This is a genomic window from Trichococcus ilyis (assembly GCF_900109135.1).
Classification (GTDB): Bacteria; Bacillota; Bacilli; order Lactobacillales; family Aerococcaceae; genus Trichococcus; species Trichococcus ilyis.
Genome location: NZ_FNYT01000006.1, coordinates 57,672 through 115,342, shown reverse-complemented (window position 1 = coordinate 115,342; position 57,671 = coordinate 57,672). Strand labels below are relative to the sequence as shown.

The window sequence follows — 57,671 nt, the reverse complement described above, 5'->3', positions numbered from 1 at the left end:
GATCCGAAGTATGGTTCATCACAAAATCAAAGATGACTTTGATTCCGCGTTTGTGGGCCTCCAAAATCAGTTCTTCCACTTCCGCCATCGTCCCGAAAATCGGATCGATTTCGAGAAAATCGGAAATGTCATAGCCATTGTCGACTTTCGGCGATTTGAAAATCGGATTCAGCCAAATCATATTGACCCCCAAGTTTTGGATATACTCCAACCGGTCGATGACGCCGCGGATATCCCCGACACCGTCCCCGTCGGAATCCTGAAAACTCATCGGGTACACTTGATACACAATCAAACCATGCCACCACTCACGCACATTTCCCATATCAAAAACCTCACTTTTCCGATGCGAAAAGCTGAACGGGTTCGCTCAGCTCTGAAAGAAATTCAGGAAATCAGTCCGGCTGAGCATCGTAGAGCGCAATAGGGCCGATTTGTCTAATTTCCGAAGGGCTAACCCGTGAAGCTAGTCATCATTATTGGTTGTAAGATTACCTATACCCTAAGCTTACCCAAAGGACCGGACAAACACAAATTTCAGGACACGCGGGATGCACTGCGGCTGCAAGATCCAGGACAATTCGCGCTCAAACACCCGTGCGTTGGAGCAACATCTTTTCTGTACTGTTTTTCCTTTTCCTTGGTATAATGTTAAAATTAAGGCAATCATACAAACTTACTCATCATCCAAAAGGAGTGCTTATTCATGAAAAAAACAATCGGATTCATCGGCAGCGGCAACATGGGCGGCGCCATCATCGGCGGGCTTGTCGGGTCTGCGCTCGTGGCACCAAACCAAGTCATCGCATCCAGCCAAGATAACGGAAGCCTGCAAGCCCTGAAGAATCAATACGACATCCGCATCACAGCCGAGAACAAAAAGGTGGCTGCCGAATCGGACATACTCTTCTTGGCCGTCAAACCGAATGTCTACAATGTCGTCATTGACGAAATCAAAACGGCCATCAAAGCGAACGTCGTCATCGTCACCATCGCAGCCGGCAAAAGTTTGCTGGACATCGAAGAGCGCTTCGGTCGCAAATTGAAAGTGGTCCGCGCCATGCCGAACACGCCTGCTTTGGTCGGCGAAGGCATGACCGGTATCTGCGCGAACGAATTGGTGAACGTCGCGGAACTGACGGACGTCAAAAATATCTTCGACAGCTTCGGCCGCAGCGAGATGGTTTCGGAATACATGATGGATGCGGTGACCGGCGTCAGCGGTTCGTCCCCTGCCTTGGTCTTCATGTTCATCGAGTCTTTGGCGGATGGCGCTGTCCGCGGCGGCATGCCGCGCCAGCAAGCCTACAAATTTGCGGCTCAAGCTGTGCTGGGATCCGCAAAAATGGTGCTGGAAACAGGCAAACACCCCGGCGAACTCAAAGATATGGTCTGCTCCCCGGGCGGAACGACAATCGATGCCGTTGCCGAACTGGAAAAACACGGGTTCAGGTCCGCTGTCATTTCGGCAGTCCAGACGACCATCGACAAATCCATCCAAATGAGCAGTCCAAAAGGAAACTGAACCTGTTCAAAAAAAAGAGGAGAGGGCGGGTTTTGTCCCAGCCCTCTCCTCTTTTTGGTTCGGTGGTAAGATGGCGGAATTCCCCGCCAACATGGTTTTGACGGGGAATCTCGTGTTGTCAGCAAGCGCTCCTCCCCGCCAATAAGAATTTGGCGGGGAATCTCTGAGCGCAAAGCCCATTTTCATACAGTCCCCTTCTTTTGGCAGCAAAAAGCCCTTCCCCGCAAGCTCGGGGGAAGAGCGAATACTCGTTAATGATGGTGGTGATGCCCGCCAGCAGCGGCTCCGTCACCGATGTCTTCTTTTTGGATGCCTTTTTCCTGGCATTCAGGACAGATACCGTACACTTCCATACGGTGTTGGCTGACTTGGAATCCGGTCAAATTCTCGGCGACCATCTCGACATCATCCAATACCGGATAATAAAGATCGACGATTTTCCCGCAACTTTCGCAGATGGCGTGATAATGCTGCGTATTGCTGAAGTCAAAACGGCTGGAAGCATCGCCGTAAGCCAGTTCCTTCACAAAGCCAATTTTCACAAAGAGCCGCAAATTATTGTAAACAGTAGCTGCGCTCATGTTCGGAAAGCGATCCGCCAAAGCTTTGTAGATATCATCCGCCGTCGGATGCATCTTCGACTCGACCAAATATTCCAGAATCGCGTAACGTTGCGGCGTGATCCGGATATTTGAATTTTTCATTTTTTCGATTGAATCATTGACGATTGCGTGGTGCATTGCGTATCCCCCCTCTTCGGAATAACTTGTATATGATAGTCATTATAATTTACATTTAGCTGAGTTCATCATATATCGATTTTCCGAAAATAGCAATACAAAAGCCCTTAACATCCACAAAATAATCCTTGCTTTTTATCGTCCGTCCGCAGATGGAAACGAATCCACCGCAAAACTTGTCCGGCAACGATTCTGTCAATCTTTACACGGCCGTGTGATTAGTATATCCTTAACATGCATCACTGTTTTTATATCATTTATCGACATGGAGCTGAACTTATATGAAACTTGGCGCCCGCACCTTTAAAACGGGTCTCGCCGTCGCATTATCAATGATTGTCGCCCAATACTTCGGGTTCGAGGGAGGAGGCGTCATCGCCGGCATCGCTGCCATCTATTCCACCCAACCTTCCCTTGGCCGTTCCTATGCCAACCTGAAAAGCCGGATCATGGCCAATACGATCGGTGGCTTGGTCGCTGTCTTCGTCGTCATGACTCTGGGGTACAACATCTATCTGCTCGGCATTTCGGTCATGCTGTTGATCGCCATCCTCAACGCACTCAAGCTCGAGGACGTGATCGGGTTGTCGATCGTGACATTGATCGTCATCATGGTCGGCACGGCAGACAACCTGCTGTTGAGTGCCACCTACCGCGTGTTGGAAACATTCGTCGGCGTCATCATCGCATTTTTGGTCAATACCTTCATCGCACCGCCACGCTATGATGAACGGCTGTACCACACGGTGGACTATGCCACTACCGAGTTTCTGATCTGGATCCGGGCCGGCTTGCGCAAGAACACCGAATATTCCATCATGAACAACGACCTGAAATGGGCGCGTTCACAGCTCAAAAAAATGGACAACCTCTACCAGTATCTGACCGAGAGCGGCTTGTTCAACAAACAAAAGAAATACCAAAACAAAAAAATGCTCGTCGTCTACCGGAAAATGATCCAGACGACCCGCTCTGCCTTCCACGTTCTCGAAGTCCTGCATGATTACGAAAATGTTTTCTATCAGTTCCCTGGCGAAATGCGCATCATGATCCGCGAGCGGCTGGAAACCTTGATGAGCGGACATGAGCAGATCATGCTGAAGTTCAGCGGACGCGTTCCCGCCAATCAAGTCAATTTCTTCGAAGCAAACAAGGATGAACGCCACAAACTGATGGACGTCTTTTTCCAGCGGGCCCAGGAAGAGAGTGACTTCGGCAAATACAGCAGTTCCGAAAGTTACGGCATCATTCATCTGATGAGTGCAATCCTGGCCTACGAAGACGATCTGGTCCACTTCAACAAGCTGGTCCGCAGCTACAAAGCAACGCCGGGCAACAAATCCAAAAACATCAACAACATCGAAGACATCATCCATTAATTTCCCGATTCATCAAAAAAACAGAAGGGAAGCAAGCGGCCAGAGACGGTTCTCGGTCGCTTGCTTCCCTTGCTTTTATATTTTCGCAGTCTCTCTTGAGCCTAGTTTTGGAAAGCCCATCTTTCGATCGCATGGGCCACGCCGTCTTCTTCGTTTGATAAGGTGATTTCGTTCGCGATGCTCTTCAGGTTATCGGTCCCGTTCGACATCACGACACCCAGACCGGCAACTTGGATCATTTCGTAATCATTCTCGCCGTCGCCCAGCGCCATCACTTCCTCCATCGCAATCCCCAGATGGTCCGCCAATTTCCTCAAGGCTGTGCCCTTATTCGAACTCTTCTCCATCACTTCGACCAAAAAATCCTGGCTGCGGACGATGTAGAAATCGTCGCGCATTTTGTCCGGAATGGCCGAATCGATGACATCCACCTCGTTCGGTTCACCGATGTAAAGGATCTTCATCAAACCCAGCTCTTCGTTGATTTCCTTGGGATCCATTACGCTGATATCCATGTTGACGATGGCAGCATCCTTCTGCATTTCTTCCGTCACCGTATCCTCCAAGCTGTAGTAATGGTGCTCTCCCACCAACAGCGTACCGGCTGAAAAACCTTTCCCGAATTCATAAATTTCCTGCACTTCCGCAAGCGTCAGCGTCTTTTTGTAGACCGTTTCGTCCGTATCCGCCCGCAGAATGTAGGCTCCGTTCTGCGCGATGATGTAATCCTCATGCTCGCCGAACCCCAATTCATCCGCGTAGGGCTTGATCCCTGCAGGTGGACGCCCGGTGCAAAGCACGATTTTGATGCCGCGGCGCATCGCCTCCTGGATCGTCTCTTTCACTTTTGGTGTCATCACCTTCTGGCCATTGACCAAAGTACCGTCAATATCGATCGCTATCATTTTTATCATCTGTGTCCCACCTCGTCATCAGCTTTAAATCTCTTTCTCCGTACATTGTACCAAAAAATGCTGCGGGATGAGATTACCTTGCTCCGGCTGGAATGAAAAATATTGAAAGGACGGCACCGGAACGGTCTCCTGTCCACAAACTCCGGCCAAACGGTGACTGGCCGGCGAAAAACACGGATACGTCGGCCCTTCTCCGGGCAACACCCGCTGGCCGGAGGAGGGCGCAGCTTCGATTACTCTCCTCCGGCCAAGCCTCCCTCACCGGAGTTCCGCTCCTGCCGCTTCATCCGCACCCAAAAACGGTCGTCTCAAATGAGACGACCGCCCGGACTAACATCATTTATCCTTCACAAGCACCGTGACGGAGAGGTTTTCCACCCGGATGCGGGATATCCCTTCAGCAAGTCTCGGTTCAGCCAGACTCGCCGTTCCGTCCTCGATCAACACCCGGTAATCCCCGCTTTCCACCTCAAAATCGATGGCGTTTGTTTGGCCATTGAAGATGACGTAATAGAGTTTTCCTTTATCCTCCAGCTGATAGACAACAATCTGGTAATCGGCTTTCAGGATATTCATGTGTTCCTTGACTTCCTCGATGGTCCGCAACCGGAATAACGGCTCCTGTTTGCGCAATGCGATCAAGCCTTTCATGTAATCCACAGCCGGTTTCATTTCGGAACGGCGGTGCCAATCCATGCGGTTGACCGAATCGGGCGCATTGTAGCTGTTCTCCAGCCCGTTCTTTGTCCGCATAAATTCTTGCCCCGCATGGATGAACGGAATGCCTTGGCTCAACAAAACGAAGCTGCTTGCCAAAAGATGGCGCCGCATACGGGACTCTTCCTCATCCCATGGCAGCGAAATCTTCAATTTGTCATAAAGCGTCAGATTATCGTGCGCCTCCACGTACTGGACCATCTGAGCGGGATTTATGTAGTTGCCCCGGCTGGCGGGATAATACGCACCCCCCTGCAGATTGGTGGCGACCCACCCTTCCATGAACGGTTTCCCGGTGACAAAACCGGTATCGGTCCCGCTTTCGAAGTCGGAACCCTTGATTGCTTCACGCAGAGCATCATTGAAATGAGCCACACCGGGCATGCGGTCCGCATTCTGTTGGACAGCCTTTTCGGAAGGAGGCAGATTGGTGTTCAGGTTCCAACCCTCACCAAGCATGATGATGGAAGGATCGATCGCATCCAAAGCGATACGGATTTCGTTCATCGTTTCGATGTCATGGATCCCCATCAGATCGAAGCGGAATCCGTCCAAATGGAAATTCTTCGCCCAATAGGTGATGCTATCGATGATGTATTTGCGCATCATATAGCGTTCAGAAGCCGTGTCGTTGCCGACGCCGGTCCCGTTGGAGAGCGTCCCATCAGCATTTTTGCGGAAATAATAACCAGGCACCGTTTTTTCCAATGCATGCAGTTTCGGTAAATAAACATGATTGTAAACGACATCCATGATGACGCGGATTCCCGCATCGTGCAAACCTTGGATCATTTCCTTCATTTCGAGGATACGAACTTCCGGTTGATAAGGATTGGTCGCGTAGGAGCCTTCCGGCACATTGAAGTTCTGCGGGTCATAACCCCAGTTGTATTGTTCCAAAGGTTTCAGCTCATTGACTGTGTAAAAATCGGCCATCGGCAAAAACTGGACATGTGTCACGCCCAATTCTTTCAGGTAATCCAGCCCTGTCTTATCGCCATCCGCCGATAAGGTTCCCTGCTCGACTACACCCAGGAATTTGCCTTTGTTAGTGACACCGCTCGTCGGGGAAATCGTGAAATCACGAATATGTAATTCATAAATAATGGCGTCGACTGGTGAAGCGATCGGCTCCAATCGGGCTCCCCATCTTTCAGGATTCGTGTTTACTGCATCCAAAATGACGGAGCGCTCTCCGTTTGCGGTTGTCGCATAGCTATAGGGATCAACTGTTTCAACAACTTTGCCATCCGGAAATGTAATGGCGTATTTGTAGGCAGTTCCCGCATAGTCCCCAATCATAATGAGTTCGTGAGTCCCTCTTCCACCTTTCCCCATCATGTGCCTTTTCTTCTCTTTGCGGTACAGACTTTCATAAACAATCACTTCAACGCTGAGCGCAGTCGGAGCCCATAGCCGCAGAATAGTCCGCTGCGGCGTATAGATTGCTCCCAATTCTCCTTCGAACGAATACTTTTTATCAAAAACGGGTGACTGTACAAACTGCTCTAATCGATTTTCTAAATTATCCAAGTCATATTGATAATAAGTAGTCGATAGAACGTCAGTCCGTTTCCGTTCATCAACTTGTATGTACATGACATTACCTCCGAAAAATCTCTGTTCTGTTGAAAGTGCGTTTGCATGGATGGCTATCATGTGGCTTATCCCAAACTCGCGAGTCAATTTGTGAAATATTTTCTCTTGGACCTACACAGAACGCCTTTGTTCAAAACGCTTACATTTCATGTTTACGCAATCATTATACACCAGAAATCCAATAATATCAATATTCGGAAGAGCTTATTAATAAGTAGACCAATAATGTTTTTTGTGTTCCCGACGGACGGAAAGTTTGTGAAATGAAAATCCAGACCGATTGGCCCATTCACTGTTATGCGTCTGCAAAAATGATTGATGCGCTAAAAAAGCTGGCATTTACCGAACAATCCGGTAAATGCCAGCTTCATTTTTTGGTGAATCCCATGTGAGAATCTGATTAGAACATCCCATCAGCATGCTATCCAAACTTAATGTCCAGCAAATGCCTACTGGTCAATTTCAGTTCCTGTTGCATTTGTCGCAGTATCGTTGGCGGTAATATCAGTCGCTGTAGGGTCTGGTGTTGCGACTGATGTATCATCTGCTGCAGGTGCAGTATAAGTCGGCGCAACGTATGTGGGCTCTTCATAAACCGGCTCTTCATACACCGGCTCTTCGCTGACAGTCTCTTCGATTGCCGCGGCAGGGACTTCAGGCACCGTCAAGGTTGGTGCGATCGGCGTGCTGGCAGGTTTTTCGCCTTCCACATACAGACCCGCCGATGTATCGATCATTTTTGTGCGCAAACTGGCGGCAAACAGCTCACCGTAAAGTTGCTGTCCAGCCTCATTCAATTCCAGACCGGCTGCATCCATAAAGTTTGACGCCGATTCGCTGCGGTTCGTCAATTCAGCAAGAAAATCCGCATGCAGATCGTATAAAGGAACCGCGAAGGCGGCGTTTTCTTCCACCAGATTGTTGGTATAGTTCCGATAATCCAAGGAACGGGAATTCCAATCTGCCACTTTTGCGGCGGAAGGAGGCGGCGTCACCAAAACAATCAAGGCATCAGGCAAGGCAGCTCTGATTTCATCATAAACCGCGTAGATGTTTTGCGTCGATTCGACCAAACTGATGTCAACAACCTGATCGGTCTTCGCCGGAATGCTGAAAAAAATCACATCCGGACTGCTTGCGGCCATTTCCTGAGCATATTGGCTGCTCAGATAAACCGAGCTGCTGTCTGACGGATGGCTGAAAAACGATGTCGTCAGATTCTCAAGCGGATAATCGGCCTGGATACCGGCAATGACAGACTTGGCCCAAGCCGCATCGGCTGCGACATCACCGAAGAAGGCGACGTTGACCTCTTTCGTATGATGATGAACATACTGCAGATAGTCGACCACCGACGCATTGCTTCTGTTCTCGGCAAAAGCGGCCAAGAATTGCGCATAAGCTTCGGATGTGTCGCTCTCTGCGATAGTTGATTCTTGCGAGGAAGCTGTTTTAGAAACTGTTTCCGTCTGTTTTTCCCCTTCTCTCAATAAGGCCTCTTTTTTACCGGCCGCGTATTTATATCCAAAAAGAACAATGGCAATGGTTAGGATACCCATGATGGAAACTAGCACTATTTCCTTTTTTTTCATTCTGATTCCTCCAATATTTTAATCGTATTTCAAATATTGACTCCATATTACAGATATATTTATCATAGTATAACGGTTGTGTTATTGCACGGTATTTTTTTCGTCCCGATCAGCTATTTCAATAATTCAGATAAAAAACCAGCCGATAAATGCGTTCGACTGGTTTTTTATAATTTGGATTCATCACGAGTTTTGCTGATTATGCGACAGCTGACAGTACCGTTCATACCATAAGTCGACGTATTCTTTGGAAAAAGGACCTTTTTCTTCGTTGATCCAGCTCACCAAAATCTTCACGTTCTCCTTCAGGATATGATCGATCTCTTTTGGGTAATTCATGCGATTGCGATGCAATTCATACTCATCTACATCAAGCAAACGTTTTTCACCATCCGGAAAAACTTTAATGTCCAGATCATAATCGATGTACTTCAGTGCCTCCTGGTCGATCACATAAGGCGATGCCAGGTTGCAGTAGTAGGAGACACCCTTTTGGCGGATCATGGTGACGATGTTGAACCAATAATGCTTATGGTAATACAACAATGCAGGCTCTCTGGTGACCCAGCGGCGCCCGTCTGCTTCCGTTACTAAGGTGTGATCATTACAGCCGATTATGGACTGGTCACTCGTTTTTAATACCATGGTGTCACGCCACGTTCGATGCAGGCTGCCGTCATGCTTATAACTCTTTATGGTGATGAATTCTCCCTCCCGAGGATTATGCATCACGGTGCCCAACTTTCTACAACTATTTGAGTCCGCGCCGGAAATCATTTCGGCGGAACCCTCAACTTTCAGTTCATTGAACAGTATAGCATAGAATGGAAATGGATTGCGATAATTTAGTCGCTACAGGCCAAATTCTTTTCGGGTCTGTTGCTGGAATTTTTGCCACATTTTTTGCTGGGGCACCGGGAAGGCATAATCGGCAAAATCATTTTCGCTGACCCAGCGGCATTGTTCCGGCAATCGGCTGTCGCCGCCCGTCAGCACCCGCCCGTAATAACCGGTGATTTGCCATTTGATATGACTGAAGACATGAGTGACCGATCCGGTTTCCGCCTTCAGCCAGACCGGCTTCAATCCGTATTTTTCAGCCACTGCCCCTGAAAGTTGGGCTTCGATCTGGCTGAAGGCAGGCGGAGTTTTGCCGGCCTTCGTGGTTGCTTCCGCCAGTTTCGGGAAATCCTCGGCGACCAGCAACTCCGTCTGGATGGCTGCCGGCGGTCCCGGGGCAGCCGCCGCTGAACCGGAAAGCGCATCGAGGTCGAGCTGGATCAAAGGAAACGTCCAGAAATCCGCCAGCAGTCCGCTGCTCGGGCGCTTCTCCAGCAGGAACTGCTTCTCCCCGTTCTGCAGGATGATGCCCTGCAGATTCATCGGTACAGGCCTTTTCGCTTTCGTCTTGACCGGATATAGGTGCATCGTTCCGTTTTTGTAGGCCGCATTGAACGCTTTGATCGGGCTGATCTCTGGCTGCGGATTGAGCGGCGTGCAGATGCTCGAACCAAGATCCATCAAGGCTTGGTTGAAATCGCCAGGCCGCTCCGGATCGATCAGTTCGCGCACGACCGCTTCAAAAATTTTTCGGCTGGCCGGTTTGGCGATATCGGCATCGATTTCGAACAGCCGGCTCATGACCCGCATAACGTTGCCGTCGACTGCCGGTTCCGGGATCTGGAAGGCGATGCTGGAAACGGCGCCGGCAGTATAGGGACCGATACCCTTCAGCTTCGCGATTTCCTGCGGATCTGCCGGAAAGACACCCCCGTATTCGGCGACGATCTGCTGGGCAGCTTTCTGCATGTTCTTGACGCGGGAATAATAGCCGAGCCCTTCCCAAGCCTTCAGGATCGCGTCTTCCGGCGCCGCCGCCAAGGCTGCGATGTCGGGGAATCTGTCCAGGAAATTGTGGTAGTACGGGATCACCGTGTCCACCCGCGTCTGCTGCAGCATGATTTCCGATACCCAAATGCTGTAGGGATCGCTCGTCCGGCGCCAAGGCAGGTCGCGCTTCTCTTTGTCGTACCAGTCCAATAGGGCTTTGCGGAAAGCTGTTATTTTATCCGCCGGCCACATCTCGATGCCGGCTGCTTTGAATATTTTTTCGTGTTCCGGATTTGTTGTCATTATTCTGCTTCCTGTTCCTTTGCTTCGATGTAAACGGAGATCAGTTCTCCCGGATAACCTTTTTGGTAAAGGCCCGACCGCACTTTTTGATGCAATTCGCGGCCTTTCGCTTTGCGCTCGTAACGGCGCCAAAGTTTGTCGCCTTGCATCCGCAGGGCTGCCATTTCATCCTCTTCCTCTTTTTCGGTTTCGATCGCTGCCATGACTTCCAGCACGATGTCGGATGGATAGCCTTTCTGATGCAGATGCAGACGGATTTTTGAAGCCGCTTCATGCGAAGAGACCCGGCACTGTTTGCGGAGCTGCTTCTCGGCGATCGTTTGGGCATTTTCGAGTTGCAGTTCATGCGGATATTGTTGCAGAGAAAAGGCGATATCGTCCTCCGACAAGCCTTTGCCTTTCAGCTCATTGGCGATGAGCTGCGGCCCCTTCAGATTCAGGTTCGCCGCCGTGCGCGTGTAGCTTTCGCCGTAGATGCGGTCGTTGACGTAATTCTGGTCAAGCAATCGCGTCAGCGCACGTTCGATCGCATCCGGACTGATTTCTTCATCATGCAGTTTTTTGCGGACTTCTTTCTCGCTGCGCAGACTGTAGGACAGGTAATTGACGGCCGTCGTGTAGGCCATGTAGTCGTAATTTTCCTTCTCGATCTCGGCGCTGCGCTCTTTCGTGAGCGTCATGCCTTTATGCAGGCCGACTTTGATGAGCACGGCTTCCGATATCGGAAAGGAATACTCCCCGTCGATGAAGACATTGAAGCGGTCCTTTCGCTTTTTCTGGACGGTTATTTTTGTTACGACAGGCAATTTTTCAGCCTGCTCTTCTGTATGATCCATCTTCTACTTCCTTTCGGCGAATCTCACTTGTCATTATACACGCAAAGGACAAAAGGGACAAAACGTACGTTCGAATCTTTTTTTAACGTGCACGCAGCCCTCGCCGACCTCCAGCAAAAAAACAAAAACAGCAACGGCTGCCTCAATCAAACAAGAGGCAGCCATTGCTGTTCTTTATCAATCATAGAGCCGGTTTCGGTTTGTCAGTCTTGTCATAATCCGGATCGATGTCATCCGCGTCTGTGCCGGCTTCCGCAGCAACCGTATCGCCACCGAACGGGTCCTTGGAAAACATTTCCTTCTCTTCAGCCGCTTCAGGCAGGGAGTCGTCTTTGTCGAATTGCAGTTCCGGCAAATGGTGACTGTCTTCGGCCATCGCAGGATCGGCCACCGCTTCCGCCTCGATCGGCTGACCGGTGATGTCGTCGGTGACATCGGCAGGCGCAGTCGGGGTCGCAAGCTCAGCTTCAGTGCCGAAAAGTTTTTTCGCAGCCTCGATGGAATGGGCCGGCACATCGCCTGCTTCCTCGCTGTCGGCGGATGTCCAATCCGGTTTTGTCGCAGTGGCAGCAGCGGTTGCCGTTGCAGAAACGACTTTTTCGTCAGGCAGGATGCCATCGCGCACCATAAATTCGGCATGCTCGTCATTGATCGGAGCCGCATCGTCGATCAGCAGCAGCAATTCCCCGTCATCCAACGCATCCTCAAAGCGTTCGTACGTATCCTCATCGATGCCGTAGCGCTCGAAAATCGCTTCTTCCTCCTCTTCATCCAGATCGACCGTAAAGAACTTCACGATTTTGTCCCACAAAGAATCCTCCTCGCGGTCCTCGCCGGTGATGATGACCTGCACCGCCGTCTCCTCCGTGATGTAATTGCTCTTGCCGTTGCGGGTGATGACCAGCAGCTGCTCGGGAGCATAGCCCTCATGCTTGATCAGATGCGTGATTTCATCGATAAGCATTTCTTGGTTAGCAAAAGTACCTTCGATTCTCTTGTCCATTACGATTCCTCCCATTGCTGAAGTTTTGTCATTTGCAATCATTGTAAAATACTTCCACCTGAATCACAAACGATAGCCTGCTTCCTCAGCGCACAAATCTTTACTCCGCGCAGCTTGTCAGCGCGGTGCGTTCCTGAGATGGGGCAGATCGCTGTACAGATTCTCCCGCAGCAGCTGCAGCGCCTCATCCGTCACCGGATTGTCACGCAGCGAAGGGTGCCGCAAAGCTGTTTCAGCCAAAGAGAACTGAAAAATCCGGATGTATTCCTCCATCGGAACCGTCGAAAGCCGGGCGGCGTTGGAATGCATTGCATTGCCCAGCAGGCTGTGTTCGCGCTCTTTTTTCCGCCCATCCACATAATCGAAATTTGTCAAGACGCTGTGCAGCAGGTGGTCTTGGCGGTGCACGGTCTGGCTGGCTTGTTTGACCTTTTCGTTGAAGAATTCCGGGCGGACCGGTAACTGGAACACATGCTGATCCACGAAATGGATCTCCACACCTTTTTCCCCTTTCAGCGTACGGGAGTGCAGCACCTTGGATAGGTTGACCCAGGAGCTGTTTTTGCGGGTCGGACCGCTCAAAGGCAAAAACCGATACCTTCCGAAAACATAAGGCACACAGTGGGTATCCTTGCCGTTGACCCGCGTGGAGATTCCCCGAATAAAATCGTAATCGAAGCCAATCAGTTCGAACAAAGAGAACATCACAGTGTTGCTGTTTTCGCGCGTCTTGATCAGGCGGCCGTCTTTGAAGAAGATGAGCGTGCGGAAGTCCGTCCGGTGCAGCTGAGCGTCCAAGCTCATAATGTACAGGAAAGAATTGTCCAGCACAAACCGATCCAAGGCCCAAGCCCGCTCCAAATAAGGCTGGATACTTTCCGCATCCAGCAATACCAGGAAAGGTTCCGCCTCCTCTTTCTTCTGATTATTGGGTGCAAACGACGCCTCCAATGAGGAACGAAGATGCGAAAGGATCGTCTCCAATGTTTCAGCATCAAGCGATGGTTCTGCTTGTCGCTTCAGTTGCTTGCGAAACTTTTTTGCTGTCTTACTCTCCATAAAATCCCCCCAAAATAGGAATGCTTACCTTCAAAATATACACTACTTTAATGCCGAGCGAAATAACAACGCTTACATTTTATCGCGTGTTTTGAAAATTCGCACACAAATGTATGACCAGCCGCACTTTTGACCCGTTTTTTGCCGCATTTGCCGTTTTGACCCCGGCAGCTGTGGACCGCTAATATGGGCATCAGCAAGCTTGCCGAGGCCGTGATGAGCATGCACAGGGGTTGTTCCTTGCATCACGCCATCCACCACAATACGGAGGCAAACCCATGAATATCAAAAAAAGAAGCTGCAACGATGAGACCGCCACACAACTGAGCGAACTTTACGCGGGCATCATCCATCATTGTCTGAACAAAATCAATCGCTATCCGGATCACAACGACTATGATGACTTCTATCAATTGGGGCTGATCACCCTTTTTGACACGTATGAAACCTGCCGGAAGGACGCGCTCGCAGCCGAGAACAGTTTCCTGTTCGTCAGCTATGCCAAGCAAAAGATCCATTGGACTTTCCTGGACCAGATCCGCAAGGACCGGAAAAAAGAAAGTCGCGAAGCCTACCTTTCCGAGGAGGAACTGGAGGAAATCCCCCATAACAGCTCTTTCGAAGAACAGCTGGAACAGACCGATCTGCTGCAGCGTCTCTGCGCCGGTCTGACTGCCGAGGAGAACGCCTATCTGCGGGACGCTCTGGCTGGACTCAGCATCACCGAGATTGCCAGAAAACAACAGCTTTCGCGCAAAACGATCTACAAAAGAAGGAAGCAGATCCAGGCCAAAGCCGGTACTTTTTTGAAGGACTGAAAGATGGGGTTACACATCGCCGGTCCGCCTTCGTCGTTATAGGTGTAAGCAGTCATGACACTTACAAGAAAAGAAAACGGAGGAATGCCAAATGGTGAAACAATACGAAGAAGGAAACATCGAGCTTTATTTCAATGATTTTGCAAACGAAAAGGAAGTCAAACAGTCATTCGCGAACCTGAAGCCCGGCGTCACAGCTGAACAGGTCCAAGCCTTCCAATCAGCCGTATCCGCGCTCGTCGATATGCCTGCAGCCTACGCAGTCGTTGTCGAAAAGAACCGCTACTCCATCGCCTAAGCCAACCGAAAACAGCTCAATAACCAGTAACCATCAGACATCTAGGAGGAAATGAACATGACGACAACAGTAACCTTGGAATTGAAATTTTTGACGGCCGACGGGAAAACCCGCAACCTGAGCGTCAAGAACCCGAAAAGCGGCTTGACATCCGCTGAACTGCAACCCGCAATGGACGCCATCATCGGCCTCAACGCGTTCGAAGTGAAAGGCATCAACCCCTTCACGGCGGTCAACAGCGCCCGTTACGTGGAACGCACCATCACCGACCTGATCGCCGAAGCCGAATAAGGATAAGAAATGCAGTCCGAGCCCGCTTGGACTGCTGGACAACTTAAGATTCCATCAACAACGCCCAGGGGTGTCTCATTCGGAGGCACCTCTTTTTTCTGCTTATCCCAGCAATGCCAACCAAGAGGAGGAACACCATGAATTACACCATCGAAAAACGCATCTTTTCCATATACCAAAATCCGCTCACCGCAAGCAACCTGATCATCGCCCACGAATCCGGCAATCCGAACAACACCGGACCCAACAGCCTCGAAAACGAAGTCAGCTACATGCAGCGCAACTGGCAAAATGCCTTCGTTTCGCATTGGGTCGGCGGAGGCGGGAAAATAATCCAGGTCGCCAACACCGGCAAAGTCCAATGGGGCGTCGGCCCGAAAGCGAACGGCTATGCCTATGCCCAAGTCGAGCTGGCGCGGACGAACAGCCGGACCATCTTCGAACAGGACTACAAAGCCTATGTCTGGCTGCTGCAAAAACTGGCGCTGGAGGCAGGCATCCCCTGCAAGCTGAACAGCGGAACAAACGTCCACGACAAAGGCATCAAAACCCATTCCTGGGTTTCCAAAAATGTCGGCGGAACCGACCACACCGATCCGGACGGATACCTCGCCAGCTGGGGTATTTCGCAGGCCCGTTTCCGCCAGGACATCGAAGCAGGCCTGTCCTCGCTGCCTCCGCTTGCGAGCGCTCCCGGCACGTTCCTGCTGCACCGCGTCGTCAAAGGCGAGACACTCTGGGGCCTGTCGCGCAAGTACGGCACAACACCGGCCACGCTGAAACGGTTGAATCAGCTTTCGAGCGATCTGATCCTGATCGGCCAACAGCTGAAGGTGCGCCAGTACTGAACGACCGATAAATACAGGCTTGCCGATTACACCCGGGACGGGATCCCGTCCCGGGTGGCGGTACCGGGCGGCGGTACCGCCGGTGAACGCAGGCCTTGCCGGAGTTCAGTCCGCATTTTGGCTCCCTCCTCCGATGAGATCGGCTTCATCGGAGAAGAGGCCGAGCATTACCGGTTTCCTCCGGCGACCAAGCCCCTCGCCGGAGCTGCGGCGCCGATTCCGGCGCAACAAAAGAAGACCAGTCCCGCATCGTGCCGGGGCTGGTCTTCTTTTGTTGCTCCAATCAATAATAAGCGCGTTCGTAGTTGAATTTGCCGATATCCAGATCCAAGAACTCTCTGATGATGGCATGCTGCACCTCAAGTGGCTCTTCCTTGACCTCATCGCACAGATTTTGGCAGCTCCTGAAAAATGCGTCCGCCTCATCCGTCGTTTCGAACAGATATTCCTCCGCCACTGCATCGTCTTCAACAAAATGAATGACGACCCCTTTTCCGTCCTCCGTGAAATCCATCCCCAATACCGGTGTCATGAACATATGCAATCGATCCCTTCTCGTCTTGTTAAGTGGCCTTTGCTGCTTGATAAGACCTACACTGGTATTATCCGCAAAAATTTGCGGCAGCTTTTTTTATTTTAAAAAATTTTTTAAATTTATTTCCGGAGGTGTTTGTTCAGTTCTTCCACCAGCATGAAGACGGTCGTGGACGGGTTGTCGCGGGCCGGCGACGGCGAACGCTGGCTGTAGAGTTTCTTGGCGTTCTGGATGGCGGCGGGCTGCCTTGATAATAGTACGTTGTACATGTGCGGATGATTTTTTTTGTAGAAAAATCCCAGCCGTTTCGACAGCATGTCGGGGTAATGGAAGCGCGAGATCGCTTTTTTGATCAGTTCGAAATGCAGCAGGTACCAGATTTCGAAGGCTTCGTTGCTGTAGGCGGCCCGGAACCCCTGGCGGTAGTGCGTCTCGCAGAAAAAAACGGCTTCATTGAAGATTTCCCGGTCGAAGGAATCCTTGTCGAAGACGAGCCAAACCTCGTCATATTCATCCGGCCGATCCCTGACCACATCGCGCGCATAGTTGACCAAGGACATCGTGTTCATCGCCGTCCCGACGATTTCGACCTGCGCCGAGATGACGTGGAAACTGCGGAAGTAGTTCGGTTCGGTCTTGGTGCCTTCGCAAAGGATCAGGAAAGTTTTTTCCGGCCGCTTCGTTCCGACCGGACGTTCAAATTTCTTCTTGTGGCCTCTTCTTCTATTTTCCATTGTCGACCCACCAATCCAACGGCCGCGGGAAAGGGATCGCCCCGTATTTGCCGTTCAGGTAGTTGCGGTAAAACTCAAAACTGTTCTTCCTTTCCTCGTCATCAAAACGATATTCCACCAAGGAAGTCAGGTGGCTGGCGCTGTAGCTGTCCTTTTCCACGAACCAGACCTGATCCCTGCGGAAAAGGCTGCTGGACAGATTCGTGATGTCATGCGTCGAATAGATCATCTGGGCGCCCTTGTCGTTGAGATTACCGGAAAAGAGTTCCAGCACATAGCGCGTCATCAGGGTGTGGAACTGCGTGTCCATTTCATCAATCATCAACAGGCCGCCCTTCTCGAGCGCTTCGATGATCGGACCGGCCAGCGCCAACAGCTTGACGGTGCCGGCCGATTCGGTATCCTGGAAACGGAAATTTTCGCAATGGGGCTCCGATTCCCCCGCCTCGTTGCGCCGGGTCTTGACGACGAAAAACGCCAGTTCCTTCCGCCCGTTGCGCGGATTTTCCGCCTCGTGCACAACGATGTCCTGGATAGACGGATCGGCCACCCGGATCAGAGCCAGCAGGTTGTGCTTGTATTTGGACAGGTGCATCTTCGCCATCGAAATCGCCAACCCGATCTTCGCAGTGTCCAGGATGATGCGCATCTCCGTGAACCACTCCAAGAACAGCTTCAGCTCCGGATGCTCGGCCGATCCGGGTGCGGAAAGCAGGGATGACAGGGCCAAACGCGTATCCTCGAGATTGATGTCCCGGAACAGCTCCGCCCATTCCCCGCCGACGATCTGTCCGGTCGCATTCCGGAAAAACAGGTCCTTCTGCTCCTCGCCTTCCAGATAAAGGAATTCTTCGGTCACCCTGACGCGGTTGACGAAAAAACCGTAACGGTACAGTTTCCCGGCCAAAAGGAAAGTGACTTCCAGCATCGTGTCCTTCTTCTCGGTCCGCGCATCCAAATGGAACGGTTCGATGTGCCCCAGCCATTCCGCGGACGTGTAATTCTGCAGCAGGACGCCTTCCTGGATCATCTTCATGGCCTTCAGCAAATTGCTTTTGCCGCTGGCGTTCGCCCCATAGATCGTCGCCAATTTCGTCACAGCGATATTGTCCTTGCCGTAGACCGCTTCCGGGTGTTCGCCGATCGGGCTGGCGACCATCGAAAAAGTAGCCTCATCCTTAAAGGAAAAAAAGTTCTCCATCACAATTTCTACAAGCATCTCCACACCTCCTATACCAAAAAGAAAAGCTGAACGGGTTCGTTCAGCCCTGAAAAAAATTTAGGAAATCGTGCCGACTGAGCATCGTAGAGCGCAATAGATACGATTTATCTAATTTCCGAAGGGCTTACCCGTGAATCTGGCCAATTTTTTGATGGCATTGAATACTTTGCAAAGTTATGAAACACGAAAAGTGACGCACTTATTCAAACGAATTATTTTATACTTTACTACTCTAAAGTATAGCACCACAACGGCGTTTCTTCTAAGAATAACCGTCAAGGATGCAAAAACGCGGAATAATGCCGCAAACGGATACATAGTTGCGGATCTGTGGGTATTTCGGGGATATTTGCATCAACGAAATTCTCATCATCGAGTACCCGAACTATATCAAAAAAAGGCGCGCTTCCGTTCAAGAGCCGCCTTCTCCGATATCGATGAAATTGTACAACCCCAGCCAGTACCCGACCGTCTTGAAAATCTCGTACTGCGCCAACCGCCTGCCGAGCTGCGTCTCGATCCACGGCAAGCCGTAGGGACCGCCGGCTGAAACATAGGTGAAGTCCAACTCCTTGCCTTTTGCCGCTTTCTCGAAGCTGTATTTGACCCGGTTCATATGGTAGTCGCTCGAAACGACGATCGCCGAGTCGTAGCCGTTTTCCTCCATCAGGGCGATGCTGTAGACGGCATTGGTCCAGGTGCTCGTGGCCTGATAATCCGCCAAAATCGAATCATCCATCATCCCCAGCTCCCCGTAAGGCTGCAGGTGCAGCAACTCGGCTTCCACCAACAGCGGCGAGACGATGATCTTGCCCGATCTGGAGTAGCCTTCCTCCAGCAGTCCAGCTGCTTTGATGCCCCGCTCCGGCGCGCCTTCGGGGACGATGATGATGTCGGAAACGGCCGGTTCCTCATCGATTTCCAGATTGGCGATGATGTAGAAGCTGACCGCCAACGAGACGGCAGTCACGACCAAAAACACATTCAGCAGCAGCATCGTGATTCTCGTCGACTCGTCCGTCTTCAGGAGGCTGCGCTCCTTGTCGAATGGATAATTTGCCATCGTACGCTTTCCACATCCTTTCCCAACTTTTTTTATCCCTCTATTTTATCCGAAAAGCGGAAATAAACCACCGCTTTTTTAATGTTTTTTCCGCAAAAGAACTGTCAAACGATACACGAAAGCGCTATCGTGTTATGATTAGACCAGCAAAGCATAAGGAGGAATAACCATGAGACTGCTGGACAAAGTTGCTGTCGTGACCGGCGGCGCTTCGGGCATGGGCGAAGCCATCTGCCGCCTTTTCGCCAACGAAGGCGCAAAAGTGGTCATCGCCGATTACAATTACGAAGACGCCCTGAAAGTCGCAGACGAAATCAATGCCGAAACCCTGGACGCCGCTGCTGCCATCAAAACCGATGTCTCCAACGAAACCGACGTCGATGCCATGATCGATACCGCCATCGCCCTCTTCGGAAAAGTGGATATCCTCGTCAACAACGCCGGCATCATGGACGGCTTCGAACCGGTCGGGGAAGTCTCGAACGATCGCTGGGACCGGGTCTTTGCCGTCAACGTCAACGGTCCGATGTACGCCAGCCGGAAAGCCATCGCGCACTTTCTTGACCAAGGAGGCGGCAATATCATCAACATCGCTTCGATCGGCGGCCTGCAGGGCGGTCGTGCGGGCGCCGCCTATGTCACTTCCAAACATGCCGTCATTGGCCTGACCAAGAACACCGCTTTCATGTACGCGAAAAAAGGCATCCGCTGCAATGCGATCGCACCTGGGGCGGTCGCCACCAATATCGCCAATTCGATGGGCACCATCAGCACATTCGGACAGCAGACGACCGGCGTCGGCATGGCGATCAACCCGGCGTTCGGGACGCCCGACCAGATCGCATCCGTCGCGCTCTTCCTGGCGTCTGACGACTCCAGCTTCGTCAACGGCGCTGTCGTGACTGCAGATGGAGGCTGGACCAGCTACTGATGGCCACTTGATGACACATAAAAAGAATGCAGTTGCCCTGAAAAAGCGGCAGCCGCATTCTTTTTCTTTTGGATTTTGATGCCCGCTGGTGAACCGGCGTTCTTGTCCTCCAGTCAGATTTACCGGGAACCGAAATTCCAGGCCTTCGCAAAGACAGTCGCTGCGATTTTGACAATTTGAGCCAGTTGCTTATGCATCGGCTTGCCCCTTCCTGCGATCACTGTCGGGCAAACCGGCATCCGTCTCCTTCAAAATGTAAAGCGGACGCCGTTTCGTCTCCATGAAAGTTTTCCCCAGGTATTTGCCGAGGATGCCCAGACACAGCAGCTGCAGCCCGCCCATCCCCAGAATGATGACGATGAGCGAAGTCCAGCCGGATGTCTCGTTGCCGAAGACCAAAGTCCGCACGGTCAGGAACAGCGCAGCCAAAATCGCCACCGCAAACGACAGGAATCCGGTGAAGGCGGCGATCGCCAAGGGGGCTTCGGAAAAGGCCACGATGCCGTCCAGCGAATATTTGAACAGGCTCCAGAATGACCACGTCGTTTTGCCGGCTACCCGCTCCTGATTTTCGTAGGAAAGGTACTTCGTTTCGAAGCCGACCCAGCTGAAGATCCCCTTCGAAAAACGGTTGTACTCGGTCATCTCCAGCACCGCGTCGACCATCTGGCGCGTCATCAGCCGGAAATCGCGGGCGCCATCGACGATTTCGGTGTCGGAGATGCGGTTGATCAATTGATAGAACTTCCTTGCGAAAAAGGAGCGGATCGGCGGCTCGCCTTTGCGGTCGATGCGTTTCGTGCCGATGCAGTCGTAAGCGCCGGTGCGGATCAAAGCGACCATCTCCACCAGCATAGCCGGCGGATCCTGCAGATCCGCATCCATCACGGCTACGTAATCCCCGGTCGCATGGCGCAGTCCCGCCAACAGCGCCGCTTCTTTGCCGAAGTTGCGCGAAAAGGAAAGGTAGTGTACCCGCTCGTCCAATTCGGCCAGCCGCTTCAGCTCCGCCAGCGTGGCATCCTTCGAACCGTCATCCACAAAAATCAGTTCGAATGCGGCATCCGGCAGCTGGGCGCTGACCGCCGCTATTTCTTTATGGAAAATCGGCACCATCTCTTCCTCGTTGTGGCAAGGAACGACGATGGAAATGATCGTTTTTGACATGTATCCACCCCTGCAAATTCTTCGGAAATCCGAGCTTTCCTTTATCGTATCACACTTGGCGCAGGCAGGACGTCTATTTCTTCAAATATTTCAGCAAACCGATGCACCTTGTTTCGACATGCTTCTGCCACAGATACGCAACCGGCAACGCGACCAGCGGCGACAGCAGCAACGCCGTTTCCGGCCGGATGACTTGACCCAGGAACGTCACGAACAGAATGATGGACGTCGTGTGCGTCAGATAGAGGCTGAAGGACAGCCTGCCCAAGAGCAGCAGCGGTTTCGATTTGAAGAAGGCGGTAAGCAGCGGCGACTCCATGCACAACAGCAGGAACAACACGATGCCCAGGCCGGTCAGCAGCAACGCATCCCGCACCCGGAACGACAGACCGAGCGCCGCCAAAATCCACTGGCTCGGGATCAAAAAAGGGATCGCCCAGGCCGACAGGATCCGGAAACCACGGTGCTCCCGCACAAAGGCACGGATGGCCGGCAGATGTTTCGCCAGCACCGCCCCCATCACGAAAAAGATCGCGTAATAATTGGTCCGGTTGAGCGACTCCGACAGTTGCGCCACCCAACCCGTGTCGCTGCGCATGCCCCAGTCCGTCAACGCCTCGACACCCGACTGCAAGGCTGCATAAACAGCGAGCACCTTCCATGTCCGCTGCCGATGCAAGGCCACGGCCACAAACGGCATCACGAACGACAAGCGCCATTCCTGGACCATGCTCCAGAAAGCGCCGCTCAAAATGTTCAGGTTGTAATCATACCCGAGGAAATACAACAGCATTTCCAGGGCGGTCGGCACCCGTTTCCACTTCACATTGAACGAACCGCTCAAGTCGATCGTGTCATACTTCCAGGCCCCAAACAGAGCGATCAGGATGACCGTCACCGCGATGACAAGCACATAAGGCAGCATCAGGCGGATCCAACGCTTGATTATGAAGGGCTGGAAATCCAGCCTTCGCCCGTTCAGGTAGGGCCGCGCCAGCACGAAACCGCCGATGATGTAGAAGACCAGCACCGCTTCATTGCCGCCCCAAAGCATCTTCAACGGCGTTTGCGTCGCCACCCGCCAAAAGGGATTGGCAAAGATTTTGTATTCATTGGCGCTGTAGCCGTAGACTGTCCAGACCGCCATGTGGAAAATCATGACAATGACCGAAGCCAGTCCCCGCATGCCGTCAAAGATTTCGATCCGTTGGCTTTGGCCGGCTTTCTGCATAAACATTCACTCCTGTTGTTTCGAATTTATCGAAATATTCTTTACTATGGTAGTGTAAATGTTACAAAATTTCAAATTGTTTTTCATTTTTGAGCATTCCGGCTAGATATTTCGAAGCCGAGATGTTATATTGTACTTACATGCGGTAAGTGAACGTGCAGACCGCATCAAAATATACAATCAGTGGAGGAACACACATGAACGTTTTAGTAGTAAAAGGGAACAACAGACCATCGGAAGAAGCGATTTCTTCAAAAATGTACGAAACTTTTTTGGCAGCAGCCAAAGAAAATGAAAAATTGAACATCACAACCTACAACGTCTTCTCGGAAGACATGCCTTACCTGGGCCAAGACCTTTTCGGCGCTTACGGCAAAATGGCAGTCGGCGAAGAATTGACCGACATCGAAACACGCCTTTTGGCAGCGAAACAAAAAGTCATGGATGCCGTGACTACTGCTGACGTGATCGTTTTCGCCTTCCCGTTGTGGAACTTGACGATCCCTGCCAAATTGCAGACATTCATCGACTACATCTTCGCAGCCGGCTTCACTTTCAAATATGACGAAACGGGCACAATGGTTGCTTTGATGCCTGAGAAGAAAGTCATCCTGCTGAACGCACGCGGCGGCGTCTATTCTACTCCTGAAATGGCTCCATTGGATATGGGCGTCAACTACATGCGCAACGTCTTCGGCGGCGTATTCGGCATGGAAATCATCGGCGAAGTCATCATCGAAGGCCACGCAGCTGCTCCTGATCAAGCAGCAGCGATCATCGAAGAAGGCTTGGCGAAAGTCGAAGCTTTGGCTAAATCACTATAATCTTTACGGACGGGGAGCCCCAAAACCAGAATGGTATTTTCTGGTTTTGGGGCTCCTTTTTTGCTTTATGAGGTGATTGAATCGATATACAGTAATAACCCGCCGAAATCACTTCCGCGGGGAAAATCAAGTCAAACCGCAGTCAGAAAAACCGCCAGAACAGCCTTGGCGGGGAATTCCGCCCTGGATCCAACGCAGATCCACCACTTCCGTGCAGAGATCCCGATCCGTCTGCAACTGCTCTTCCCCGGTGAACGCAGGCTGCGCCGGAGTTCGTCCCGCATTCCGCTTGGGTTCTCCGGTAAGCACGGCTTCAGCAGTTGTTTCCGTATCCTCTCCTCCGGTGAGCAGCTCCCTGACCGGAGCTGGCGCTCAGTCGCGCATTCCCACGAAAAAAATCTCCGCCAAGCACTTGCTGCTTGCCGGAGATTTTTTGTGCATATTTATTTTTCAGAGGCAGCGCTTATCCACCCAACCGAGCGTCTGGCCGTTGGAAGCAACCAAAGCATAGCAGCCGTCCGCTGTTTCCTGGATCACCTGCACGGTTTTGTTCAAATAGGAGCTGGTCAAGCCCAGCAACGTGAAGCCGGCGGTCCCCCAAGGCAGACTGTCGATCGAATAGCCGCTGGAACGGATGGTTGTGCTGTAATTGGCAGCTTTCGTGCTGAGCGTCGTCAAAGCGCGATAATCGATCCAGCCGAGCGTCTGGCCGCTTTTTTGGACCAATTTGTAGGACCCGTCGGCCGTTTCCGCAATGACTTTCACCAAGCTGCCCAAATAGCTGTTCGTGTTGCCGATCTGTTTGTAGCCTGCTGTTCCCCACGGCAAACTGTCGATCGAATAACCCAGACCGGATACGCCCACATAATAGTCGACCTGCTTCGCATTGCTGAAAGCGCGTTTGTCGATCCAGCCGAGGAACTTGCCATCCACGCCGATCTCCGCATAGGCACCGTCAGCCGATTCCCGGTAGACGGTCGCCATTTTCCCGAAATAAGCGGAAGCGTCCGCAACTTTCGCGAATCCCGCCACTCCCCAAGGCAGGCTGTCGATCGAATAGATGCCGTTCATGATCGGCATGCTGTAGCTGGCTGTTCTGGTCGCGAAGGCCTGCAGTCCCTTGCTGTCGATCCAGCCCAGTTCCTTTCCGTTTAAGGAAATGAAGGCATAGTTGCCGTCCGCGGTGATCCGTGATACATGCACTTCTTTCCCCAGGTAACTGGAGGAGGCGGCAACATAAGCATAGCCGGCTTCGCCCCATGGCAGGCTGTCGATCGAAAAATTGCTTTTCGAGACGACCGCATTGTAATTGACCGCAGCCGAATTGAAATATTCGAATGCCTTGTAGTCCACCCAGCCGATTGCTGCGCCATTGTTGTAGGAAATGCAGAAATAGGCGCCATTTGCGGACTTGCCGATCACCTTGACCGATTTACCGATCAGGTCGTTGCTCCAGCCAAGCGTGCGGTAACCGGCCGTTCCCCAGGGCAGGCTGTCGATCGAGTAACCGCCTTTGCGGACAACGGCATCATAGCTCTGGAAAGCGGCATTAAAAGCCTTCTTGCTGATCCAGCCCATATACGTACCGTTGATTTTGATTTCGGCGTAGGCGCCGTCAGCCGTTTCCCGCACGACGGTCGCCACACTCCCGGTGTAGGAGGCAGCATCTGCAATCTTTTTGGACCCGGGTTGGCCGTAAGGCAGGCTGTCGATCGAATAAGCGCCGTCCATGATCGGCAGACTGTAGCTGACCGAAACAGTTGCGAAAGTCTTCAGCGCGTTATTGTCCACCCAGCCCACTTCCTTGCCGCCGACCGAAATGCAGGCGTATTTCCCATCCGCTGTCTTCTTCGAGACATGGACTTCTTTTCCGTAATAGTCGGTGGAGGATGCGATGTATTTATAGCCGGTCGTTCCCCACGGCAGACTGTCGATCGAATAGCCATAGCCGGAAACAAGCGCGTTGTAGTCAGCCGGAACCGTCTTAAGTGCAGCAGCCTGATCGAATTTCGTCAGGCCGTATGCACTGATGATGGCATTTAATTTTGTGTTGTAGGAAGAATCCGTCGCATAGCGGCCTGTCAAATACAGCGTAGCGTCTTTGTAGCTGGTTGTATTTTCGATCCAGGTGCCCTTGTAGTAGTTCGCATCCCAGCTGACTCCGTTGCGCAACTTCAGGGCGTAATCGACCATCGATTCGTAATAGGAAGGATAAAGTCTGAAGAATGCGTCGATCCAGATGATCGAACCATCGCTCTCCTCCTCCCAGGTGCGCATCACGATCGAGTTCCCTTGGTAAGAGCCCTTGATCCCGAAAAGATTGTTCCCCACCGTGGCCAATTTGCTGGTGCCGTAGGCCGTTTCCAATGAAGCCTGCGCAACCATGACGGAAGAATACAGATTATAATCCTTGCCGATTTCGGTCGCGTAACTGCCCAGGTACTCGACGAACTCCGCGGAATTTGCGAAAGTACGGTTCTCCTTATCGATGCTGGAATAGACATTCATCCCGTTGACGCTCAATAATTGGCCGACATAAATCAGGTTGGCATTCGTGAGGTAATTCCAGCGGATCAGGCTGTCGGCATCCGTAGCATAATGGGCGGCGATCGATTTCAGCGTATCGCCGGATTGGACATAGTAGTACCAAGTGCCTTTCGCTTCCTGGGCAACGGTCTGCGCTGTCGTCAGGGAGGTGCTGGCGACGCTCATCAGGGTCAGCGGCGCTGTAACTGCCTCTTCCCCGTTCGGCGTGGCCGACGCTGACAGTTGGCCAGCCCCGCCGGAACCGGCTGCTAAATCCGCTGCTGGCGGCTCCTCGGTGACGGCGGGATCGGTGACGGCGGGATCGGTTGTTGCCGGAGCGGTTGCCGGGGGCAGCGGCGCTTCGGCTGATCCTGTCGCTGCAGGCAGAACCGTCCACTCTGTTTCTTCCAGTATCACCGTCTTGCTTTGGTCGCTGTATACGATCGCCCGCAGGACAGAACCGGCCTCGATGCCGGTTGGCGCCAACCGGAACGCCCCTGCCGCATCGACGGGGGTTTCCATCAAGCTGACGTCGCCTTCCAGAAAAACGATGTAGCTGTTGGGCGCGGCTGTGCCGCTGATTTCTTTTGCATCTGCATATACCGGATCCAAAAGCATTTTTTTGATGTCAGCCGCATGCACTTGCAGAGCAGGTGTGTTTGTTGTATCGGAACTGTTCGCTGCGGTTTCCCCGGCCTGGGCCGCCCCTTCGGTAACCGCTTGCAAAACTGTTTCTTGCGTTGCCTCGGTTTCAGCAGCTGCACTTTGCTGCGTCGGAATGGCTAAGCTTGCCGAATCCACCGGCACTGATTCTGTAAGGACATTCTGCTCATCGGCATAGGCATATTTGCCGCCGAAAATAAGACCGGATGCTGCCATGCTCGACAGAGCGAGACAAGTGCGTAAGTATTTATTTTGAACAATCATAGTACCCCTCCATCACCATCGTCAGATATCTTAAGATTCCTTTAAATATTACCTTTTCATTATACCATCATTGAAATGGAACGAACCAATATTTTTTGATTTTTCCTATGGACAGGGATGCAGTTCGCTAAACAGGCAGCTGGAATGGCATGCCAAAGGGAATGGATCGAAGAAAATCGGCTGGATCGAAGAGTCGTTTCGGCGTATCGAAATGATGCGGCGTCACGAAAGGAAGCACACCTTCTTTTTCGCATTCCGCAAAGACTTTATGGTAGAAGTCCACACCCTCTTGATTTGCAGCAGTGGCCCCACCAAAAATTAGATCTTCAGGTCATCGAAACAGCTGCCTCTCCCCTATCCATGTTCATTAATGATTGTTTATGTTTCTTTGCGCCTTTGCGGAAACCGCATCCAAACGATTATAAAGCGATTTATTTCACCTCGATTGCATTAAAAAACACATTTCTGTTCGAACGCCCACTTCTTCGTTGTGCTTTTTGTTTATTTTTGTTCGTTTTTTGTTGACCAGACTGTGAAATTGTGCTAAATTATGGGTAATATAAAGAGGTGAATGAAAATGTTAAAAAAAGAACGCCTATTGATACTCACTGAAATCGTCAACCAGGAAGGCATCATCACCGTAGCCGATATCGTCAAGCAACTGAATGTTTCCGACATGACCGTGCGCAGGGATCTGGACGAACTCGACAAGGCCGGAAAAATCCTGCGCATCCACGGCGGAGCACAAAGCATCAGCTACGCATTGGACCAGGAGCTTTCGCATACGGAAAAACAAGAAGTCCAAAAAGAAGAAAAGAAAGCGATCGCCAAGTTGGCGGCAAGCTACGTCGAGGATGGCGACACCATTTTCCTCGGGCCGGGAACGACGATCGAAATACTGGCGAGCTATCTCGGCGGCAAAAAAATCCGTATCATCACAAACAGCTATCCGGTTTTCGAAAATCTGCGCCAATACGACACCGCGGATATCATTATGATTGGCGGCGATTACCGGAAAAATACAGGTGCTTTCTTCGGCCCGATCGCGAACGACAACCTGAAAAAGTTGAAGTTCTCCAAATGCTTCATCAGCGCCAACGGCATCCACAATGAAGCGATCTCTACCTATAGTATGGCGGAAGGCGAAACCCAGAACATCGCCCTGAACAACTCCCGCACAAAATACTTGCTGGCGGACAACAAGAAATTCAACCGGGACGACTTCTACAATTTCTACAACCTGCACGACATCGATCACTTGGTCACCGATGACCATATCAGCGCAGATTTGGTCACGCATTACTCTCAGTACGTCACCCTGACCCAAGCCCAAACAGAAGAAGGAGCTAACTTATGAAACTGAACGGCATCATTTTTGACTTCAACGGTACAATGTTCCAGGATTCGCATCTGCACGAACAGGCCTGGATCGATATGATCCAAAAGTACAGTCCAGGCAACGGGCTTACAGAATCAGAGATTCTGACAAACGTACACGGCCGCACGAACGACAAAATCCTGCGTCATTTTGTATCCTCTGAACTGACGGACGAGGAAGTTCAGAAACTTTCTTTGGAGAAGGAAGAACATTACCGCAAACTCTGCCTGAACAAACCGGAACAACTCGTGTTGACGGACGGCTTGATCGAAGTGCTGGACGATCTGAAGGAGCGCAAGTTGCCGCTGACGATTGCCACCGCGACCATCAAAGAAAATGTCGACTTCTATTTCGACACCTTCGCGCTTGATCGTTGGTTCGATCCGGACAAAGTTGTCTTCGATGACGGTTCCTTCCCCGGAAAACCGGAGCCGGATATTTTCCTGCACGCCGCCAGAAAACTCGGGGTTCCTCCCGAAGAATGCCTGGTCATCGAGGACGCCTATTCAGGACTCCGCGCGGCCAACAGCGCGAACATCGGCATGATCATCGCAATCGACCCGTTCTTCAAGAACCGGGAAACCTTCCAGAAGGAAAACCTCTGCAAGGATGGCGTCATCACGGACTTCCGTGGATTCACGCAACGCCTTTTCGCGGAGCAAGCCTGAAAATAAAGAGAACGCACAATCGGTGGGCCGATTGTGCGTTCTCTTTTTGTGGAGTTACGGTGTTGCTCAAGGTTACCGAATCACCGGGAGCTGTGCTCCGGTGATAGACGGCTTCGCCGTAGTTGACTGCTGGGTTTCGGTGCCCTGCTCCGGCGAGCAATCCCAAATGAACCCCAAAAAAACTGTGGAACATGTGCTATCATCACATTCCACAGCTGAATAAATTTATACTTTCCTAGTCTATAAATAAACCTGCTATTCGATTATCTGAGTTTCCGCCAACTGCTTATACCAGTAAGCACTTTTCTTCGGATAACGTTCCTGTGTTTCAAAATCCACGTAGAATAATCCGTAGCGTTTCTCATAGCCATTTGACCATGAGAAGACATCCATCAATGACCATATGAAATAACCTTTCACGTTCACACCTGCTGTTATTGCATCCGAAATGATCTCTAAATGCTTTTTGACATAATCGATGCGAGCATCATCCTTGACTGTACCATCTACAAATTCGTCTTTATAGCCTAAGCCATTTTCAGTAATATAGATTTTTTTATAATTAGGATAATCATTTTTGACCCGCATCATTTGATCATATAAGCCTTGTGGATAGATCATCCAATCCCAATCAGTTCGTGGAACATCCACATCAAACTCTCTTCTTCCGACACCTTTCAGCTGATATTTAGATCCGCCTTTAGCCCCGGTTGAATTATGCGTAATTTCTGATTCACCATCAAACGCACGCATCCAATCGCTCATGTAATAATTAATGCCCAGAAAATCATTTAAATCCTTAGCTGATTCAAGAATTTCAAAATCTTCTTCACGAAGATCCAAATTGCCACCATTTATGGAGAGAATATGGTTGACACCCTCCATCGTTTTTTGAGAGTACCTCCCCAAGTAAGTGGCATCCAAAATAAATTTGTTGTGAATGATGTCTTCCAATTCTGCTGCTCGCACATCACCTGGATTGGATGGATCATAAGGATACTTTGTCGGGAGCGCATGAACGACACCTATTTCTCCTGAATATCCATGATCTTTGTAAAACTTAACGGCTCTTGCATGTGCAAGCATCATGTTGTGATGGGATTGGAATAATTTTTCAAAATCATACTTGATCCCTGGAGGGAATTTACCCACTAAATACTGACCGTCCCCTATCGGGCCTATTTCATTGAATGTAGTCCAATAGTGAACTTCGGGAAATTCTTTAAAACAGTACGCAGCGTAATCAACAAAATGGTCAATGTTTTTACGGTTTAAGAAGTCTCCATCTGAATGCAACACTTCCGGAGTATCAAAATGATGCAGCGTGACAAAAGGTTCTACATGACGTTTATGGCATTCTGAAAAGAGATTATGATAGTATTCAACACCTTTAGGATTTACTTCACCAAAACCAGTCGGAAAAATGCGTGACCATGCGATGGAAATTCGAATGCCGTTTACACCGAATTTTTCACTAAGTTCCAGATCCACAGGATAACGATGATAAAAATCACTGGCTGGCTCTGCTGTATACCAATAGTTTTCTTCAAGATATGTATCCCAAGCTACACGGCCTTTTCCATCTGTTTGTGTCGCCCCTTCAGCTTGATAGGCTGCTGTTGCGCCCCCGAAAATAAAATCTTTTGGTAACTTTTTCATATTATAATCTCCTGTCTAGTCTTCAAATTGTTCCTGAACAAATGCAAGAGCCCCTTGGCCATCACGGGTCAATTTAATGTATTGACCTCCTTGCGTTTTAGCAAGTTTAACGCCCAATCTGTCAGTATCTTGTTTGATATCCTCGTAATTCGAAGCCACTTGAGGTGCCAGGATGACTAAATCATAGTCTTTCATGATATCCATGTGCGCACCATAGCTGCCCGCCGCTGCTTTTACGGGAGTCCCATATTCAGCCGCAGCTTTATTTAAAGCATTGGCAAGAAGGCCACTTGTTCCACCGCCGGCACAAAGGACAAGAACATTTTTAGCTTCTACTATTTTATTTTCAAAAACTTTCGGGTCATTCTCGTTCATATCAGCACTTGCAAGGACCGCTTTGGCTTTTTTTGTATCAAAGCTGCCTTCAACTTTTTCTTTCAAACTATCCGTAGATGATACACCTGCTTTTTCTTCTTCAACAATTTGCGCATCATAAACTTTAAAGAATGGGTAGTAAATCACTACGTCCACTACAATTAAGGTGAGAGCAAGAACAAGTGACATCAACCCGAACCCTGTTCCTATAACAATTCCCAAAGGCCCTGGCGTTGTCCAAGGCAAATTCACGCTAAAGCTGTTCATCCCAATAACATCAACGAAGAATTTGAAAATCCATACGTTAGCGATTGGTGCAAAAATAAACGGCACAAAGAACACTGGATTCAAAACGATAGGTGCTCCAAATAAGATGGGCTCATTAACCCCGAAGAAAGTTGGTACGACTGACGCTCTGCCGATCGCCTTGTTCCGTTTTGATTTTGATAACCACATGAACATGAATGGAACAACCAGCGTTGCACCGGTACCACCCATCGTAACGATAAACATCTGGGTTCCGGACGTCAGAATCTTATCGGCATGCTCTCCAGCTTGTAAAAGTTGGAAATTTGTTTCGATATTCGCATAAGTAATCGCTGCAATAGCAGGTTCAACGATTGATGGTCCATGTATACCAACAAACCAGAACAGTGCATAGGCACCGAATATAATTGTAATGCCCAAGTAACCATCAGCTGCTGTGAATAGTGGCTCGAATAACTTAATGACAGACTCCGCCACATTCGTACCCATAATGTTCCTAGTCAATATATCCAAACCATAAAGAACGACTATCACTAAAGTAAAAGGAATAATATCTTTAAATACTTGAGAAATGTTTGGCGGAACTTCTTCCGGCATCCGGATTGTCACATTATTTTTAACAGTGATATTATAGATATTCACCGTAATGAACGCCGCGAGAAACGCTGTCAATAATCCTTTTGTCCCTAAGAATCCGTTCGCAAACCCACCCTCAACCGGATCCGCAGCAAGGAGTAAGAATCCGGATATGGAAGCCAACATAGTAGAAAGAAAATTAATTTGATTTGTGCTTTCCAGCTTTCTGTTAAAGGCATCTGTTAAAGATTTTGCTGTTGTGCCGGCAACCAAAACGCCTAAGATCCCCATTGTATATCCGTATGGTTTCATGATCAAAGCTTCAGTCGATGCACTCCATGAGAAACCGAAGATATTAGGGACATATGCAATCAATAAGAAAATACTGGAAAACAGAACAACAGGCATCGCTGAGATAAAGCCATCACGTATTGCGCGCAGATAGATATTACGGGACACTTTCTCGAAGAAAGGTTTAGCTTTTTCAATTTGTGCTATCAATGCATTCATCATAATTAGTTGCTCCCTCTTTTATACAATTCAATCATATGTTTCATCAAATCCCTAAGCAGCAATGTTGTCATCAAGTGATCCTGTCCATGCATCATCGTAACGCTGTATGCAATATCATCGCCTGAAGCTTCCATAGTAAGCAAACTTGTCTGAGCTTTATGAGCTTCTTTGATGCTGGTATTTGCTTCTTCACATAAGGCTTCGGCTTTATCATAATCACCTTTTTCCGCTGCTTTTAAAGCATCCAAAAGGTACGATCGCGCTTCACCAGCATAGGCAACAATTTCAAACCCTAATAAAGTAGCTTCTTCCCTGTTCATTTTCATTTCCTCCAATTTTTTCAGATTTTTTCTTTCCAAGATGTTGCTGTCGTTCCAAGAAATTTGCTTCGTGCACCGATAGTATGAAAGTCCGTCTTGCGCTACCGTTTATGTGCAGCTTGCTCACCTTCTTGGATTTGTACTGATTGATTTCGATTCCTTACCCGCTAAATCCGTTCCCGGAAGCGTTTTATTTCCTTATGCCATCATTATAAACAGAACCAAACATAAAATCAATCTTTTTGTTCGTTTTTTTGTTTTATTTTTTTGTTTTTGTTCCTTAAATGTTTCTTTTTGTTTTTTAGTGTGGTGAAACAGCTTTTTTTTTAATGCCCCCCTTTACAAGTTATAAAAAAACGGGAGAGCCCTCTAGGTGAAGGTTCTCCCGTTTTTTCCGTTATTCGAAGTAAGCCACGATCCCTACTGTGATCGCTTTTGCTAAAGTTGTCTGATAAGCGGTTGTCGTCAGCTTGGCCAGTTCGGTCGGCGAGCTCATGTAGCCCAGTTCCAGCAAGACAGCCGGGATGGCCGTTTCGCGCAGGACCGCAAATGTGTTTTTGCGCACGCCGCGGTCTGCCGCTCCCGTGTTGTCGACCAAGGCGTCCTGAATGGCCACGGCCAGTTCCGCGCTTTCCAGCAGCCGCACAGGATCATTGTGCATTTCCTCGTTGATCACCGGCGGATAATACGGATTGTATTCGTAGTAGTACGTTTCGATCCCTGTGACGGTCGCGTTCGAAGGCATCGCATTGTGGTGGATGCTGACGAAAATGTCGGCTCCTGATGCATTCGCTTCGCTCGCGCGTTCAAGCAATCCGACGTATTCATCCGTGTTGCGGGACATGATGACCGTGAATCCCAAAGCTTCCAGATTGGCTTTCACTTTGTTCGAAACGGCCAGATTGATGGTCTTTTCAAAGACACCGCTGTAGGCAGCTCCGGTTTCCGTGCCGCCATGGCCCGGATCGATGTAGACGACTTTGCCCGACGGTGTCACCGTCAAGGCAGCCTTTGCCACCCACCCCAACACTTTGCCGTTCAGTGAAACCAATGCCCAGGTAACGCCATCTGCAGTCACTTTTTCCTGGCTGACGGTCACGCCGGTGCCGAGATAAGTCGCTGTGTTGCCAACTGTCTGATAGCCTTCCGTTCCCCACGGCAGCGTATTGATGCCGTCCGTACCGCGCGTGACGGTCGCCTTGTAGGAAACATTCATCGTGGACACGACCTGATTGAAGAGCGCGTCCTTGGCGATCCAGCCCAATTGTGTGCCGTTCAGCGAAATCAACGCCCAAGTAACACCGTTGTCCGTTTTTTGTTCCTTGCTGACGGTTACCGTCCGGCCCAGATAGGCCGAGCTGTAGCCGACCGTCTGGTAGCCTTTCGTGCCCCATGGCTGCGTGTTGATGCCATCCGTACCGCGGAGCACCGTCGCTTGATAATTCACATTTGTCGTGGACAAAACCTGCACGTAGGTCGGTTCCGTCAGAGCAGTTTTGGCGATCCAGCCGATCTGCGTGCCGTCCAATGAGATCAGCGCCCACGTCACACCGTTGTCCGCCACTTTTTCCTGCGTGACGGTCACTTGCTTGCCGAGGTATGCGGCGCTGGTGCCGATCGTCTGGTAACCTTTCGTGCCCCACGGTTGCGTATTGATGCCGTCCGTGCCGCGCGTGACGGTCGCCGGGTAATTCACGTCTGTCGTTGACAGAATCTGCACATAGACAGTCTTCTTCAGCGCATCCTTGGCGATCCAGCCGAGCTGCGTGCCGTCCAATGAGATCAGCGCCCACGTCACACCGTTGTCCGCCACTTTTTCTTGGCTGACGGTCACCAGTTTGTTCATATAAGTGCTGCTGTTGCCGATCGTTTTGTAGCCTTTCGTGCCCCACGGTTGCGAATTGATCGCATCGGAACTGCGGATGATCGACGCTTCATAATCCACGTTGGTCGTCGACAAGATCTGCACATAGGTCGGCTCCGTCAAGGCGTCCTTGGCGATCCAGCCGAGTTGCGTGCCGTTCAGCGATATCAGCGCCCACGTCACACCGTTCTCCACGACCTGCTCCTGGGTGACGGTCACGCTTTTGCCCAGATAAGTGCTGCTTTGTCCGAGCGTCTTGAACCCGCGCGTGCCCCATGGCGCTGCGTTGATCGCATCCGTGCCGCGTGTGATCGTCGCCGGGTAGTCGACTGTCGTTGTCGACAAGACTTTCAGGTAGGTCGGTTCGGTCAAAGCGTCTTTGGCGATCCAGCCAAGTTGCGTGCCGTCCAAAGAAATCAACGCCCACGTCACGCCATTTTCGACAACTTTTTCTTGGCTGACCGTCACGCTTTTGCCCAGATAAGCGGAGCTCTGGGACAGCGTTTTGAAGCCGCGTGTTCCCCATGGGGCTGCATTGATCGCATCAGCCGCCCGCGTGATTGTTGCCGGATAGTCCACTGTCGTTGTCGAAAGGACAGCCAGATAGGTCACTTCGGCCAAAGCCGCTTTCGCGATCCAGCCGATCTGCTTTCCGTCCAAGGAAATCAACGCCCACGTCACCCCGTTATCGGCCAACTTTTCTTGGCTGACCGAGACGGTTTTGCCCAGGTAAGTCGAGCTGGAGCCGATCGTCTGGTATCCTTGCGTCCCCCAAGGCAGCGTATTGATGCCGTCGGTACCGCGCGTCACCGTGGCTTCGTAATCCACGTTCGTCGTTGTCAAAATCTGGACATAAGCCGTTGTCGAAAGCGCAGTCTCTGTGTCAGCTGCGGATGCAAGCGGAGCGCTGGACGTCCCCAAAACCAAAAGCACAGCCCCGACCCTAGAAAATGCACGCCAATTCAATCTATTTTTATGAAACATTCTCTCCATTTTACCCCTCCAACCAGATAATGAATTCCTGCCATTATTTCAACAATACAACATTATCTTAACATTTTCCAATCCCGATGGCACCCTGTTTTTTGAATCGCTTCCATCCGGCGACCCGAAGACCCAAAGCAAAACAGCCGCTCTTCTTCCCAGTTTGGCCAGGAAAAGAAGAGCGACTGTTGTTATTTCAAAAGCGTTTCGTACGGGATGAAGTAAGCGTAATCCCCGGACAGGATGAAAATCAGCAGGAAGATGACGACCGTGAATCCCAGACAAAAAATCAGATTGACCAGTTTGTTCTTCGTGAAATTCAGGATGAAATACGGCGCCACGAACATCTCATAAGTCGCGAACGGCGAACTCAGACGCCCGCCGACCGTCGCCAGATTCCCGAAAGCGATCAGGATCAGCGAAGCCAGGAAATAGAGATTATGGTATGTCCGGTACTTTTCATCTTTGCGGATATTCGTGAACAGCAAGGTCCCAAAGAAAATCAGCAGTTGCATCAACAGCACCGGATTCAAAAGCCATTGCCCGCCGGTATAGGCCGGATTCGTGAAGTAAGGCGCGTAGCGGGCCGGCACCGCCCACAAGTAAAGCTGCGGCATCTGCACAGCGATGCCCACCGCAACTGCCAGACCGAACAGCACCAGCACCTGCAGCCAGCTGCCGTCATAGAGATAATTCTCGTAGATGTAGCCGACGATGAAGATGAGTGCCGTGATGTGGAACAAGGAGGCGATCCCGACCACCAGCAAGAAGCGGAACAGCTGCTTCTGCTTCATGTATTTCACCGAATAGAGCAGGATGATGCTGGCGATCGAACCGCGGATCTGGCCCATGTCCCTCGCCAAAAAGAAGCGCGAAAAATAATAGAACAGGATCAAGGACGGATATGGGACATTTTTGTACAGATATTTGACCAACAGTCCCATGCTCAGGCATGCGAAGAAGAGAATGAATGCGTAGTAGTTCAATCCCAACTTCAGGAACAGATAATTCAAGAACAGGTAGCCGGGTTCGGCATCGATGCTGCCGTTGATGACATCCGACAAACCGGTCAGGTCATAGAAAAAATAATAATAGGAAACGAAATCGTACCCCGAGTAGTAGCGGAACCCGGCCAGGATAGCCAGCAGGCCGCCGCCGATCAGGACGATCTTTTTGTTGCCGTGCAACACTTCTGCGATGCTGAGCAGCAGCAAAGTGATGAAGGCAAAGACATAGAGTGCCATCCCTTATTCCTCCTCCAATGCTAGATTAGGATGATTTTGATTGGAGTCGCGTAATTTTCCAATAGCGTGCGTTGATTCTTGTACCAGTCTTTGGTGGTGCCATTTTTGCGGGAAACAAGGACGACTTCATCGAACTGCAGCAAAGGATCAGCCGATAGCACGGACTGCGCGAATACATACGGCGCGTCTGCCATCTGCTCCAGACGTTCTTTCACGGCAGCGGGAAGTTGTTCCTCGGACAGGATCAGTTTGCGGGTCGCAGCCGGATGCTGGATGCCATGAGCCAAAGCCGTTTCCTGCTCGGCCGCAGTCGTGTGGGACAGGTCCAGTACCGTATCCTCATCGCTCATGCGGTAGTTGAACACATCCGTGACCTCTTTCCTGAAGAACAGGCGGAAGAAGGCCAGCAGCATGCCGAACAGCAAGCCGCCGATGAACAGGCCGGCTCCCATGACAAGATAGAGCAACAAGCTGGTGTTGCCCGTTTCATTCGTCGGCTCCGGACCTTTCTCCAGTTGGACCACATGCGGTTCGGACAACAGATAGGCGCTCTTGTTGGCGAAGAACGGAATCGTCTCTTCCTGGATCGCATCATAGAGCAAAGTGGCGATGGCTTCATTTTTCGCCTCATCACCGGTGCCGACTGTGATGTGCAGTTCGCTTGTGTCATAATCCGTATCCACATCGATCATGTAGTTGGCCGGGATGTCTCCTTCCTCCATCGCTTCAATCGCATCGGTCGCAACGATCGGCTCCACGGCATTGATGGCTCCGAAGACTTCAGGGGACAACAGGACCGCTTCCAGCAGGTTGAAGTTCGTGAAGGCATAGCCTTCCGTATTTTCGACATAGAAATCGAACCGGACCGCGCCTTCCCGCAGCGCGTCATACTCAGCGTCAGTGATCAGCTGCAGTTCCAGCCCGGTAGCCGGGTCGATTTCCTTGATTTCTTTGACTTTATCATCGCTGAACAATGTGTAGGCAATCGCCAGGGCGTACAGGATGACAAGCGCTAATGCAGTCCCGATGATTGTCTTTTTGTTGTCCTGCAGAAATGCTTTCGTTTCCTTTAGGGTCGGTAAGTTTTTCATGCTGCACCCTCCTTCGCATCATAGATTCTTTCCAGCGCTTTTGCGGTTTTCAGCATATCGAAAGCTTCCAGTTCCGGTTTCGGGCGGTTGCCTTGCGGATCGCCCATGATTTCTGCTTCCCACCGATCCAGATCCGCATCCAGCGGAACGAAGCGGACGTTCTCGGACAATACCGTATCCGGCGAAACTTCCGTCGACAGCACCAGTTTGATGTTGGCGGCCTGCGCTTCCACCGCCACGATCGGCAATCCTTCATACAAGGACGGCAACAGGAAGACGTCCATCGCTTTCAGCAGCTCAGCGATATCTTCGCGTTCGCCCAAGAAAAGCACATGGTCGGCCACACCCATTTCCTTGGCCAAACCATGGATCTCCGCCTCCAGACTGCCGGCGCCGACCGACAACAGGTACGTGTTCGGGTGCTTCTTCAGGATGTGCGCAAAAATCTTCAGCAATAAGCGGTGATTTTTTTGCTCCTCGAAACGGCCGATATGGCCGATCACGAAGGCATCCTGCGGAATATTGAGTTGCGCATGCATCTCTGCCTTCGTCACCGGCACGTTGCGGTAACGGTTCAGGTCGATGCCGTTCGGGATCATGACGAACGGCTGCTCCTTGCCGAACAGGCCGATGCCGGCTTCGTCCGAGCAGCCGAGGAAATCGGTCGCATACTTCATCATCAGGTTGTTGAAGATCGGGCGCACGATGCTGTACGGGAAACGGTTGCCCTTGCCGTCGGAAGTCGCATGGCTGTGGGCGATGCGTTTTTTGACGCCGGCTTTGGCAGCCAGCCACAGGTTCAGGCCGCCGCCGAAGAAGATTTCATTGTGGACGATATCGACTTGGTTCTCCTGCAGCAGTTTGCTGACGGTTTTGATGTAGCGCAGCGGGTGCTTGTTCGGGTTCGGTACGACAAAAATTTTGCCCCCCAATGCGGCGATTTCGTCATGGTACGGACGGACATCGGCAAATTCTTCATAGATGACGAAATCGAATTGGTACTTGGAACGGTCGATGTTGCGGTAGGCGTTCATCATGAAGGTTTCCGCACCGCCCTTTCCCATTCTGCCCTGGAAATGCAGGACACGTTTAGGCTGAGTCATTAGTTAAATTCTCCCATCTTTCTAGAAATTTCCTTTGAGTTTTTCGATCAGCTTCGGCGAGGCATTGCTCAAGAGATGCATCATGCCGGAAGCGAGATAATTCAGGTAGACCGATTTCGATTGGAATAAAAGCTTCATGATTTTTCGGATCGGCGTGTCCGTCAGGCTATGCGCCGTCGCGTGCTGCACGCGCGGATGCTGCATAATCTTTTCGATGTAGCTCCGTTTGCCGGCCCAATCCAGCGGACAACTTGCGCCGTGCAACGGGATGATGCAGGACATCGTGCCTTTCAGGAACAAGGCGCTGAAACCGCCCAGATCCTTGTCGGTCAGAGCCAGCAATTCGTTGTAGAATTCCAGGAAAGTTTCGAATTTGTTGTCGAAATATTTGTTGGTCAGGCTGCTCTTGCCTTCGAAGGCATATTGGTAAAGCACTTCGCTCGTCGTCACGACTTTTTGGGCATGACGGTAGTAGGCGATGTTGAACAGGCGGTCTTCGCAACTGCTGTAGCTCGGGAAAGCGACTTTGTGTTCGCGGATGATGTCCAAGCGGTAGAGCTTGTTCCAGATGACATACATCAGCTGCTTGTTCATCAACGGGTAAAGGTTTTCCAGGAAAGCCGCATTCGAAGTGTAGATCCGATCCTCGGCTAGCACCTGCTTTTCCGAAACGACTTCTCCATTGTCCAAAACCCGCAGATTGTAGGAAGCCACGATCAGATCCGGGTTCTCCTTTTTGATGATTGCCTGGTAGCGTTCCAAAGTGTGGCGTTCGATTTCGTCGTCCGCATCCATCAAAAAGAGATAGCTTCCCTTCGCGCGGGCAATCCCTTGATTGCGGGCGTTCCCCGGTCCATTGTTGGGGATGGTGATGAAAGAGAAGCGGCTGTCCTCGGCAACAAATGCCTGCAGCGCCGCTTCGGTCGCATCCTTCGAACCGTCGTTCACGATGACGACTTCAAAATCGCTGACCGTCTGGCCGGCGATGCTCTCAAGCGTGGCGCGGATGGTGCCGGCGCAGTTGTAGGCCGGGATCACGATGCTGAAAAAAGGTTTCTTGTCCATTTGTTTTCCTTCCTAACGTTGGGCATGATGGAGCACCCAGGCCAGCTGAGCCTGGGGACCTATGCGCTGCTCCCGTCATGGCAACGCCTTATGCCTTGTTCTTTAATTCTTTCGCCAATTCTTTCAGGTACGGGCGCATTTTGTCGGCCGTGTCCTTGTTCTCCAGCCCGAATTCGATATTGGCGATCAACAGGCCGTATTTGTCGCCTACATCGTAGCGTTTGCCGGTGTATTCGTACGCGACCAGCGGATGGATGGCGTTCAGCGATTCGATCGCATCGGTCAGTTGGATCTCATTGCCGGCGTCAGGTTGCTGATTGCGCAGAATGTCGAATATTTCCGGCGTCAAGAGGTACCTGCCGATGATGGCAAGGTTGCTCGGCGCTTCTTCCGGAGCCGGCTTTTCGATGAAATGGTTGACGCTGTAGATATGTTCGCCGACCTTCTCTTTGATGTCGATGATGCCATAGCGGTTCGTCATATTTCCCGGGATGCGCATCGTCGCAACGACACCGCCTTCTGTCTGCTCATAGGTATCCATCAAAGATTTCGTCAATGGAATGTCGTTCGGCATGATGTCATCGCCCAACAGCACAACAAAAGGTTCGTTGCCGATGAAAGCTTCTGCCTGCAGGATCGCATCGCCCAGTCCGTGCGGATACGCTTGGCGGACATAGTGGATGTGCGGAATGTTCGTCTTCTGAACCATATCCAGCATCCCGGTCTTGCCTTTTTCCCTCAGGTTTTCCTCCAAGGCAAAGTTCGCGTCGAAATGATCCTCGATCGGACTCTTGCCCTTGCCGGAAATGATGACGATCTCCTCGATGCCGGAAGCGATGGCTTCCTCAACGACATATTGGATGCTCGGTGTATCCACGATCGGCATCATCTCTTTAGCCATCGCTTTTGTTGCTGGTAAAAAACGTGTTCCTAAACCTGCTGCAGGAATAACTGCTTTCCTTACTTTTGTCATGAGTCTCCCTCTTTCGTGTATAGTCCTTTTTATTATAGCAAATATAACGATGAAAAAGAACGCACCAATGAAACTTCTCATTGGTGCGGTCTCCGGTTATGCTGAAAAGATTTAAATTATTTCGTCCTTAGCTAACGTTCATCCGATGACACGATGAAGTTGAACTGAACCGCAGCATCCGGATCATTTTCAGGAACAGAATACCCCACCATGGCAGCAATCGAAATTGTACCATCGCTGGCAACCCGAACTTGCAGCATGCCGGTTGGATCGTTGCCTTCTGAAACTGCCAGTTGGACGCTTGTGTTTGCAGGGGCATATTCGGACGGGATTTTGAATAACTCCGTCCCTTCCGAACCGATCATCCCTGTGCCCAGGTTCACTCCGACTATTTCGGTCAGCCCGTTGCCGAGATACCGGTAGGAAGCTTCCCCGGTCCATCCGTTCTGAAGGGAGACACCAATTCGTTCTTTGTCGCTATAATCACCGGAAAAATTCCCGGTTTTGCCGGTATGCAAGTAATCAACGTAGCTGAAATATTTGCCAAGTTCATCATTCAACCGGACATCCGGTTCATTTCCGGATCCAAATATTTCCGTCAGATCATAGACAGCCGGTTCCATAACTTCAACATCGAGCCCTTCCGACCTTTCCTCGACCGTGAAGCTCACCTTTCCATCGTCATCAAAAACTATCTTCTCCGGATCATCGAAACTCTCCTGCATTTGCAGGATCGTAGCCACGTCAGTCCAAGCATCCGCTTCGACCCAAGCTTTGTCCGATGTTCCCGCAACTGCCGTTGGAGAGGAAGGCACTGCTGTGATGATGGTGCCCGCCTGATTCAAGCGCACTTTGTACTTCACAAGATAGGAATGCCCTTCTTCAAAAGATTGGAAAGGGAATGAGATGGAAAGATCGCCCCCCTCATCGGCACTGCTGATCTTCGTCACCTTCTTCTGCCCGAATGGCGTCATCTCCGTTACAGTGGCCGGCTCCCCGCCAGAAGCAGAGTCAACTGTAAAGCTGTCCTGCGCATAGTTCGTATAGACGATGCCGCTGTCCATCAATTCCTCAAAATCATAGTTTGGCCCGTCCACCTGCCTATATCGGGATGTGAAAAGCGTATCCGCTGAATAAAAGATCTCGGATTCGGTTTCGACTTGACTCCAACGGTTGTCCGTGAAATGGACACGGTCATTGGTTGCTCCACTGGGAATCAGTTCCATGGTGTCCTCGGAAATTGTACCGAACGCTACCGGAGCCATTTCGATAAGTTCGAACCACGTGTTGCGGAAGTCCACAAATTCCGAGTCTTCATCGATGACGACCCCGTATCCATTGCTCTCCAGCACTGTGTTGTTGAAAGTTGCGTTCCGGAAATTTTCCATCACGATGCCGTATGTATTGTGCATAGCGGAGAGCGAATAGTTTTCGTTCATATTCGAAAAGATTCCGCTGGAGATAAAGCGGTAACCGATATCATTGTATGCCGAATAGATAGTGTTCAGTTCATTATTGTAAAGCAAATCCCCCTGGAAACCAACGCTATAATGGAAGATATTGACATTATAGAAGTCGACGGAACCACCCCATTTTGGCTCTTCAGCATCATTGACGACCTCTATGCCGATGCCTTTTCGCGGCATTCCCTCGCTGCCTGAGGAGACATAAAGATTCGACACGGTCGCGTGGCGCTTGATGCTGACATCAAACAAAACGCCGGAATCCGCAATGATGGTCGCTCCTTTTCCGTCTATTTGAATTTCTCGGTTGATCTTCAATCGTTTTCCCTCACCGATATAGTAGGCCCCTCCCACGAGGTCGATTGTTGGAACTTCACTCTCGAAAGCTGCCGTAAAAGCTTCAAAATTGTCAGTATTTCCCATCAGTTCCCCTTGATCAGCTACTGCCCCTAATTGCCGGACGTTAACAGTCTCATTCTCGATTACCATTTTCGCCTTCATCCCATTATTCAACAAGTGCACGAAAGCTCCATCCTCTTCCAATTGCGGATCATCAACAATCTGGTAAGTGGCTCCCCCCTTATCTTCCTCTTCATAAAAACCCAGCGTCTTGACAATCGCTCCTGCAGCGATGTCTTCTTCCTTCATATCCGAAACCGTACTTTCATACCGGATCGCAATCGGCAAATTTTCCACTGTTGATTCAGGACCCTTCCCGCATCCAGAAAAGACCATCCCGAAGAACAGCCCGATACCAATCCAGCATCTTATTCTTTTCATGATCATTCACATCCTGACATATGATTACTGTCTAAATTATATCCGTAACTCTCCCTTAAGCCTAATTTATGTGAAATTTACAAAAAAACGAAGAAGCCAACTGTAGCCTCTTCGTTCATTAAAATCATTGCATTACATCTCGTATCCGTTCGGATTGTTCTTTTGCCAGTTCCAGGAGTCGCGGCACATATCCGCCAAAGTCTTCTGTGCGGTCCAGCCCAATTCTTCCCTGGCTTTGGTTGCATCCGCATAACAGGTTGCGACATCGCCTGGGCGTCTGTCGACGATCACGTACGGGATTTCGACGCCGTTGGCATCCTGGAAGTTGTGCACCAAATCCAGCACGCTGTAGCCGATGCCGGTACCGAGGTTGTAGATGCCGACGCCATTCGACTCCTTGATCTTGTCCAAAGCCTTGATGTGGCCCAGAGCCAAGTCGACGACGTGGATGTAGTCGCGCACACCTGTGCCGTCCGGTGTGTCGTAATCGTCACCGAAAACGCTCAGGCGCGGCAATTTGCCGACCGCCACTTGCGTGATGTACGGCATCAGGTTGTTCGGGATGCCGGTCGGGTCTTCGCCGATCAGGCCGGACGCATGCGCGCCGATCGGGTTGAAGTAGCGCAGCAAAGCGATGCTCCACTCGGAGTCGGAAACCGCCACATCCTGCAGGATCTGTTCGATCATGACTTTCGTGTAGCCGTAAGGATTCGTCGCGCTCGTCGGCAGATCCTCGGTCAAAGGCGAAACGTTGTTCATGCCGTACACCGTAGCCGAAGAGCTGAAGACGATTTTCTTGACGCCGTGGCTGCGCATCACATCGCACAATACCAAAGAACTCGTGATGTTGTTGTGGTAGTACTCGATCGGCTTCGCGACCGATTCGCCCACCGCTTTGTAGCCGGCGAAATGGATGACCGAGTCGATATCCTCTTTTGCGAAGACCGCATCCAACGCCTCGCGGTCCAGCACGTCCACTTCATAGAAAGTCGGTGCTTTGCCGGTGATCGTTTTGATCCGGTTCAGCACTTCCGGTTTGCTGTTCGAATAGTTGTCGACGATGACCACTTCCTGGCCTGCGTTCAATAATTCCACTACGGTATGGCTGCCGATGTAGCCGGCGCCGCCTGTTACTAATACTGACATAATATCCCTCTTTCCGATTGACTGTTTTCGTCTATTTCTTTTTTCATTGTTGCCGCTGCTGACGACTTTTTTGCCTACTCTTCCGTATCTTGGGCACTGTCATCATCGGATGTGCCTGTGATCAAACCAGCGCTGCTCATCTGGCCGTAACCAAACGATGCATCTGCGTCCGACAAATTCATATCGCTCAACTGAACTTCATCGATTTCCAATTCATCACGCAGCGTATTCGAGATGCGCAGACGCTCTTCAGGATCCACATAATAATAGTAGATCTCATCGTAATAAAGTTCTTCGCCGGCAATCGTCTCCTGCGTAAACGTATCAAGAGCATCCACGTAGCCAGACTTGATGTCGAGCAAATCATCAAACGATAGGTTCGTTTGGATGTTCACTTCGACAGCACTCAAAATCTTCTTGTAGTTCGTGACGCTGTCGATGCTGATCAGCTTATCCAAGATCGCTTTGATGACCATCCGCTGTCTGTTTTGACGACCTAAGTCACCTTCCGGATCTTCCTTGCGCATCCGGGCGAAAGCCAGAGCATCCCATCCATCGGCAACGACCGTTTCACCCTCGACGAAGGAAGAACCCTCAAATTCGAAAGTCAGCGGACTCGTCAATTCGATGCCGCCGATTGCTTCGACGATATCATGCAGTCCCTGCATGTTGATTTCGACATAATAGTCGATCGGCACATTCAGGTATTCCTGGATGGAGTTGATTGCCATCTCGGTACTCCCGAATGCGTAGGCATGCGTAATCTTGTCATTATACTCCGGATAGATGTTCGTTTCATAGCCTACCATTTCGGCATAACTGTCACGCGGCACACTGACGACTGTCGTTGTTTTGGTGTTCGGATTCACCGTCGCGACGATGATGGTGTCCGAGCGTCCGGTGCCCTCAGCGATTCCGTCCCCGTACATGTCGATCCCCAACAACGCAAATGAGATCGGATGGGTTGCATCGACAGAAACCTCTTCTTTCCGCATATTTTGCGTTTCGACATCCTTGAAAACACTTTTCAATGTGCTCTCGACATCGTCATAGACGGTCCAGAATAGCGCGAAAGCTACAAGAATAACGCTCATCAATGACAGCAGAATAATTCGGTTCCGTTTTTTCTTTTTAGAATAATTGCTTCTTGTTTCATTCATCGGTTCGATCCTCTTTCTGAGCAACACAGCTGCAAGCCAGCCCATCACCCTGCTTATTATTGCTTCATCAAGTATAGAACAATTCCAACAAATGAAAAAGGGCTAATAAAAAACTTAACAAAAAAGAAAACATATCGCAAAAATAACAGCAAGCAATTTTCAACAAGTCCAAAAAATCCCTTCACAAAAGCATTTATGGATGACGACTGTGCCTCCTAATCCTTTTAAAACGCTTTCATTTGCGTTATAATATGTTAAAGTGGTTAAGTTAATCAGGTGAATAAACCTATCAGGACTTGACCTCTTGTATTGTTTCCGGCTCATTATGCTTTGATTTTATAAATTCCAGGAGATGATTGATATGGTTACGTAGCCCTCAACCCCACCACAGCAACAAATGATTCAATCAATTGACTAGGCTTGTTTTCTGATTTAGCGATTTAAGGAGGGCTGAATTATGAAAAAAAGTTTGCTTTTCCTGCCTCCTTTCTTAGTCATATTTATGATGAACGGCCAGCTGCCGGATGCATCCGCAGCAACAGAAGGGACATCAGAGAATACCGAAATGCTGCCATCAGATTCCATTCTCAACGAACCGTCGCCAGGTATTCAACTGCCGGAAACAGTGTTCGAAACCACTGACGCAAGCACACCCGCAACAACACCTTCGGAATCCCCGCCCGCAGAAGTGACCGAGCCGGATGAGCAGATGACGGAAACACCTGCAACACCTACTGAACAACCTCTGCCGGAAACGGCCGATCCGCAACCACCCGCAGAAACACCCGCACCGGCGACCACGCCTGATGAGGTAGCGACCGATCCGGAAGCAACCGCTCCAATCCCTCCAACCACAGAAACAACCACACCTGATACACCTGCACCCGAAACAACCCTACCTGAAGAAAACACAATGGCAACGCCAGTAGAACTGCCAATGGAACAGCCCACAGAAGGAACAGAAGCTCCCGCCACACCTGAACCGACTACGGAGATGCCGGAAATCCCAACCGAAGAACCTATGCAACTGATGGCCGCAGCAGCCGTCAGCGACTTTTCCGGACCTTCGCAAATCATCAATTCAGTGAACATTTCGGATAACGTGATCGCGCTGACCTTCGATGACGGCCATTCCTACGGTAACCTTTCCGACATTCTTTATAATTTGAATTATTTGGGCGTAAAGGCGACGTTCTTCATGAATGGCGATGCCGATGCTTCATTGCTGCAACAGATCGTTGCGGACGGCCATCAATTGGCTAACCACACTTACTCGCATGGCGACTCCACGACACTATCGTCATCCGCCTTGGCTAACGACATCAACTTGATGGAAGACTACATTCAGGAATCGACTGGGACTTCATCCTTACCTTTCTTGCGCCTCCCTTACGGCTCCTACAACAGTTCCGTACTGGACACGGTGGGCAGCCTCGGCTACCAATACACAATCGGTTGGGACGTCGACACGCTCGACTGGACCGGCATTTCGGCTACTGCGGTCAGTAACGCGGTCGTCAACAGTGTCAGACCCGGTTCCATTGTCCTGATGCACGCCAGCGTCGGTGCTGCCAATACACCGGAATCACTTTGGTATTCCATCGCAGCTCTGAAGCAAGCCGGTTACAGTTTCTCCACAGTCAGCGATCTGTTGGCGTTGGGCGGTTATTACTCCGCGGACGAAGAAGTGCCGGTTGAAGAGGATTATTCGGATGATATCCTATCGGAAGTCATCAACCAAGTCAACACAGGCGAAAAGACCATTTCCTTGACCATCAGTGATGCCTCCGATGCCGAAAACGTCCGTGAAATCTTGGCGAATCTGGCCACAATGGACGTGAAAGCAACCTTCTTCCTGAATGGTTTGACCGATCCTGCCGTGATCAAAGAAATCATTCAACAAGGACATGAGATCGGCAACCATACCTACACACACGACGATGCCACCGAGATGACCGTGGACGAAATCGTATGGGAACTAAATGCAATGGAAACTTTGGTGCAGGACAGTACAGGCGGAGCCACAACCCGTCCTTACTTCCGGGCACCGATGGGTGAAACCAATGATGCAGTCCTGGCCACCGCTGCCAGCATGGGATACATGTACACAATCGGTTGGACCGTGGATACGCGTGATTGGAGCGGTACAATGACGGCAGCCCAGGTCAGTTCCGCCGTCGTTAATAACCTGGCACCTGGCGCCATCTTCCTGATGCACGGCAACAGCTCCGCAAATACGACACCCGCAGCATTACTGCAGATGATCACAGCCATCCGCCAACTCGGCTACAACTTCGCCACCATCAGCGATTTGCTCGCATTGGAAGGCTCCTATCCGACAACACCGGGTGACCCACCGATCGAACCAGAACCCGTTCCGGAAATACCTGCCAATACGAAACCAGCTGAACTCGTGAACCAAGTCAACACCGACGTCCCTGTCATTTCCTTGACAATCAGCGACGCATCCGGAACCGAGAACATCAGGCAGATCCTCAACAACCTCGCGTTGTTGGGCATAAAAGCCACCTTCTTCCTGAACGGCGCGACCGATCCGGGCGTGATCGACGACATCCTCGCTCAAGGCCATGAAATCGGCAACCATACTTACAGCCATGAGGATGCCACGCAAATGACACAGACCCAATTGAAGAATGACCTCAATAATTTGGATCAACTCGTCCAAAATGCTACAGGTGAGAGCACAAAACCTTACTTCCGGGCACCGATGGGTGAAACCAACGCAACCGTTTTGGCAACAGCCGGCAGCCTCGGTTATCAATATGCCATCGGTTGGTCCATCTCAACAAGCGACTGGAGCGGAACACAGACGGCAGCCGAAATCAGTTCCGTTGTCGTGAACAATATCGCACCTGGGGCCATCATCCTACTGCACGGAAGCCCCGATGCAACCAAGACACCAGCGGCCATCCTGCAGATGGTGGCAGCAGTGCAAGCACTTGGTTACAGATTCGAGTCCATCAGCGGGCTGCTTGCTTATCAAGGCATCTACACTGGCGAAGTGCCTGTCGTAGTCGACCCAGGTGAAGATGAACCGGATTACGGCACCGGACCTTCCCGATTTGTCAACCATGTCGATACCGGACAAAACGTCATCGCCCTTACTTTTGATGACGGCGACGATTACACCAATCTGGCCGACATACTCTACAACCTCAATTACCTCGGCGCGAAAGCCACCTTCTTCCTGAACGGCACAACCGATCCCGGATTGATGGCTCAAATAGTCGCATCCGGACACCAAATAGCCAACCACACCTACTCCCACAATGATGATTCCACATCCCTTTCAGCCGATGCATTGGCTTATGACTTGGCGCTGATGGAGGAATACATCCTGGAAACTACCGGCGTATCCTCCAAACCATATTTCCGTGCACCAGCAGGGGTATATGATGATGACGTCTTGGAAACGGTCGGCAGTCTCGGCTATGCCTACACCATCGGTTGGACCCAGGATACACGCGACTGGGAAGGACTTTCGGACATTGCGATTGCAGCAAGTGTCACCGATTATCTGGACCCAGGCTCCATCTACTTGATGCATGCGAATCCGACTGCTGTCGGAACATCTGAATCCTTGTGGTACATTGTTGCCGAAGCCCGTAGACAAGGCTTTGAATTCGTCACAATCGATGAACTGATGGCGTTGGAAGGCGACTACAGTGATGGCAGTGGCGGTGGTGGGATCGATGTTTCCGACGGCGTTTCCCAATTCATCGAACAGATCGACACAAACCAAAAAGTAATTTCCCTGACCTTTGACGATCTTGGCGACAGCGAAGTCCTCCAAGGGATCCTCGATGTTTTGGCGGAACTTGACGTCAAAGCGACCTTCTTCTCTGACGGAACCGCCGATCCGGATATGCTGTATCAAGTCGTTTCCCAGGGCCACGAACTAGGCAACCACAGCTACTCGCATGAATTCTCTACCTACTTGACCATCGCAGAATTCACGGCTGAACTGAACGCATTGGAAAATAAGGTAGTGAACGCAACCGGAGCATCCACCAGACCGCTCTTCCGTCCGCCATACGGGGATTACGATCAGTCTGTTTTGGAAACGCTCGGCAGCCTGGGCTATGACTACACTATTGGCTGGTCTGTCGACAGCTTGGACTATCTTGGAACGCTTTCTCCAGATGAAATTGCCTTCAATGTCCTGGATCAATTGGCCCCGGGCTACATCTACCTGATGCACGCCGTTCCGGAATCCGCCAACACACCAGCTTCCTTGTACGAAATCATCAACACGGCCCGCGAACTGGGTTATTCCTTCGCTACCGTCAGTGATCTGATCCAACTCGAGGGCGTCTACACGACAGATCCGGTCGATCCGACAAATCCCGTCGATACCACGGTTTCGCAGTTGATCAATAAGGTCACGACCGGTGAAAAAGTCGTTTCCTTGACCATCAGCGATGCCTCCGATGCCAATAATCTACGGCAAATACTGGCGAATCTGGCCCTGTTGGATGTCAAGGCAACGTTCTTCCTGAACGGCTTGACCGATCCGACTCTGATTGATGACATACTCGCTCAAGGTCACGAAATCGGCAACCATACCTACAGCCACGATGATGCCACGCAAATGACCACCGCCCAACTGACGACCGACCTCAACAATCTGGAACAACTGGTCAAAAATGCCACCGGCGAAAGTACGAAGCCGTACTTCCGCGCTCCGATGGGGGCAACCAATGCTTCCGTTTTGGCAACAGCCGGCAGCCTGGGCTATGACTACACAATCGGTTGGACGGTTGACACGCGTGATTGGTCCGGAACCTTGACGGCCAGTCAAGTCAGCTCTGCTGTCGTGAACAATCTGACACCGGGGTCCATCTTCCTGTTGCACGGCAACAGCTCAGCCGCCACTACACCGGCAGCGTTGCTGGAAATGATCGCAGCCGCACGTGCACTCGGCTATGAATTCAGGACCATCACAGGTTTGTTGGCGCTCCAAGGCATCTACCCTGACCCGGTTGACCCGGTTGATCCCGTCGATCCTGTTGATCCTGATCCACCGATCATCACGATACCTTCGCAACTGGTCAATCAAGTCAATACCAACCAACAAGTCATTTCCTTGACCATCAGCGATGTATCCAGTGCTGAAAATCTCCGCCAAATATTGGCGAACTTAGCCCTATTGGATGTAAAAGCAACCTTCTTCCTGAATGGGCTCACCGATCCGACTTTGATCGATGATATCCTTGCCCAAGGCCACGAAATCGGCAACCATACTTTCAGCCATGACGATGCCACTCAAATGACGACCGCTGAATTGACGTCCGATCTGAATCAATTGGAACAACTGGTGAAAACAGCTACCGGCGAAAGCACAACTCCTTATTTCCGCGCTCCGATGGGGGCAACGAACGCAACCGTATTGGCGACAGCCGGTAGCCTAGGCTACAGCTACACAATTGGTTGGACGACCGATACCCGTGACTGGTCCGGAACACTTTCTGCCAGCCAAGTCAGTGCAGCGGTCCTGAATAACCTTTCCGCCGGTGCTATCTATCTGTTGCACGGCAACAACTCAGCCAACACGACACCAACTGCATTGTTGGAAATGATCACAGCCGCCCGCGCCCTCGGTTATCAATTCAGGACCATCAGCGAGTTGCTTGCCTATGAAGGCGACTACAGCTATGTAGAACCTGAACCGGAATTCGCTATCCCTGTGCTGGATGAATTCGGGAACATCACCAACCCGGTCATTACCCGAAACGACGTAACCGACGTCTATAATCCATTAGGGACCGCCGATCCGTTCATCATCCTCGTCGACGGCGTCTACCACATGTTCTTCGAAGTTTTGAGGGACTACAATATCGCAACGCAAAGCTTCACGGACAGTGTTGCACACGCCTACAGTACCGACCTCGCCAATTGGACTTACACTCAAGTGGTCTTAGGTCCGGAAACGGACGGCATCCGTGCTGCCTATCCAAACGTTTTCGAGTACAATGACAACTACTACATGGTTCCGGATCAAGCCGGCAATGTCGAAGCCTTCTTTGCTACTTCCTTCCCACTCGGTTGGGACTATCACTCCACTTTATTGGAAGGGAACTTCGTTGACACAAACGTCTTCGAAGTCGGCGGTACATGGTATTTGACGACCTCCGAGCAACCTTACAACAGCATCTCCTTGTACTACAACACGTCCGGAGACTGGCGCAATGGAGAATGGCAACTGCATCCAGCCGGCCTCATTATCGAAGAGAACTGGTCTGAAAAAGGCTACCGCGGCGCCGGCAACCCATTCGTGTACGAAGACTACATCGTGATGCCGGTCCAAGTGACTCCGGTCGCCACGAATGTCTACGGCGAATACACAACTTGGTACAAGCTTTCTGATTTGTCTCCGACAACCGTCACAGTCGAGCAGCTTGGCACCGCTGTCGAAGCACAGCACAACGGTTCCTGGAACGACTTGGCTATGCACCACATCGCACACGCCCCTTACGGCGACGGCTATGTCTTTGTGGTCGACGGATTGGCTTATTACGCAAACGGAACCGGCCAAGCCGAGTACACCATCGGCCTCTACACCGCGAACGTTTGAGTCTAAAGTTCAGGCTAAAAAAACGCGGAAGCAACCAAGCTTAGTGGTTGCTTCCGCGTTTTCTTCTTTTGTCCTGCTTAAAACATATTATTATTGAGGCAGAATTACTTTCTGAATTTCCCGAGTCCCTTGTTGATCAGGCTACCCAAATCGTTCCTTTCCATGATGTCCGGAATCGAAAGGACGTAATGCAGCCCTGTCCCGGCCGGTTTGCCGTAGCGTTCGATCAGGCGCAGCTTGCGTTCGTAGTTCTTCTTTTCCTTATCCGACAACCAGGACGCATTGTAGTGATGGATCGTGTAGGAATTTTCGGTCAGGCTCATCGCCCCGGTGTAGTAATCACGCGGGCAAAAATAGGCTTTCGGATAGATGCTGATGCCTTCGATTTGCTGGAAGGTATCGTTCTGCTTCAGGCCTTTCTCCAACAGATAATCGGTCGTGTAATGCGGACTCGGCAAAGTATTGAAGCTGCCGTCCGGATTGATGAAGGAGACGCCTTCGTAGACATCGCGCATAGCTTTGATGTGCGGATTGCCCTTGGCGGCGCCGAACCCCAATCCCAAAGCGACGAACTTGCCGTCCTCGAAGCCCATGAACGCTTCATCCTCCAGCAAAGGATCCATGTTGCGGATGATTTCCACATCCGTATCCAAATAGATGCCGCCCTGCGTATAGACGATGTCCAGACGGGCATAGTCTGGCACGAAACCCCACTTCTTGACATCGTAGGCCTCTTTCATGTAGCGGTTTTTGCTTATGTCATAATTGCTTTCGTTCCATTCGATGATTTCGTAGTCCGGACAGAACTTTTTCCAGCTTGCGATGCAGGCTTGATCCTTCTCCGGGATCGGTCCGCCGCCGAACCAGCAGTAATGGATGATTTTCGGTATCTTAGTCATCAATTTCACTCCTTTTTTGCTTCTGGTTATCTGCGCAATACTTTATTCACAAGCGCTTTACGCTCGTTTTGATTCAACAGCACGATGAAGTTGAAGGCGATCGCAAAGAGGCTCGTCAGGATGCCGGCAACAATCAGCATCAGCCAGCCGTCGATCTGCAGGAAGTTGCGGATCAACAAAGAGAATGCCGAAGCCACAACGACCGATAATGTATTTTTCAGGATCGAGGGATAGAAGGCCGTCCATTTGATGTTGAGGCAGTGCGCCCCGTAAATCGGCAGGAAGAACAGCGATCGGATCACCGCAAAGGCCGTGCTGGTCCCTGCAATGATATACAGCTTCAAAGTGTCGTCGCTTGTGAACTGCATGGCCACCAAGACGATGACGATGGTGACGATCGAGTTGACGAACATGTAGATGGACGTCTGCTTGACTTTGTTCGTGGCCGTGAAGAGATTCCACAGCCCTTCCAACGGCAAGACAAACATGAACTCGATGCACGACAAGATCGTCAACATGTACAGGAGATGCGCGTCTTGGGTCGGCACCCATAGCTTGTAAAAGATTTCCCCATAAGCGAACAGCGCCGCCACCGGGATGCAGGCGAACAGGCCGAGGAACTTGATCGAGGACATCAACTGGTTTTTCATTTCTTTGTAGTCATTTTGTGCGTAGCTGATCGTCAGCTGCGGCGCATAGACGCTCGCCAAAGTCCCGAACAAAGTCAGTATAGCGCTCGGCACCGTTTTTGCGACCGAAAGCACGCCCATCGCAGCCGAACTGACGTACAGGTTCGTAACCAACAGATCAAGACCGGTCGACAGGATCGAACTCAACCGCGTGAAGCTGTTCCAGATGCCTGAGGACAACAGCACTTTGATGACTTTCACATCGAAATAACGTTTCCTCACTTTGATATCGGGCGTCAATTTCCGCGTGTAGTAGACATTCCAGATATAGACGTAACCGGTAGCCACGAATGCGGCCAGACCCACGTACCAGACTGACGGCACGAAAATGCTGAAAGCCGCGATCAGCACCCCTACGCGCAGGATATTGGAGATGATGCCCTGCAGGGAGGACAAATATAATTTGTTGCGGACGAACGTCGCCACGCTATAGGTCGACGAGATGATGCTGACCAAAAAATTCAGGAAGATGAACGCCCACAGCCATTGGACGTCGATCAGAATAGCGTCGGACACGTTCACGATCTTGTTCAGATTCAGGATGACGATGGCCGACGGGATGCTCAAAGTCAAAGCCGTCGCGATGTTCGCGATGACTACCGAGGTGAAATAGCGGTTCGATCCCTCCACATCATTTTCAGTGATCTTGATCGTGATGAAACGGCTGGCCATCGAGTTCAAAGCCACGGTGATGACTTGCGCGTAGCTGACGAAGTTGTTCGCCAAACCCACGAACCCATAAGCTTCGCTCCCTACGTGTTCGACGATGAACGGCGTCAACAAGAAGCTGATCCCCATGTTCACGACAAAACCGACTACTTGCGCAATCATGTTGATGGCGAATTGTTTATTTTTATTCATTTTGCCCTCTTTTCTTTCAGAAGAAGGCCTGGGTGGCTCAAGGATGGAATAACCGGGAGCTGCCTGGGCCATCTCCCTGTTTACTTCATTTTTTTATAAGTGCGGTAAGCCCAAGCGATCGGTCTTTCATACGACAGATAGGTGCTGTACATGAAAGCCAATTTCGAACGGCCGGTGCGCTTCAAGGTATTCCGGGCTTGCCTCAGCATGCCTCTGATCGGCGCCTTCGCTTCCGTTTCCTTGCGTGCATCCAATTGCAGATTGACCGACAAAGCTTCAGCGAAGAGCGATTTATAAGTCCGATTGCTCAATTCCGTCCTACCCGCCTCATGGAAAAAGGCTGCCCGTTCGACCAACGCCTCCATGTAATCGAGTTTGTTCTGCAGGCGGAAGCCTGCTTCGCCCATGATGCTGTCCTCACGCTGCCAATAATAATACAACGGCTTTTTCGACACCACCGTCTGCGGCGCGAAATGGAACAGCTTATAGGTCGTGAACTCGTCCTCGTGCAGTTTGCCGACCGGGAATCGGATCGATTCGAACAGGCTGGCGTCGAACAGTTTTCCGCAGGCCATGACCAATTGCGGATGGAAGTCATCGCCCAAGTCGATGTATTTCGCCAGAATCGCGTCGTTCTTCATGACCGTCACCATTTCCGGTTCGCTTGCCTGGGGTAACTCCTCCGTCGTCGTCTTCAGGAAATTGCAGAGCGAAATGGCGCTGCCGGTTTCCTTCAACAACTCATACAAATAGGCGATGTACTCGGCCGGAACCCAGTCGTCGCTGTCCAGGAAAGTCAGGTAGGCGCCCTTCGCTGCGGCGATGCCGGCGTTGCGGGCAGCCGACAAGCCACCGTTCTCTTGGTGGATGACGGTGATGCGGATGTCCTTCTCGGCATAGGTGTCGCAGATTTTGCCGCTGTTGTCCGGCGAACCGTCGTCCACCAGGATGATGTCCAGGTTTTTGTATGTTTGTGCCAAGATTGAATCCACACAGCGGGGCAAGTACGCCTCCACCTTGTAGACCGGCACGATGATGCTGATCAATTCACTCATCTCAATACCCTTTCTTTTTGGCTTGGGCGGCTAATCAGCCCTTGCCCAATATGGCCTTGATTTTGTTGAATACGCTGTAATACAGGTACAATGTCACGCTGGCTTGTTTCTTAATCAAGTTCAGCTCCAGTTTTTTGCGGGGTTCCACTGCATCCAGATCGATGGTTCCAAGGACGGCAGCCAGTTCTTTATCTGCTACGATTGTCCCGATGTTGCGGATTTTTTCGCGGAAAGTCGCCGGATTGTCCGTGTGGGCTTCGTTCGCCAGCGAAAGCAGCGCGATGATGATGTAGCGGTTCGCCATGCGCGGTGCCAAGGCGGCTGCCTTGCCCTCGCGGACCAGCAACTGCTGCAGGTTCGCGAAAGCCTGCTTCTGGCGCTGATGGAACTGCGCTTTGTAGGCCATCACGGTCGAACTTTCATGGACGCGGTAATGGTAGTAGGCGCCCTCGTCGATGGCGATGCGGTCGCATTTCAGGAAAGCCTCGACGCAGACCAGCAAGTCTTCCATGAAGGCGACTTCCTTGTCGAACCAGATGTTTTCTTTTTCAAGCAGTTCGCGCTTGATCAACAGGCGGCAGACGCTGCCCATGATGTCCGTTTCCCCGCTCCTGAAGCTCGGTTTGGCGATGACATTCGCGACAATGGCATCAAGGATCGCTGCTTTTTCGATGACTCCGCGCTGCTTCATCAATACAGGCTCGGTGCCGTCTTTGGTCTCTTTGACATAATTGCACATGCAGACTTCCGCTTGGGCGGCCGTCAGCGTCGCAAGCATGCGTTCGTACATATCGATATCCACCCAGTCATCCGGATCGACAAAGCCCACATACTCCCCTGTCGCTGCGCGCAGACCGTCATTCCGTGCTTCCGAAACGCCGCCGTTCGGCTTGTCGATTACACGGATACGGTCATCTGTGGAAGCCAGGTGGACGCAGACAGTCAGACTGTCATCCGTCGATCCGTCGTTTATCAGTATGATTTCGGTTTCCTTCAGCGTCTGACCAGTCAGACTGTCGATGCATTGCTTTAAATAAGGTGCCGCATTGTAGACCGGCACGATGATGCTGACCATTGGTTTCACCCTAGGTCCTCCTCCCGATCCTGCCCGTGCAGGATATATTGGCTGTGGATGCACTGCTAAGTACGCGCATCTTGCCCATTACCTTCTAGTATAAGTCAATTAACCGGAATGAAAAAGGAAAAATAACAATCTTAACGAAATTGTTAAGGCTTGATAAGGCCGGAGACAAAAAAAAAGACGAGATGCCTGATCTCGCCTTCTTAGCTTAGGTTATTGCAATTCCAGTTCCGTTTTCAAAACCTCTTGAACCCGGTTCAGTTCAGCTCCGTCCACGAAGCTGTAGTAGATGTCATTCCGCAGACCACCCACGCCGCCTAAGTGGTCCTGCTTGATGTTGGACACAGCAGATACGTACCCATTTTGCTGCAATGCCAGATAATCGCTCATCTGCAGGTTGGTTTCTACGTTAGCGGACAAGGAATACAAAATATCTTGATAGCTCAATAACATATCCGTTTTCATCATGTTATTGATGATCGCTTCAATAACCAAACGCTGGCGGTCTTGTCGGCCAGTGTCTTGTGTCGGGTCCTCTTCGCGCATACGCGAAAATGCCAATGCTGCTTCACCGTCCATCTGATTTGAGCCTTCCACGAAAGTATAGCCCCTTGATGTGAAGGCAAGCGGGCTATTGACTGTGATGCCGCCTACCGCATCAACCATCTGTTTCAAGCCCTCCATGTTGATGGATGCGTAGTAATCGATCGGTATGCCCAATAATTTCTGGACCGTATTGATCGCCATTTCGGCACCACCGAACCAATAGGCGTGATTGATTTTATCATAGCTGTCATTACCGACGATTTCGGAAAAAGTATCCCTTGGTATGCTGACCATCGTAGTTGTTTGTGTCTTAGGATTGACCGTCACCACAATCATCGAGTCCGATCTTCCGGCTTCGGTTCTCCCATCGGCACCGTTATCGATACCCATCAACAAAATCGAGA

The 57,671-nt window shown here is 50.9% G+C and carries 45 protein-coding genes and 1 pseudogene (2 of these 46 cut by a window edge); 11 read left to right on the top strand and 35 right to left on the bottom strand.

Translation table 11 applies throughout. The features are described from left to right. A protein-coding gene (locus BMX58_RS04750; RefSeq protein WP_068622667.1) for a glycoside hydrolase family 13 protein crosses the window boundary here: on the bottom strand, positions 1-325 show its beginning. The gene continues 1,379 nt to the left of window position 1, outside the view; the window shows 325 of its 1,704 coding nt (coding positions 1-325); its start codon is at positions 323-325; the stop codon falls past the left edge of the window. 381 nt (positions 326-706) lie between these two features. On the opposite strand from BMX58_RS04750, the gene proC reads away from it, so the two are divergent. Further along, the gene (gene proC, locus BMX58_RS04745; RefSeq protein ID WP_068622666.1) at positions 707-1,525 is read left to right on the top strand and encodes a pyrroline-5-carboxylate reductase; all 819 of its coding nucleotides are present in this window, start codon (positions 707-709) and stop codon (positions 1,523-1,525) included. 251 nt (positions 1,526-1,776) lie between these two features. Here the strand turns inward: proC and perR are convergent, their stop codons facing one another. Next, positions 1,777-2,265, bottom strand: coding sequence for a peroxide-responsive transcriptional repressor PerR (gene perR, locus BMX58_RS04735; RefSeq protein WP_068622664.1), 489 nt, complete (start codon positions 2,263-2,265; stop codon positions 1,777-1,779). A 281-nt stretch (positions 2,266-2,546) separates the two neighbouring features. On the opposite strand from perR, the gene BMX58_RS04730 reads away from it, so the two are divergent. Then, entirely contained in the window at positions 2,547-3,644 is a 1,098-nt protein-coding gene (locus BMX58_RS04730; protein ID WP_068622663.1) for an FUSC family protein, read from the top strand. Positions 3,645-3,745: 101 nt separating this feature from the next. Here the strand turns inward: BMX58_RS04730 and BMX58_RS04725 are convergent, their stop codons facing one another. The 8 genes from BMX58_RS04725 to BMX58_RS04685 all read right to left on the bottom strand — a co-directional run bounded on the left by BMX58_RS04725 (position 3,746) and on the right by BMX58_RS04685 (position 13,497). After that, on the bottom strand, positions 3,746-4,558 hold the full coding sequence (locus BMX58_RS04725) for a Cof-type HAD-IIB family hydrolase (protein ID WP_068622662.1): 813 nt from the start codon (positions 4,556-4,558) through the stop codon (positions 3,746-3,748). 336 nt (positions 4,559-4,894) lie between these two features. Next, the gene (gene pulA / locus BMX58_RS04720) at positions 4,895-6,874 is read right to left on the bottom strand and encodes a type I pullulanase (RefSeq protein WP_162268611.1); all 1,980 of its coding nucleotides are present in this window, start codon (positions 6,872-6,874) and stop codon (positions 4,895-4,897) included. 449 nt (positions 6,875-7,323) lie between these two features. Continuing rightward, a complete protein-coding gene (locus BMX58_RS04710) occupies positions 7,324-8,466 on the bottom strand; it encodes an SGNH/GDSL hydrolase family protein (RefSeq protein ID WP_068622660.1) in 1,143 nt (380 codons plus the stop codon). A gap of 183 nt (positions 8,467-8,649) precedes the next feature. Then, the gene (ntdP, locus tag BMX58_RS04705) at positions 8,650-9,195 is read right to left on the bottom strand and encodes a nucleoside tri-diphosphate phosphatase (protein ID WP_068561041.1); all 546 of its coding nucleotides are present in this window, start codon (positions 9,193-9,195) and stop codon (positions 8,650-8,652) included. Between the two features lie 123 nt (positions 9,196-9,318). Beyond that, on the bottom strand, positions 9,319-10,599 hold the full coding sequence (gene mutY, locus BMX58_RS04700) for an A/G-specific adenine glycosylase (protein WP_068622658.1): 1,281 nt from the start codon (positions 10,597-10,599) through the stop codon (positions 9,319-9,321). Beyond that, the gene (gene recX / locus BMX58_RS04695; protein WP_068622656.1) at positions 10,599-11,435 is read right to left on the bottom strand and encodes a recombination regulator RecX; all 837 of its coding nucleotides are present in this window, start codon (positions 11,433-11,435) and stop codon (positions 10,599-10,601) included. The genes mutY and recX overlap by 1 nt, the downstream gene beginning before the upstream one ends. A gap of 181 nt (positions 11,436-11,616) precedes the next feature. Beyond that, positions 11,617-12,438, bottom strand: a complete 822-nt coding sequence (locus tag BMX58_RS04690; protein WP_162268610.1) for a general stress protein — start codon at positions 12,436-12,438, stop codon at positions 11,617-11,619. A 117-nt stretch (positions 12,439-12,555) separates the two neighbouring features. After that, positions 12,556-13,497: a competence protein ComK gene (locus BMX58_RS04685; protein ID WP_068622651.1), complete on the bottom strand. Its 942-nt coding sequence runs from the start codon at positions 13,495-13,497 to the stop codon at positions 12,556-12,558. Positions 13,498-13,775: 278 nt separating this feature from the next. Between BMX58_RS04685 and BMX58_RS04680 the strand changes: the two genes are divergently transcribed. From BMX58_RS04680 to BMX58_RS04665, 4 genes are all read left to right on the top strand, one after another. After that, complete coding sequence (locus BMX58_RS04680; RefSeq protein WP_068622648.1) at positions 13,776-14,315, top strand: sigma-70 family RNA polymerase sigma factor; 540 nt, start codon at positions 13,776-13,778, stop codon at positions 14,313-14,315. A gap of 91 nt (positions 14,316-14,406) precedes the next feature. After that, the gene (locus tag BMX58_RS04675) at positions 14,407-14,613 is read left to right on the top strand and encodes a DUF1659 domain-containing protein (protein WP_068622647.1); all 207 of its coding nucleotides are present in this window, start codon (positions 14,407-14,409) and stop codon (positions 14,611-14,613) included. Positions 14,614-14,670: 57 nt separating this feature from the next. Further along, complete coding sequence (locus BMX58_RS04670) at positions 14,671-14,904, top strand: DUF2922 domain-containing protein (RefSeq protein WP_068622645.1); 234 nt, start codon at positions 14,671-14,673, stop codon at positions 14,902-14,904. Between the two features lie 137 nt (positions 14,905-15,041). After that, complete coding sequence (locus tag BMX58_RS04665; RefSeq protein WP_068622643.1) at positions 15,042-15,752, top strand: LysM peptidoglycan-binding domain-containing protein; 711 nt, start codon at positions 15,042-15,044, stop codon at positions 15,750-15,752. A 283-nt stretch (positions 15,753-16,035) separates the two neighbouring features. Here BMX58_RS04665 and BMX58_RS04660 read toward each other — a convergent pair whose 3' ends face one another. The 4 genes from BMX58_RS04660 to BMX58_RS04645 form a co-directional block, all read right to left on the bottom strand. Next, positions 16,036-16,290, bottom strand: a complete 255-nt coding sequence (locus BMX58_RS04660; protein ID WP_068622641.1) for a hypothetical protein — start codon at positions 16,288-16,290, stop codon at positions 16,036-16,038. Positions 16,291-16,406: 116 nt separating this feature from the next. Continuing rightward, complete coding sequence (locus tag BMX58_RS04655; protein WP_068622639.1) at positions 16,407-17,021, bottom strand: RloB family protein; 615 nt, start codon at positions 17,019-17,021, stop codon at positions 16,407-16,409. Continuing rightward, positions 17,011-18,240 carry an AAA family ATPase gene (locus BMX58_RS04650; RefSeq protein WP_068622637.1) on the bottom strand — a complete coding sequence of 410 codons (1,230 nt, stop codon included), beginning with the start codon at positions 18,238-18,240 and terminating at the stop codon, positions 17,011-17,013. The genes BMX58_RS04655 and BMX58_RS04650 overlap by 11 nt, the downstream gene beginning before the upstream one ends. Before the next feature lie 415 nt (positions 18,241-18,655). After that, complete coding sequence (locus BMX58_RS04645; protein WP_068622635.1) at positions 18,656-19,306, bottom strand: YdcF family protein; 651 nt, start codon at positions 19,304-19,306, stop codon at positions 18,656-18,658. Between the two features lie 169 nt (positions 19,307-19,475). On the opposite strand from BMX58_RS04645, the gene BMX58_RS04640 reads away from it, so the two are divergent. After that, complete coding sequence (locus BMX58_RS04640) at positions 19,476-20,237, top strand: SDR family oxidoreductase (protein ID WP_068622633.1); 762 nt, start codon at positions 19,476-19,478, stop codon at positions 20,235-20,237. 189 nt (positions 20,238-20,426) lie between these two features. Here the strand turns inward: BMX58_RS04640 and BMX58_RS04635 are convergent, their stop codons facing one another. Further along, positions 20,427-21,404: a glycosyltransferase family 2 protein gene (locus tag BMX58_RS04635; RefSeq protein WP_068622631.1), complete on the bottom strand. Its 978-nt coding sequence runs from the start codon at positions 21,402-21,404 to the stop codon at positions 20,427-20,429. 73 nt (positions 21,405-21,477) lie between these two features. Then, entirely contained in the window at positions 21,478-22,635 is a 1,158-nt protein-coding gene (locus tag BMX58_RS04630; RefSeq protein ID WP_068622629.1) for an acyltransferase family protein, read from the bottom strand. 197 nt (positions 22,636-22,832) lie between these two features. Here BMX58_RS04630 and BMX58_RS04625 point away from each other — a divergent pair, with 197 nt between their 5' ends. Continuing rightward, a complete protein-coding gene (locus BMX58_RS04625) occupies positions 22,833-23,459 on the top strand; it encodes an FMN-dependent NADH-azoreductase (RefSeq protein WP_068622628.1) in 627 nt (208 codons plus the stop codon). 450 nt (positions 23,460-23,909) lie between these two features. Here BMX58_RS04625 and BMX58_RS04615 read toward each other — a convergent pair whose 3' ends face one another. Together BMX58_RS04615 and BMX58_RS04610 are read right to left on the bottom strand one after the other, a co-directional pair. Continuing rightward, on the bottom strand, positions 23,910-26,912 hold the full coding sequence (locus BMX58_RS04615) for a GW dipeptide domain-containing protein (RefSeq protein WP_068622625.1): 3,003 nt from the start codon (positions 26,910-26,912) through the stop codon (positions 23,910-23,912). 169 nt (positions 26,913-27,081) lie between these two features. Continuing rightward, positions 27,082-27,222: pseudogene (locus BMX58_RS04610) on the bottom strand (family 1 glycosylhydrolase); the annotation flags it as partial. Between the two features lie 267 nt (positions 27,223-27,489). Between BMX58_RS04610 and BMX58_RS04605 the strand changes: the two are divergent. Together BMX58_RS04605 and BMX58_RS04600 are read left to right on the top strand one after the other, a co-directional pair. After that, positions 27,490-28,269, top strand: a complete 780-nt coding sequence (locus BMX58_RS04605; RefSeq protein ID WP_016173977.1) for a DeoR/GlpR family DNA-binding transcription regulator — start codon at positions 27,490-27,492, stop codon at positions 28,267-28,269. 2 nt (positions 28,270-28,271) lie between these two features. Beyond that, positions 28,272-28,958 (top strand): HAD family hydrolase, encoded by a 687-nt coding sequence (locus BMX58_RS04600; protein ID WP_204243776.1) that lies wholly within the window; start codon positions 28,272-28,274, stop codon positions 28,956-28,958. Positions 28,959-29,213: 255 nt separating this feature from the next. Here BMX58_RS04600 and lacG read toward each other — a convergent pair whose 3' ends face one another. From lacG to BMX58_RS04540, 12 genes are all read right to left on the bottom strand, one after another. Further along, on the bottom strand, positions 29,214-30,617 hold the full coding sequence (gene lacG, locus BMX58_RS04595) for a 6-phospho-beta-galactosidase (protein WP_068622621.1): 1,404 nt from the start codon (positions 30,615-30,617) through the stop codon (positions 29,214-29,216). A gap of 15 nt (positions 30,618-30,632) precedes the next feature. Beyond that, positions 30,633-32,345 (bottom strand): lactose-specific PTS transporter subunit EIIC, encoded by a 1,713-nt coding sequence (locus BMX58_RS04590; RefSeq protein WP_204243775.1) that lies wholly within the window; start codon positions 32,343-32,345, stop codon positions 30,633-30,635. A 5-nt stretch (positions 32,346-32,350) separates the two neighbouring features. After that, positions 32,351-32,668 (bottom strand): PTS lactose/cellobiose transporter subunit IIA, encoded by a 318-nt coding sequence (locus BMX58_RS04585; RefSeq protein ID WP_016173973.1) that lies wholly within the window; start codon positions 32,666-32,668, stop codon positions 32,351-32,353. Between the two features lie 397 nt (positions 32,669-33,065). Then, positions 33,066-35,525 (bottom strand): GW dipeptide domain-containing protein, encoded by a 2,460-nt coding sequence (locus BMX58_RS04580; protein WP_068622617.1) that lies wholly within the window; start codon positions 35,523-35,525, stop codon positions 33,066-33,068. A 182-nt stretch (positions 35,526-35,707) separates the two neighbouring features. Further along, positions 35,708-36,760: an EpsG family protein gene (locus BMX58_RS04575; RefSeq protein ID WP_068622615.1), complete on the bottom strand. Its 1,053-nt coding sequence runs from the start codon at positions 36,758-36,760 to the stop codon at positions 35,708-35,710. 20 nt (positions 36,761-36,780) lie between these two features. Beyond that, positions 36,781-37,851 (bottom strand): hypothetical protein, encoded by a 1,071-nt coding sequence (locus BMX58_RS04570; protein WP_068622613.1) that lies wholly within the window; start codon positions 37,849-37,851, stop codon positions 36,781-36,783. Then, the gene (locus BMX58_RS04565; protein WP_068622611.1) at positions 37,848-38,954 is read right to left on the bottom strand and encodes a glycosyltransferase family 1 protein; all 1,107 of its coding nucleotides are present in this window, start codon (positions 38,952-38,954) and stop codon (positions 37,848-37,850) included. The genes BMX58_RS04570 and BMX58_RS04565 overlap by 4 nt, the downstream gene beginning before the upstream one ends. A gap of 21 nt (positions 38,955-38,975) precedes the next feature. Then, positions 38,976-40,019, bottom strand: coding sequence for a glycosyltransferase family 2 protein (locus BMX58_RS04560; protein ID WP_068622609.1), 1,044 nt, complete (start codon positions 40,017-40,019; stop codon positions 38,976-38,978). An 88-nt stretch (positions 40,020-40,107) separates the two neighbouring features. Beyond that, complete coding sequence (galU, locus tag BMX58_RS04555; protein WP_068622607.1) at positions 40,108-40,992, bottom strand: UTP--glucose-1-phosphate uridylyltransferase GalU; 885 nt, start codon at positions 40,990-40,992, stop codon at positions 40,108-40,110. 131 nt (positions 40,993-41,123) lie between these two features. Continuing rightward, entirely contained in the window at positions 41,124-43,235 is a 2,112-nt protein-coding gene (locus BMX58_RS04550) for a hypothetical protein (protein WP_068622605.1), read from the bottom strand. Positions 43,236-43,367: 132 nt separating this feature from the next. Then, positions 43,368-44,381 carry a UDP-glucose 4-epimerase GalE gene (gene galE, locus BMX58_RS04545; RefSeq protein WP_068622603.1) on the bottom strand — a complete coding sequence of 338 codons (1,014 nt, stop codon included), beginning with the start codon at positions 44,379-44,381 and terminating at the stop codon, positions 43,368-43,370. A gap of 74 nt (positions 44,382-44,455) precedes the next feature. Further along, on the bottom strand, positions 44,456-45,541 hold the full coding sequence (locus BMX58_RS04540; RefSeq protein ID WP_068622601.1) for an LCP family glycopolymer transferase: 1,086 nt from the start codon (positions 45,539-45,541) through the stop codon (positions 44,456-44,458). 457 nt (positions 45,542-45,998) lie between these two features. On the opposite strand from BMX58_RS04540, the gene BMX58_RS04535 reads away from it, so the two are divergent. After that, the gene (locus tag BMX58_RS04535) at positions 45,999-52,136 is read left to right on the top strand and encodes a polysaccharide deacetylase family protein (RefSeq protein ID WP_068622599.1); all 6,138 of its coding nucleotides are present in this window, start codon (positions 45,999-46,001) and stop codon (positions 52,134-52,136) included. Between the two features lie 104 nt (positions 52,137-52,240). Here BMX58_RS04535 and BMX58_RS04530 read toward each other — a convergent pair whose 3' ends face one another. From BMX58_RS04530 to BMX58_RS04510, 5 genes are all read right to left on the bottom strand, one after another. Further along, positions 52,241-53,044 carry a glycosyltransferase family 32 protein gene (locus BMX58_RS04530; protein ID WP_275425216.1) on the bottom strand — a complete coding sequence of 268 codons (804 nt, stop codon included), beginning with the start codon at positions 53,042-53,044 and terminating at the stop codon, positions 52,241-52,243. 17 nt (positions 53,045-53,061) lie between these two features. Continuing rightward, complete coding sequence (locus tag BMX58_RS04525) at positions 53,062-54,585, bottom strand: lipopolysaccharide biosynthesis protein (protein WP_068622595.1); 1,524 nt, start codon at positions 54,583-54,585, stop codon at positions 53,062-53,064. Between the two features lie 80 nt (positions 54,586-54,665). Next, positions 54,666-55,640, bottom strand: a complete 975-nt coding sequence (locus tag BMX58_RS04520) for a glycosyltransferase family 2 protein (protein WP_068622593.1) — start codon at positions 55,638-55,640, stop codon at positions 54,666-54,668. Between the two features lie 34 nt (positions 55,641-55,674). Continuing rightward, positions 55,675-56,715 (bottom strand): glycosyltransferase, encoded by a 1,041-nt coding sequence (locus BMX58_RS04515; protein WP_239420541.1) that lies wholly within the window; start codon positions 56,713-56,715, stop codon positions 55,675-55,677. Positions 56,716-56,934: 219 nt separating this feature from the next. Next, positions 56,935-57,671 carry the 3' portion of an LCP family glycopolymer transferase gene (locus BMX58_RS04510; protein ID WP_068622589.1) on the bottom strand. The gene runs 205 nt beyond the window's last position, so only the last 737 of its 942 coding nucleotides appear in the window; the start codon falls outside the window, past its right edge — the gene reads right to left on this strand; it ends in the stop codon at positions 56,935-56,937.

Bases quoted from the DNA above. Each gene is read 5' to 3' on its own strand.
- proC (WP_068622666.1), top strand. From the start codon at position 707: ATGAAAAAAACAATCGGATTCATCGGCAGCGGCAACATGGGCGGCGCC.
- perR (WP_068622664.1), bottom strand. From the start codon at position 2,265: ATGCACCACGCAATCGTCAATGATTCAATCGAAAAAATGAAAAATTCA.
- BMX58_RS04730 (WP_068622663.1), top strand. From the start codon at position 2,547: ATGAAACTTGGCGCCCGCACCTTTAAAACGGGTCTCGCCGTCGCATTA.
- BMX58_RS04725 (WP_068622662.1), bottom strand. From the start codon at position 4,558: ATGATAAAAATGATAGCGATCGATATTGACGGTACTTTGGTCAATGGC.
- pulA (WP_162268611.1), bottom strand. From the start codon at position 6,874: ATGTACATACAAGTTGATGAACGGAAACGGACTGACGTTCTATCGACT.
- BMX58_RS04710 (WP_068622660.1), bottom strand. From the start codon at position 8,466: ATGAAAAAAAAGGAAATAGTGCTAGTTTCCATCATGGGTATCCTAACC.
- ntdP (WP_068561041.1), bottom strand. From the start codon at position 9,195: ATGCATAATCCTCGGGAGGGAGAATTCATCACCATAAAGAGTTATAAG.
- mutY (WP_068622658.1), bottom strand. From the start codon at position 10,599: ATGACAACAAATCCGGAACACGAAAAAATATTCAAAGCAGCCGGCATC.
- recX (WP_068622656.1), bottom strand. From the start codon at position 11,435: ATGGATCATACAGAAGAGCAGGCTGAAAAATTGCCTGTCGTAACAAAA.
- BMX58_RS04690 (WP_162268610.1), bottom strand. From the start codon at position 12,438: ATGGACAAGAGAATCGAAGGTACTTTTGCTAACCAAGAAATGCTTATC.
- BMX58_RS04685 (WP_068622651.1), bottom strand. From the start codon at position 13,497: ATGGAGAGTAAGACAGCAAAAAAGTTTCGCAAGCAACTGAAGCGACAA.
- BMX58_RS04680 (WP_068622648.1), top strand. From the start codon at position 13,776: ATGAATATCAAAAAAAGAAGCTGCAACGATGAGACCGCCACACAACTG.
- BMX58_RS04675 (WP_068622647.1), top strand. From the start codon at position 14,407: ATGGTGAAACAATACGAAGAAGGAAACATCGAGCTTTATTTCAATGAT.
- BMX58_RS04670 (WP_068622645.1), top strand. From the start codon at position 14,671: ATGACGACAACAGTAACCTTGGAATTGAAATTTTTGACGGCCGACGGG.
- BMX58_RS04665 (WP_068622643.1), top strand. From the start codon at position 15,042: ATGAATTACACCATCGAAAAACGCATCTTTTCCATATACCAAAATCCG.
- BMX58_RS04660 (WP_068622641.1), bottom strand. From the start codon at position 16,290: ATGTTCATGACACCGGTATTGGGGATGGATTTCACGGAGGACGGAAAA.
- BMX58_RS04655 (WP_068622639.1), bottom strand. From the start codon at position 17,021: ATGGAAAATAGAAGAAGAGGCCACAAGAAGAAATTTGAACGTCCGGTC.
- BMX58_RS04650 (WP_068622637.1), bottom strand. From the start codon at position 18,240: ATGCTTGTAGAAATTGTGATGGAGAACTTTTTTTCCTTTAAGGATGAG.
- BMX58_RS04645 (WP_068622635.1), bottom strand. From the start codon at position 19,306: ATGGCAAATTATCCATTCGACAAGGAGCGCAGCCTCCTGAAGACGGAC.
- BMX58_RS04640 (WP_068622633.1), top strand. From the start codon at position 19,476: ATGAGACTGCTGGACAAAGTTGCTGTCGTGACCGGCGGCGCTTCGGGC.
- BMX58_RS04635 (WP_068622631.1), bottom strand. From the start codon at position 21,404: ATGTCAAAAACGATCATTTCCATCGTCGTTCCTTGCCACAACGAGGAA.
- BMX58_RS04630 (WP_068622629.1), bottom strand. From the start codon at position 22,635: ATGCAGAAAGCCGGCCAAAGCCAACGGATCGAAATCTTTGACGGCATG.
- BMX58_RS04625 (WP_068622628.1), top strand. From the start codon at position 22,833: ATGAACGTTTTAGTAGTAAAAGGGAACAACAGACCATCGGAAGAAGCG.
- BMX58_RS04615 (WP_068622625.1), bottom strand. From the start codon at position 26,912: ATGATTGTTCAAAATAAATACTTACGCACTTGTCTCGCTCTGTCGAGC.
- BMX58_RS04605 (WP_016173977.1), top strand. From the start codon at position 27,490: ATGTTAAAAAAAGAACGCCTATTGATACTCACTGAAATCGTCAACCAG.
- lacG (WP_068622621.1), bottom strand. From the start codon at position 30,617: ATGAAAAAGTTACCAAAAGATTTTATTTTCGGGGGCGCAACAGCAGCC.
- BMX58_RS04590 (WP_204243775.1), bottom strand. From the start codon at position 32,345: ATGAATGCATTGATAGCACAAATTGAAAAAGCTAAACCTTTCTTCGAG.
- BMX58_RS04585 (WP_016173973.1), bottom strand. From the start codon at position 32,668: ATGAACAGGGAAGAAGCTACTTTATTAGGGTTTGAAATTGTTGCCTAT.
- BMX58_RS04580 (WP_068622617.1), bottom strand. From the start codon at position 35,525: ATGGAGAGAATGTTTCATAAAAATAGATTGAATTGGCGTGCATTTTCT.
- BMX58_RS04575 (WP_068622615.1), bottom strand. From the start codon at position 36,760: ATGGCACTCTATGTCTTTGCCTTCATCACTTTGCTGCTGCTCAGCATC.
- BMX58_RS04570 (WP_068622613.1), bottom strand. From the start codon at position 37,851: ATGAAAAACTTACCGACCCTAAAGGAAACGAAAGCATTTCTGCAGGAC.
- BMX58_RS04565 (WP_068622611.1), bottom strand. From the start codon at position 38,954: ATGACTCAGCCTAAACGTGTCCTGCATTTCCAGGGCAGAATGGGAAAG.
- BMX58_RS04560 (WP_068622609.1), bottom strand. From the start codon at position 40,019: ATGGACAAGAAACCTTTTTTCAGCATCGTGATCCCGGCCTACAACTGC.
- galU (WP_068622607.1), bottom strand. From the start codon at position 40,992: ATGACAAAAGTAAGGAAAGCAGTTATTCCTGCAGCAGGTTTAGGAACA.
- BMX58_RS04550 (WP_068622605.1), bottom strand. From the start codon at position 43,235: ATGAAAAGAATAAGATGCTGGATTGGTATCGGGCTGTTCTTCGGGATG.
- galE (WP_068622603.1), bottom strand. From the start codon at position 44,381: ATGTCAGTATTAGTAACAGGCGGCGCCGGCTACATCGGCAGCCATACC.
- BMX58_RS04540 (WP_068622601.1), bottom strand. From the start codon at position 45,541: ATGAATGAAACAAGAAGCAATTATTCTAAAAAGAAAAAACGGAACCGA.
- BMX58_RS04535 (WP_068622599.1), top strand. From the start codon at position 45,999: ATGAAAAAAAGTTTGCTTTTCCTGCCTCCTTTCTTAGTCATATTTATG.
- BMX58_RS04525 (WP_068622595.1), bottom strand. From the start codon at position 54,585: ATGAATAAAAATAAACAATTCGCCATCAACATGATTGCGCAAGTAGTC.
- BMX58_RS04520 (WP_068622593.1), bottom strand. From the start codon at position 55,640: ATGAGTGAATTGATCAGCATCATCGTGCCGGTCTACAAGGTGGAGGCG.
- BMX58_RS04515 (WP_239420541.1), bottom strand. From the start codon at position 56,715: ATGGTCAGCATCATCGTGCCGGTCTACAATGCGGCACCTTATTTAAAG.